Origin of the sequence: Joostella sp. CR20 (assembly GCF_038433465.1) — a bacterium.
In the GTDB taxonomy this organism is placed as follows: Bacteria; Bacteroidota; Bacteroidia; order Flavobacteriales; family Flavobacteriaceae; genus Galbibacter.
The window spans coordinates 1-57326 of the sequence record NZ_JAESVF010000009.1 but is presented as its reverse complement, the minus strand read 5'-3'; the positions used below and the strand labels follow the sequence as shown (position 1 = coordinate 57326).

At 34.3% G+C, this 57326-nt stretch carries 59 protein-coding genes (1 of these 59 running past the window's edge); 27 read left to right on the top strand and 32 right to left on the bottom strand.

Annotation, left to right across the window (positions count from 1 at the left end):
* From JMA43_RS11555 to JMA43_RS11540, 4 genes are all read right to left on the bottom strand, one after another.
* Positions 1 to 728, bottom strand: the 5' portion of a protein-coding gene (locus JMA43_RS11555; RefSeq protein WP_342156770.1) for a CCA tRNA nucleotidyltransferase. It extends 709 nt beyond the left edge of the window; 728 of the gene's 1437 nt are visible here — the first part of the coding sequence; the start codon lies at positions 726 to 728; its stop codon lies off the left edge, out of view.
* Between the two features lie 21 nt (positions 729 to 749).
* A complete protein-coding gene (locus JMA43_RS11550) occupies positions 750 to 1127 on the bottom strand; it encodes a four helix bundle protein (RefSeq protein WP_342156769.1) in 378 nt (125 codons plus the stop codon).
* A 73-nt stretch (positions 1128 to 1200) separates the two neighbouring features.
* On the bottom strand, positions 1201 to 1761 hold the full coding sequence (locus JMA43_RS11545; RefSeq protein ID WP_342156768.1) for an L-threonylcarbamoyladenylate synthase: 561 nt from the start codon (positions 1759 to 1761) through the stop codon (positions 1201 to 1203).
* Positions 1761 to 2600, bottom strand: coding sequence for a glycosyltransferase (locus tag JMA43_RS11540; protein ID WP_342156767.1), 840 nt, complete (start codon positions 2598 to 2600; stop codon positions 1761 to 1763). Before JMA43_RS11540 ends, JMA43_RS11545 begins: the two co-directional genes overlap by 1 nt.
* Before the next feature lie 114 nt (positions 2601 to 2714).
* Between JMA43_RS11540 and JMA43_RS11535 the strand changes: the two genes are divergently transcribed.
* Both JMA43_RS11535 and JMA43_RS11530 read left to right on the top strand, forming a co-directional pair.
* Positions 2715 to 3536 (top strand): glycosyltransferase family 2 protein, encoded by an 822-nt coding sequence (locus JMA43_RS11535; RefSeq protein ID WP_342156766.1) that lies wholly within the window; start codon positions 2715 to 2717, stop codon positions 3534 to 3536.
* Positions 3537 to 3613: 77 nt separating this feature from the next.
* Positions 3614 to 4555 carry an NAD-dependent epimerase/dehydratase family protein gene (locus tag JMA43_RS11530; RefSeq protein WP_342156765.1) on the top strand — a complete coding sequence of 314 codons (942 nt, stop codon included), beginning with the start codon at positions 3614 to 3616 and terminating at the stop codon, positions 4553 to 4555.
* A gap of 16 nt (positions 4556 to 4571) precedes the next feature.
* On the opposite strand, the gene JMA43_RS11525 is transcribed toward JMA43_RS11530, so the two are convergent.
* Both JMA43_RS11525 and JMA43_RS11520 read right to left on the bottom strand, forming a co-directional pair.
* The gene (locus JMA43_RS11525) at positions 4572 to 5336 is read right to left on the bottom strand and encodes a glycosyltransferase family 2 protein (RefSeq protein ID WP_342156764.1); all 765 of its coding nucleotides are present in this window, start codon (positions 5334 to 5336) and stop codon (positions 4572 to 4574) included.
* Positions 5337 to 5435: 99 nt separating this feature from the next.
* Positions 5436 to 6251: a 2,3,4,5-tetrahydropyridine-2,6-dicarboxylate N-succinyltransferase gene (locus JMA43_RS11520; protein ID WP_342156763.1), complete on the bottom strand. Its 816-nt coding sequence runs from the start codon at positions 6249 to 6251 to the stop codon at positions 5436 to 5438.
* A gap of 540 nt (positions 6252 to 6791) precedes the next feature.
* On the opposite strand from JMA43_RS11520, the gene ruvX reads away from it, so the two are divergent.
* From ruvX to JMA43_RS11460, 12 genes are all read left to right on the top strand, one after another.
* On the top strand, positions 6792 to 7202 hold the full coding sequence (gene ruvX, locus JMA43_RS11515) for a Holliday junction resolvase RuvX (RefSeq protein ID WP_342156761.1): 411 nt from the start codon (positions 6792 to 6794) through the stop codon (positions 7200 to 7202).
* Between the two features lie 145 nt (positions 7203 to 7347).
* A complete protein-coding gene (locus JMA43_RS11510; RefSeq protein WP_342156760.1) occupies positions 7348 to 7767 on the top strand; it encodes a T9SS type A sorting domain-containing protein in 420 nt (139 codons plus the stop codon).
* Between the two features lie 103 nt (positions 7768 to 7870).
* Positions 7871 to 8461: a peptide deformylase gene (gene def / locus JMA43_RS11505; protein WP_342156758.1), complete on the top strand. Its 591-nt coding sequence runs from the start codon at positions 7871 to 7873 to the stop codon at positions 8459 to 8461.
* 57 nt (positions 8462 to 8518) lie between these two features.
* Positions 8519 to 8962 carry a DUF5606 family protein gene (locus JMA43_RS11500; RefSeq protein WP_342156756.1) on the top strand — a complete coding sequence of 148 codons (444 nt, stop codon included), beginning with the start codon at positions 8519 to 8521 and terminating at the stop codon, positions 8960 to 8962.
* A gap of 173 nt (positions 8963 to 9135) precedes the next feature.
* Complete coding sequence (locus tag JMA43_RS11495) at positions 9136 to 9642, top strand: DinB family protein (RefSeq protein ID WP_342156755.1); 507 nt, start codon at positions 9136 to 9138, stop codon at positions 9640 to 9642.
* The gene (locus JMA43_RS11490) at positions 9630 to 10295 is read left to right on the top strand and encodes an NRDE family protein (RefSeq protein ID WP_342156754.1); all 666 of its coding nucleotides are present in this window, start codon (positions 9630 to 9632) and stop codon (positions 10293 to 10295) included. The genes JMA43_RS11495 and JMA43_RS11490 overlap by 13 nt, the downstream gene beginning before the upstream one ends.
* A gap of 27 nt (positions 10296 to 10322) precedes the next feature.
* A complete protein-coding gene (locus JMA43_RS11485) occupies positions 10323 to 10712 on the top strand; it encodes a DoxX family protein (RefSeq protein ID WP_342156752.1) in 390 nt (129 codons plus the stop codon).
* Positions 10709 to 11746, top strand: a complete 1038-nt coding sequence (locus tag JMA43_RS11480) for a hypothetical protein (RefSeq protein WP_342156751.1) — start codon at positions 10709 to 10711, stop codon at positions 11744 to 11746. Before JMA43_RS11485 ends, JMA43_RS11480 begins: the two co-directional genes overlap by 4 nt.
* Positions 11747 to 12090: 344 nt before the next feature.
* The gene (gene mazG, locus JMA43_RS11475) at positions 12091 to 12864 is read left to right on the top strand and encodes a nucleoside triphosphate pyrophosphohydrolase (RefSeq protein ID WP_342156750.1); all 774 of its coding nucleotides are present in this window, start codon (positions 12091 to 12093) and stop codon (positions 12862 to 12864) included.
* A 98-nt stretch (positions 12865 to 12962) separates the two neighbouring features.
* Entirely contained in the window at positions 12963 to 14339 is a 1377-nt protein-coding gene (locus JMA43_RS11470) for an MATE family efflux transporter (protein WP_342156749.1), read from the top strand.
* 29 nt (positions 14340 to 14368) lie between these two features.
* Positions 14369 to 14596 (top strand): hypothetical protein, encoded by a 228-nt coding sequence (locus JMA43_RS11465; protein ID WP_342156748.1) that lies wholly within the window; start codon positions 14369 to 14371, stop codon positions 14594 to 14596.
* A gap of 5 nt (positions 14597 to 14601) precedes the next feature.
* Positions 14602 to 15168, top strand: a complete 567-nt coding sequence (locus JMA43_RS11460; RefSeq protein ID WP_342156747.1) for a phosphatase PAP2 family protein — start codon at positions 14602 to 14604, stop codon at positions 15166 to 15168.
* Positions 15169 to 15244: 76 nt separating this feature from the next.
* Here the strand turns inward: JMA43_RS11460 and msrB are convergent, their stop codons facing one another.
* Positions 15245 to 15739 carry a peptide-methionine (R)-S-oxide reductase MsrB gene (gene msrB, locus JMA43_RS11455; RefSeq protein ID WP_342156746.1) on the bottom strand — a complete coding sequence of 165 codons (495 nt, stop codon included), beginning with the start codon at positions 15737 to 15739 and terminating at the stop codon, positions 15245 to 15247.
* Positions 15740 to 15848: 109 nt separating this feature from the next.
* Between msrB and JMA43_RS11450 the strand changes: the two genes are divergently transcribed.
* Positions 15849 to 16358 carry a GTP-binding protein gene (locus JMA43_RS11450; protein ID WP_342156745.1) on the top strand — a complete coding sequence of 170 codons (510 nt, stop codon included), beginning with the start codon at positions 15849 to 15851 and terminating at the stop codon, positions 16356 to 16358.
* A 58-nt stretch (positions 16359 to 16416) separates the two neighbouring features.
* On the opposite strand, the gene JMA43_RS11445 is transcribed toward JMA43_RS11450, so the two are convergent.
* Both JMA43_RS11445 and JMA43_RS11440 read right to left on the bottom strand, forming a co-directional pair.
* A complete protein-coding gene (locus JMA43_RS11445; protein WP_342156744.1) occupies positions 16417 to 16923 on the bottom strand; it encodes a hypothetical protein in 507 nt (168 codons plus the stop codon).
* 70 nt (positions 16924 to 16993) lie between these two features.
* Positions 16994 to 17863 (bottom strand): alpha/beta fold hydrolase, encoded by an 870-nt coding sequence (locus JMA43_RS11440; RefSeq protein WP_342156743.1) that lies wholly within the window; start codon positions 17861 to 17863, stop codon positions 16994 to 16996.
* Between the two features lie 166 nt (positions 17864 to 18029).
* Between JMA43_RS11440 and glgB the strand changes: the two genes are divergently transcribed.
* From glgB to JMA43_RS11420, 4 genes are all read left to right on the top strand, one after another.
* Positions 18030 to 19940, top strand: coding sequence for a 1,4-alpha-glucan branching protein GlgB (gene glgB / locus JMA43_RS11435; RefSeq protein WP_342156742.1), 1911 nt, complete (start codon positions 18030 to 18032; stop codon positions 19938 to 19940).
* Positions 19941 to 20244: 304 nt separating this feature from the next.
* Positions 20245 to 22644, top strand: coding sequence for a glycoside hydrolase family 31 protein (locus tag JMA43_RS11430; RefSeq protein WP_342156741.1), 2400 nt, complete (start codon positions 20245 to 20247; stop codon positions 22642 to 22644).
* A gap of 68 nt (positions 22645 to 22712) precedes the next feature.
* On the top strand, positions 22713 to 23531 hold the full coding sequence (locus JMA43_RS11425; protein WP_342156740.1) for a M48 family metallopeptidase: 819 nt from the start codon (positions 22713 to 22715) through the stop codon (positions 23529 to 23531).
* Positions 23532 to 23618: 87 nt separating this feature from the next.
* The gene (locus tag JMA43_RS11420) at positions 23619 to 24917 is read left to right on the top strand and encodes an MFS transporter (protein WP_342156739.1); all 1299 of its coding nucleotides are present in this window, start codon (positions 23619 to 23621) and stop codon (positions 24915 to 24917) included.
* A 28-nt stretch (positions 24918 to 24945) separates the two neighbouring features.
* Here the strand turns inward: JMA43_RS11420 and JMA43_RS11415 are convergent, their stop codons facing one another.
* The 3 genes from JMA43_RS11415 to clpB all read right to left on the bottom strand — a co-directional run bounded on the left by JMA43_RS11415 (position 24946) and on the right by clpB (position 29128).
* A complete protein-coding gene (locus JMA43_RS11415) occupies positions 24946 to 25563 on the bottom strand; it encodes a TetR/AcrR family transcriptional regulator (protein ID WP_342156738.1) in 618 nt (205 codons plus the stop codon).
* 34 nt (positions 25564 to 25597) lie between these two features.
* Entirely contained in the window at positions 25598 to 26146 is a 549-nt protein-coding gene (locus JMA43_RS11410; protein WP_342156737.1) for an HNH endonuclease, read from the bottom strand.
* A 375-nt stretch (positions 26147 to 26521) separates the two neighbouring features.
* Entirely contained in the window at positions 26522 to 29128 is a 2607-nt protein-coding gene (gene clpB, locus JMA43_RS11405; protein ID WP_342156736.1) for an ATP-dependent chaperone ClpB, read from the bottom strand.
* Between the two features lie 145 nt (positions 29129 to 29273).
* On the opposite strand from clpB, the gene ytxJ reads away from it, so the two are divergent.
* Together ytxJ and JMA43_RS11395 are read left to right on the top strand one after the other, a co-directional pair.
* Entirely contained in the window at positions 29274 to 29660 is a 387-nt protein-coding gene (ytxJ, locus tag JMA43_RS11400; RefSeq protein ID WP_342156735.1) for a bacillithiol system redox-active protein YtxJ, read from the top strand.
* Positions 29661 to 29667: 7 nt separating this feature from the next.
* Positions 29668 to 30120: a GNAT family N-acetyltransferase gene (locus JMA43_RS11395; RefSeq protein ID WP_342156734.1), complete on the top strand. Its 453-nt coding sequence runs from the start codon at positions 29668 to 29670 to the stop codon at positions 30118 to 30120.
* Between the two features lie 68 nt (positions 30121 to 30188).
* Here JMA43_RS11395 and fahA read toward each other — a convergent pair whose 3' ends face one another.
* Positions 30189 to 31484, bottom strand: coding sequence for a fumarylacetoacetase (gene fahA / locus JMA43_RS11390; RefSeq protein ID WP_342156732.1), 1296 nt, complete (start codon positions 31482 to 31484; stop codon positions 30189 to 30191).
* A 111-nt stretch (positions 31485 to 31595) separates the two neighbouring features.
* Between fahA and glyA the strand changes: the two genes are divergently transcribed.
* On the top strand, positions 31596 to 32870 hold the full coding sequence (glyA, locus tag JMA43_RS11385) for a serine hydroxymethyltransferase (protein ID WP_342156730.1): 1275 nt from the start codon (positions 31596 to 31598) through the stop codon (positions 32868 to 32870).
* 76 nt (positions 32871 to 32946) lie between these two features.
* Here glyA and JMA43_RS11380 read toward each other — a convergent pair whose 3' ends face one another.
* The 4 genes from JMA43_RS11380 to JMA43_RS11365 form a co-directional block, all read right to left on the bottom strand.
* Entirely contained in the window at positions 32947 to 33486 is a 540-nt protein-coding gene (locus JMA43_RS11380) for a DUF3124 domain-containing protein (RefSeq protein WP_342156729.1), read from the bottom strand.
* Positions 33487 to 33570: 84 nt separating this feature from the next.
* Positions 33571 to 34410, bottom strand: coding sequence for an OmpA/MotB family protein (locus JMA43_RS11375; RefSeq protein WP_342156728.1), 840 nt, complete (start codon positions 34408 to 34410; stop codon positions 33571 to 33573).
* Between the two features lie 115 nt (positions 34411 to 34525).
* Positions 34526 to 35536, bottom strand: a complete 1011-nt coding sequence (locus JMA43_RS11370; RefSeq protein ID WP_342156727.1) for a glycosyltransferase family 2 protein — start codon at positions 35534 to 35536, stop codon at positions 34526 to 34528.
* 40 nt (positions 35537 to 35576) lie between these two features.
* Complete coding sequence (locus tag JMA43_RS11365) at positions 35577 to 36023, bottom strand: type I restriction enzyme HsdR N-terminal domain-containing protein (protein WP_342156726.1); 447 nt, start codon at positions 36021 to 36023, stop codon at positions 35577 to 35579.
* A 49-nt stretch (positions 36024 to 36072) separates the two neighbouring features.
* On the opposite strand from JMA43_RS11365, the gene holA reads away from it, so the two are divergent.
* Positions 36073 to 37077 (top strand): DNA polymerase III subunit delta, encoded by a 1005-nt coding sequence (holA, locus tag JMA43_RS11360; protein WP_342156725.1) that lies wholly within the window; start codon positions 36073 to 36075, stop codon positions 37075 to 37077.
* Between the two features lie 18 nt (positions 37078 to 37095).
* Here holA and JMA43_RS11355 read toward each other — a convergent pair whose 3' ends face one another.
* Both JMA43_RS11355 and JMA43_RS11350 read right to left on the bottom strand, forming a co-directional pair.
* Entirely contained in the window at positions 37096 to 37506 is a 411-nt protein-coding gene (locus JMA43_RS11355) for a hypothetical protein (protein WP_342156723.1), read from the bottom strand.
* A gap of 41 nt (positions 37507 to 37547) precedes the next feature.
* On the bottom strand, positions 37548 to 38585 hold the full coding sequence (locus JMA43_RS11350) for a GMP reductase (RefSeq protein WP_342156722.1): 1038 nt from the start codon (positions 38583 to 38585) through the stop codon (positions 37548 to 37550).
* A gap of 129 nt (positions 38586 to 38714) precedes the next feature.
* Here JMA43_RS11350 and JMA43_RS11345 point away from each other — a divergent pair, with 129 nt between their 5' ends.
* The gene (locus JMA43_RS11345; protein ID WP_342156721.1) at positions 38715 to 39617 is read left to right on the top strand and encodes a mechanosensitive ion channel family protein; all 903 of its coding nucleotides are present in this window, start codon (positions 38715 to 38717) and stop codon (positions 39615 to 39617) included.
* 22 nt (positions 39618 to 39639) lie between these two features.
* On the opposite strand, the gene JMA43_RS11340 is transcribed toward JMA43_RS11345, so the two are convergent.
* On the bottom strand, positions 39640 to 42051 hold the full coding sequence (locus tag JMA43_RS11340; RefSeq protein WP_342156720.1) for an alpha-ketoacid dehydrogenase subunit alpha/beta: 2412 nt from the start codon (positions 42049 to 42051) through the stop codon (positions 39640 to 39642).
* 227 nt (positions 42052 to 42278) lie between these two features.
* Positions 42279 to 45098 (bottom strand): metalloprotease, encoded by a 2820-nt coding sequence (locus JMA43_RS11335; protein ID WP_342156719.1) that lies wholly within the window; start codon positions 45096 to 45098, stop codon positions 42279 to 42281.
* A 502-nt stretch (positions 45099 to 45600) separates the two neighbouring features.
* Here JMA43_RS11335 and JMA43_RS11330 point away from each other — a divergent pair.
* Positions 45601 to 46461, top strand: coding sequence for a hypothetical protein (locus JMA43_RS11330; protein WP_342156717.1), 861 nt, complete (start codon positions 45601 to 45603; stop codon positions 46459 to 46461).
* 49 nt (positions 46462 to 46510) lie between these two features.
* Here the strand turns inward: JMA43_RS11330 and JMA43_RS11325 are convergent, their stop codons facing one another.
* The 5 genes from JMA43_RS11325 to aroB all read right to left on the bottom strand — a co-directional run bounded on the left by JMA43_RS11325 (position 46511) and on the right by aroB (position 51461).
* Entirely contained in the window at positions 46511 to 46813 is a 303-nt protein-coding gene (locus JMA43_RS11325; protein WP_342156715.1) for a hypothetical protein, read from the bottom strand.
* Positions 46814 to 46851: 38 nt separating this feature from the next.
* Complete coding sequence (locus tag JMA43_RS11320; protein ID WP_342156714.1) at positions 46852 to 47829, bottom strand: deoxyhypusine synthase family protein; 978 nt, start codon at positions 47827 to 47829, stop codon at positions 46852 to 46854.
* On the bottom strand, positions 47816 to 48703 hold the full coding sequence (speB, locus tag JMA43_RS11315; protein WP_342156713.1) for an agmatinase: 888 nt from the start codon (positions 48701 to 48703) through the stop codon (positions 47816 to 47818). Before speB ends, JMA43_RS11320 begins: the two co-directional genes overlap by 14 nt.
* On the bottom strand, positions 48696 to 50093 hold the full coding sequence (locus tag JMA43_RS11310) for an arginine decarboxylase (RefSeq protein WP_342156712.1): 1398 nt from the start codon (positions 50091 to 50093) through the stop codon (positions 48696 to 48698). The genes speB and JMA43_RS11310 overlap by 8 nt, the downstream gene beginning before the upstream one ends.
* Positions 50094 to 50390: 297 nt before the next feature.
* Complete coding sequence (gene aroB, locus JMA43_RS11305; RefSeq protein ID WP_342156711.1) at positions 50391 to 51461, bottom strand: 3-dehydroquinate synthase; 1071 nt, start codon at positions 51459 to 51461, stop codon at positions 50391 to 50393.
* Positions 51462 to 51566: 105 nt separating this feature from the next.
* On the opposite strand from aroB, the gene JMA43_RS11300 reads away from it, so the two are divergent.
* Entirely contained in the window at positions 51567 to 52733 is a 1167-nt protein-coding gene (locus JMA43_RS11300) for a proline dehydrogenase family protein (protein ID WP_342156710.1), read from the top strand.
* A gap of 2 nt (positions 52734 to 52735) precedes the next feature.
* On the opposite strand, the gene JMA43_RS11295 is transcribed toward JMA43_RS11300, so the two are convergent.
* The 6 genes from JMA43_RS11295 to tsaE form a co-directional block, all read right to left on the bottom strand.
* Entirely contained in the window at positions 52736 to 53125 is a 390-nt protein-coding gene (locus JMA43_RS11295; RefSeq protein WP_342156709.1) for a DUF4258 domain-containing protein, read from the bottom strand.
* Positions 53126 to 53127: 2 nt separating this feature from the next.
* Positions 53128 to 54327 (bottom strand): alanine dehydrogenase, encoded by a 1200-nt coding sequence (locus JMA43_RS11290; protein WP_342156707.1) that lies wholly within the window; start codon positions 54325 to 54327, stop codon positions 53128 to 53130.
* A gap of 82 nt (positions 54328 to 54409) precedes the next feature.
* The gene (locus tag JMA43_RS11285; protein WP_342156705.1) at positions 54410 to 54925 is read right to left on the bottom strand and encodes a hypothetical protein; all 516 of its coding nucleotides are present in this window, start codon (positions 54923 to 54925) and stop codon (positions 54410 to 54412) included.
* A gap of 149 nt (positions 54926 to 55074) precedes the next feature.
* Positions 55075 to 55230: a hypothetical protein gene (locus tag JMA43_RS11280; protein WP_342156704.1), complete on the bottom strand. Its 156-nt coding sequence runs from the start codon at positions 55228 to 55230 to the stop codon at positions 55075 to 55077.
* A gap of 33 nt (positions 55231 to 55263) precedes the next feature.
* Positions 55264 to 55419, bottom strand: coding sequence for a hypothetical protein (locus tag JMA43_RS11275; protein ID WP_342156703.1), 156 nt, complete (start codon positions 55417 to 55419; stop codon positions 55264 to 55266).
* A 142-nt stretch (positions 55420 to 55561) separates the two neighbouring features.
* Positions 55562 to 55966: a tRNA (adenosine(37)-N6)-threonylcarbamoyltransferase complex ATPase subunit type 1 TsaE gene (gene tsaE / locus JMA43_RS11270; protein ID WP_342156702.1), complete on the bottom strand. Its 405-nt coding sequence runs from the start codon at positions 55964 to 55966 to the stop codon at positions 55562 to 55564.
* 99 nt (positions 55967 to 56065) lie between these two features.
* Between tsaE and JMA43_RS11265 the strand changes: the two genes are divergently transcribed.
* The gene (locus JMA43_RS11265; RefSeq protein ID WP_342156701.1) at positions 56066 to 57298 is read left to right on the top strand and encodes a hypothetical protein; all 1233 of its coding nucleotides are present in this window, start codon (positions 56066 to 56068) and stop codon (positions 57296 to 57298) included.
* Positions 57299 to 57326 lie beyond the last annotated feature (28 nt).

Here is a 57326-nt window from a genome sequence, read left to right as displayed (position 1 = left end):
TCAGGCATAATAATTTGCAGGAGTCCTGTTTCGAATAAAAGAGAAAATCCAACTGAAGGTTTTTTGCTGAGTAGTATTTTATTTAGCTCGTCAACAATTCGTTCGTAAGAAATAATTTTAATTCGATTTTTATTTTTTTTGATAGCGGCTAGCGAAGTCGCTTCAATAGTAAAATTTAATTGCGATGCAAACCGAATAGCGCGCATCATTCGAAGCGGATCGTCGGAATATGTAATATCTGGATCTAAAGGAGTTCGGATAATTTTTTTCTGTAAATCAGAAACGCCATCAAAAGGGTCTAATAAAGTTCCGTAGGTATCTTCATTTAAAGAAATCGCCAAAGCATTAATGGTAAAATCTCTTCGGTTTTGATCGTCTTCAAGCGTACCGTTTTCAACAACAGGCTTTCTGCTATCAAAATGGTAACTTTCTTTACGGGCTCCAACAAATTCAATTTCCAAATCTTCATGGCGTAGCATTGCAGTACCAAAGTTTTTAAAAACCGAAACTTTTGTTTTTTTAGGAAGTAAATCAGCAACTTTTTCTGCCAAATCAATACCGCTTCCCAAAGCGACAATGTCGATATCTTTTGGGGTACCACGTTTTAATAAAAAATCGCGTACAAAACCACCAATTACAAAGCTTTTTGTTCCGACAGAAGCAGTAGCTTTTTGGATGATTTCAAAAATTGGATTATGAATCGCTTTAGTATAATTGTTCTTTTTCACTTAGTGTTCAGTGTTCAGTGTTCAGTGTTCAGCAGTTTTTACGCCAAATTTATGAGGGTTTAAGAGCATGTAATTTATAAGCTTCCCTATTTCATCACTTTCACTAATTAATTTTAAATAACTCTCTTTATTGATATAATTGCACTTGTAAGCAAAAGAAAGCCAAACTTGAGTTTCAGAATTTTCAGCATCACAATCTGTAAGCTTACTATAAAAATGCTTAGGATAATTTCTTTTTCTATATGCTTCGGCAATATTAGAAGCAACACTTCTAGAACTCCTCCTTATTTGATCCGTTAAAGAGTAAATCTCTTCTTTTGGAAATGTTTTAGAGATTTCAAAGATTAGCATTGCTAAAGAGAAAGCTTTTTGATACGCTATGAGTTCTTTGAAATTCATACTTTTTTTATTTTCGAGCAGTTGTTAGCTGTAGACACAAACTGTTTGCTGCCAACTGGTACTGCCAACTAATTTACTTACGAATAACCTTTACAGTGGCATCGTTTCCAATTTTAATTATAGAAGACGGGCGACTGCTAGATTTTTCGCGATGCAAATTTACCACATAGTCTACACCTTTTAAAATTTCTGGGGTAATTTCTGAAAAGCTTTGCGGTGTTGGCATTCCACTTATATTTGCAGAAGTAGAAACCAACGGTCGTTTAAACTGCCTGATAAGTTTTTGACAAAACTCGTCGGAAGCTACTCGAATAGCCAAGGTATCATCGGGAGCAACTATGTTTGGAGCCACATTTAACGGACGATCGTAAATGATAGTTGTTGGTTTTGTTGCAAGTTCGATAATGTCGTAGGCCGCATCTGGAATTTCATAAACATATTTTTGAAGCATACGCGTATCGGAAACCAAACAAATGAGCGCTTTGCTGTCGTCTCTTTTTTTTAACTCATAAACTTTTTTAATAGCCTCTGGGTTGGTAGCATCGCAACCAATTCCCCAAACAGTATCGGTTGGGTAGAGTATGAGTCCGCCATTATTGAGGACCTCGAGCGTGTTTTGTATTTCTTGGTGCATTATTTATAGAGGTTTAGCGATCTTTTCAAATCTTTATAAAAAGTTCTCCACTGAGATGAGATCTTGTTTTTAGTACTAAGAGTTTTCCAATTAGATACAGGAATGTGAGATTTTAGAACTTCATTTTGAACATTCTCATCAATTTTAAACTCATTGAATAAGTGTTCTAAATCCACTTCATCGTAACCAACAAACTCATTAATTTTATTCTCAAAATGTATAATAGACATCCAAATTCTATTATTTTCAACTCTCATTACCTTTTTTTCTTTCTTCCATCCCGAATGTGTTTTATGCCAAACACTTTTAGGATTATTGTTTTTTTCGATTAATGAAATGAATGGATTGTATGCCTGTTTACGCTTTCCAACTTTAATATCTGGATTGACTTGTAAAGTATAGCCGTCTAAAAAATCAATTCCAGTATATTCTTGAGAATCAAATTTTTTCTGAATTTCATCAACATAATTAATACTGATAGTATCGTCATTATCAATTCTGGAGGTGATTAAGTAATCTGCAGAAGATTTGTTTAAAAATTCTTGAATGGTCGGTAAAAATTTTGACATTCCGTCTACGTATATTGGGACAAAATTTTCAAACTCTTTTTGATAGGTAGTTATGATGTTTTTATACTTCTCAGGAGTATTTTTATCAAAAAAAACAAGCCATTTAAAATTTGTGTTTGTCTGAAACTTTACACTTGGTAAACAGAATTTTTCAAATAATTCAAATCTGTTTTTTAACCATTCTTCAGTTAAAACAGGACTGTTGTTTTTTGAAGTTTTCCAATCGTCTTTTCTTAGGTTAAATCGAGTGATGATGTAATGTTCAAACATAGTTTGGAATATATTTTTTCTATAAAATAGGGTAGAGAAAAAGATTGTGTACTTTTGTTCTACTTTAGATTTCAAATTTAAGTTTTTTTGATTTAGTATTTTAAATTATCTGAAATGAGCAATAAATCGCTATCCATCATTATAAGTACTTACAATTCCGAAGCTTGGCTAGAAAAGGTATTGTGGGGATACCAAAATCAAGAATTTAAAGATTTTGAAATGGTCATTGCAGATGACGGTTCAAAGCCGTCAACCAAAGAGCTTTTGGATAAAATGCAAGCAGAAGTTTTCTTTCCTATAAAGCATGTTTGGCAAGAAGATGACGGGTTTCAGAAATCGAAAATATTGAATAAAGCAATAGTAGCTTGCGAAACTCCTTATATTGTAATGAGTGATGGAGACTGTATTCCAAGGCCCGATTTTTTAAAAGTCCATAATGATTTAAAAGAAAAAGGATATTTTTTGTCTGGCGGATATTTTAAATTGCCAATGAGTACTTCAAAACAAATAAGTAAAGAAGATATTCTGTCGGGAAAATGTTTTGACATTAAGTGGTTGAAAGAAAATGGAGTGCCGAGTTCTTTTAAGTTGAATAAACTCACTCAAAGTAAAACAAAGGCAGACTTTCTAAACTTTATAACACCTACAAAAGCTACTTGGAATGGTAATAATTCTTCTGGTTGGAAAGAAGATATTGTGGCTGTAAATGGTATGGACGAACGTATGCAATACGGAGGTCAAGATTGCGAATTGGGAGAGCGAATGATAAACAATGGAATAAAATCCAAACAAATTCGTTACAGTACCACTTGTATTCATTTGGATCATTCTAGAGGATATAAAAACGAAGAAAGTATTGCTAAAAACAATGCCATCAGGAAACATACACGCGATAGTAAATCTGTTTGGACTGACTTCGGAATAGTAAAAAAATAAATCGATAGCGAATAAGGATTGAGCTTTTTTAATAAAGTTTACTTTTGTAGAAGTTTTTAAGAAGATAAATAAAACACATGAAAATATTAGTAACTGGTGCAGCAGGTTTTATAGGATCGCATACAGCAGAATTTTTTGCAAGTCAAGAACACGAGGTGTTTGGAATTGATAATTTTTCTGAATATTACGACCCTGCATTAAAACAGCTTAATTTAGAAGATATTAAAAAAGCAGGAGTTACTTTTATTGAAGCCGATTTAAATGATGATTTAGCATCAAAAATTTCGACAACATTCGATTATGTGTTTCATTTTGCTGCGCAGCCAGGTATTTCTGCAACTACCTCGTTAGATGAATATGTGCAGAACAATATTTTTGCGACTCAAAATTTACTTGACTTTATCAAGCAAAATTCTCCAAACTTAAAATTGTTTGTAAACATAGCTACTTCCTCAATTTATGGAAAAGAAGCTACTTTGCCTGAGACCGCCTTACCAAAACCAATTTCCTATTACGGAACTACAAAACTCGCAGCCGAGCAACTTGTTTTAGGAGAACAACGCACAGGGAAATTAAAAGCTTGTTCGTTACGATTATACTCTGTTTACGGACCACGAGAGCGTCCTGAAAAGTTATATACAAAGTTGATTAAATCAATTTACGATCAAACAGCTTTTCCTCTTTTTGAAGGTAGTGAAAAACACTCGCGTAGCTTTACTTATGTAGGGGATATTGTAAAAGGGATGGCTACTGTAATAGGAAAAGAGGATGTTGTAAATGGAGAGATTATCAATATAGGTTCGGATGTTGAGTATACTACGCAACAAGGAATTGAATTGATAGAAAAAATTATTGGCTTAAAAGCCAAAATCGAAGTAACACCTCCGCGACCTGGCGATCAATTACGAACTACTGCTTTGATAAAGAAAGCTAGAAAATTACTTGATTACGAACCAGAAACTTCTTTTGAAGCAGGTTTAGAAAAGCAAGTAGATTGGTACCGAAAAAAGTTTTTGTAATATTTTTAGATTGATTTTAAACTTCTTTTTGTAAACGTCTTTGTTCTTTAAAACGTTCAAAAACACCTAATGCATTTAGGTAGCAAATAGTAATTCCTTTAAATCCATCTAAAATTCCGAAGCGTAAAATATAGTGGTTAAAAAACTTCCAAAATGCTCTTAAGTACTGTTGGATAATATTACTTTTTTTACCTTTTAAAAAAGCTTCTTTGGCTTTTAATTGTCCGTATTTAATCATTTTTCCTTTATAATCGTCGTAATTTTTATAGGAATAATGAAGAAGTTTGTTTTTTAATTTCCCTTCAGAACCATTTACTTTTAGCGTTTCATGAACAATGCGTTCGTCGGTAAATTGGCATTTGTCTTTTTTGAAAAGTCGATATACTTTGTCGGTTTGCCACCCGCTAAAATACAGTCTTTTGTTTTTAAACATAAAAGTTCTGTAGTTCCAATAGGCATCTTTAGCAGTTGGGTTGTTGATGGTTTCTGTAATTTCTTTTTCGAGTTTTGGCGTTACACGCTCATCAGCATCAAAAAAATAAATCCAATTGTGAGTTGCTAAACTTAACGCATAGGATTTTTGCTTGGTAAAGTTTTCAAACGGATGTTGCACTGCAGTTACTTTTGGGTGACTTTCAAGATACTCCCACGTTCCGTCTGTACTGAATGAATCGACTACAATAATTTCATCAGCAAAAAGCACACTTTCAATACAGTTTTTAATGTAGTTAATTTCGTTGTAAGTAATTATTACTGCTGATAATTTTTCTTTTGTGCTCAAGTCTCGAATTTTTGTAAAGATATTGTCTTCACTTAAAATAAAAAAATCCGAAAAACATAACGCTTTTCGGATTGTATCATTTATACTTTTCAGCAATACTTATACAGCAACGTCGTACTCGCGTAACGCATCATTAAGCGAAGTCTTTTTGTTGGTACTTTCTTTACGTTTCCCGATGATTAATGCACAAGGAACATTGTATTGACCAGCAGCAAAATTTTTGGTGTAACTTCCTGGAATTACTACAGAACGCGCAGGAACATATCCTTTCATTTCTATAGGTTCATCTCCAGTAACATCAATAATTTTGGTCGAAGCAGTTAATACCACATTGGCACCAAGAACGGCTTCTTTTTCTACACGAACACCTTCAACAACAATACAACGCGAACCAATAAACGCATTATCTTCGATAATAACTGGAGCGGCTTGTAATGGCTCTAAAACACCACCAATTCCAACACCACCACTTAAGTGAACGTTTTTACCAATTTGCGCACAACTTCCTACAGTTGCCCATGTATCTACCATAGTTCCTTCGTCTACATAAGCTCCGATATTAACGTAACTAGGCATTAAAATAGTTCCTGCTGAGATATAAGCTCCGTGTCTAGCAACAGCATGTGGGACTACACGAATACCTTTTTCGGCATAATTTCTTTTTAAAGGAATTTTATCATGAAATTCTAACGGACCAGCTTCAATAGTTTCCATTTTCTGAATAGGGAAATACAATACTACTGCTTTTTTCACCCATTCGTTTACTTGCCAACCATCGGCAGTTGGTTCTGCAACGCGAAGTTTTCCTTCATCTAATAAAGCAATAACTTCTCTAATGGTTTTTATAGTGTTTTCCTCTTTTAACAATTTCCTGTTTTCCCAGGCATTTTCGATAATTGTACGGATCTCGTTCATTTAATGTGTATTTTTGTTACAAATATAAAACGCATCTTTTTATTTGCCTTAAAATTTTATAACTATAACATTTTATAACATTTTGTTTAAAATAAAACTGATGTGATTTTTTTCAGAATAAAAACATGTTTTATCGTGAGTTTGACATAAGAATTATAAACATTCAATAAAATGGACCTATTTAAAAAGTTTTGAAAATCAAGGAAGCAGCGTGGGCTAATAGATAAAAAGCTGTTTGAGCGTAGCGAGTTTTTTTATCTGTGGCGGATGGTTCCGTAGATTTTCTTATGCTTTTTGAATTTGTCTTGACCTTTTTGTTTCGTTTTTGTGTCAAGACAAAAATGAAAACAATGTTAAATAATTGGAAAAAAGACAATTACAATTCCTCTAAATTGATATTTATATCGAACTGAGGTTGTTTTAGATAGCCACCATAAGCTTGGCTTGAGAAAATTATATTGAAATTTTAAAATATATCGATAAATACTTCGGAATGTTTTAAGTTTCATTTAATGCGTAAATTTGTATAAATACTAACAAATGGGAAGAATTTTAGCAATAGATTTTGGAGAGAAAAGAACAGGAATAGCAGTTACAGATGAGTTACAGATGATAGCTTCTGGTTTGACAACTGTGGCGACACCTGAACTTTTATCTTTTTTAAAAAAGTATACTTCAGAAGAAAATGTAGATTTAATTGTTGTGGGACAGCCAAAGCGTTTAAACAACGAGTTTTCTGATGTAGAAACTGTTATTCTTACTTATATTGATAAAATTAAAGCTGAACTTCCAGAGATTACTATTGAAAGAATTGACGAACGTTTTACTTCAAAAATTGCTTTTCAAAGTATGATTGATAGTGGCGTAAAGAAAAAACAACGCCGTAACAAAGCGTTGCTTGATGAAGTAAGCGCAACAGTTATTTTACAATCATACTTGTATAATAAGTAATTGTTAATGTTTTTGTTGAAAAAAAGTTCTTTTTACAACTTAAAATCTTAATCTCATTTATATTTTTTTGTAATTTTGTGCTGATAATTAGTTTATTATGTGGTAATAGTGCCACGAATGAATACTTAAAAATATTGTGAATGAAATGAGAATTACCCTACTTTTATGTTTATGCTTACAATTTGCTTTTCCAATGTTTGGAAGCAAAACTACAATGAATGTGCCCCACACCAAATCATTGTCCATGACCTCATTCCATCATTCAACGTTAACCACTTGGTCGTTGAATGATGTGTTGGATTTATATCCAGAATTTTCTACACAAGAAGACTCCATTAAAGTTTATCCAAATCCTATTTATAGAAAAGATATGTTAAATATCACTATGGATGGCGATGAGAAAAAACGATTGGTTTTTTACGATATTACAGGTAATGTAGTAAAGTTACTAGAAACCGAAAAAAAATCAATTTCATTTAGCATAGCCGAGTTTGGACCAGGGATTTACATGCTTAATGTATCTTCTTTAAATTTTAAAGCTACCAAAAAAGTTATTGTAAAATAATACAGATGCTTCAATTTAAAATTAATTGAAGCATCTTTTACATCTTTGCATAGCATTATTAGAATTACTTTGTATTTTTGCAACCTTAATTTTAATAATTGTTATGATATTACCAATAGTAGCATATGGTGATCCTGTTTTAAGAAAAGTTGCCAAAGATATCCCTCAAGAGTATCCAAAATTAGACGAACTTATTGAGAATATGTTTGAAACCATGTACAACGCTTATGGTGTTGGATTGGCTGCACCACAAATAGGTTTACCTATTCGACTTTTTGTGATAGATGCCACTGCTTTTGCCGATGACGACGAGCTTTCGCAAGAAGAGAAAGACGTTTTAACTGGGTTGAAAAAGGTATTTGTCAATCCAAAAATACTTGAAGAAACAGGTGAGGAGTGGGCTTTTAACGAAGGTTGTTTAAGTATTCCAGATATCCGTGAAGATGTTAGCAGAAAAGAGAAAATTAAAATTGAATATTTCGACGCCGATTTTAATAAATACGTTGAAGAATTCGATGGGTTAGCCGCACGTGTTATTCAGCATGAATACGACCATATTGAAGGAGTTCTTTTTACCGACAAACTTTCTTCACTTAAAAAACGATTATTAAAAGGAAAGCTTTCCAACATTTCAAAAGGAAAAATCAGAATAGATTATAAAATGCGTTTTCCAGATGCTAAAAAAGCACGTTAAACGTTTTGAAAGTATAAACAAAGCATAGATATTTGCGATCTCAAAAAAATAGAATTTATGGGCTTAGATAAAATATTAGCCATTTCAGGGAAACCTGGACTTTATGAGTTAAAAGCACAAACTAGAAGTGGTTTTGTTGCTGAATCATTATTGGATGGGAAAAAAATAAGTGTAGGATTGAGAAATAATGTAAGCTTATTATCTGAAATAGCAATTTACACACTTACAGAAGAAGTTCCGTTAAGAGAAGTTTTTAATAAAATTAAAGAGAAAGAAAGCGGAGCAAAAACAAGTATTAGTCATAAAGAATCTAAAATAAAATTAGAGGAATACTTTTTTGAAGTACTTCCAGATTATGACGAAGACAAAGTTTATCCAAGCGATATTAAAAAAGTAATTCAGTGGTATAATTTATTAGTTGATAAAGAAATTACCGATTTTGATGCACCAGAAACGGAAGCTACAAACGAAGAAGTTACTTCGGAAGAAGAAGCAAAATAATACATCTTTTATAAGATGTTCATAAAAAGGAAGCCTGCTCATCTAGCAGGCTTCCTTTTTTTAGTAAATTTACTCAGTAATGTGAGTTTGATTTTTTATTGAATACTGACCTAATTAACCATACGTTGTAAGGAATAAAAATAAAAAGCTACTTATTTGATGAAATTTACAATATGATTCAGCCAACCAGCACAAATTGTTTACACCAACTACAGACAATTATTACCGTTCTTACGCCAAAGCAATATGCAATGCCACTTTCGGTGCTCAACAATTCTTCAATAGGGATGCACGTTCGCCATATTTTAGAGTTTTACCAATGTTTAATTTCGGGTTTAGAAACAGGAATTGTAAATTATGATAAGCGAAAACGCTCTTTAGAATTAGAAACACAACCCAACTTTAGTTTACAGCTTATTCATGAAATTAAGCAATTTTTAGAGTCATGCACTGCAAATATTTCGTTGGAATTAGAAGCTTCGTATGCTTTAACCGAAAACGAAAATCCAATTAAAACTCCAACTAATTTGTATAGAGAACTCATGTACAATATCGAACACACAGTACATCATTTGGCAATTATAAAAATCGGATTCAAAACTTTAGATTGTCAAGTTGAAATTGATGAAAATATTGGTGTGGCATCATCAACTATAAGAAAAAATATATGTGCACAGTAAGTTATATTCCTGCTGAAAACGGGTTTTATCTGACCTCGAATCGAGATGAAAGTCCGAAGCGAAAAACCTTACCTCCACAAACGGTAAATTTGAATAATGGTAAAAAATTAATTGCGCCAATAGACGAAGAAAAGGGCGGGAGTTGGATTGCTACTGACGGAAAAAATAAAGTAGCTTGTATACTAAATGGCGGATTCGAAAAACATACACGTATTTTGCCGTACAGAAAAAGTAGAGGGCATTTTGTTTTTGAAGCTTTTCAATATCCAGATTTTACTACTTTTTCAGAAGAAATAAATTTAGAAAATATCGAACCGTTCACCCTTATTTTAATTGACGATTTTTTACAAGTTTTAGTTTGGGATGGTACAAAAAAGCATCTTCAGTTTTTAAGTAAAAGTATCCCGCAGTTATGGTCGTCTTCAACTTTATATTCTCGAGAAATACAGCAATCAAAAAAAGAGTTTTTTCAGGAGTTTTTAGCTGAAGGAAATACAGAATCTAATGATATTTTAAAACTTCATCAGGAAGCTTCATTTGTGTTAAAACATCCAGAAGTACAAACGGTTAGTACAACACAAATTATTGTTGAAAATTCGTTAGCAACATTGCAATATTTTCCGAAGGAAATACATCAGAAAGAATTTATATAGAAGTCTAACCGCCAAACAATATCAATTATGAAAAACAAAAAGTATTACATCGAGCGAGTTGCGGCATTGGTTGCTGCAATTTTACTTTTGCAAAGTTTGTATTTTAAGTTTTCTGCACATCCCGACAGTATTAAATTATTCACACAACTCGGTGCCGAACCTGTGGGGCGAATTGGTTTAGGAATTGTGGAACTCGTTACAGGTTTGTTATTGATTTTTAGAAAAACTTCTCACTTTGGAGCGCTTATTGGTATCGGACTCATGATTGGAGCTATTTTTTCTCATATTACGATAATCGGCATTAATTACAATAACGATGGCGGAACATTATTTGCACTCGCTTGTATTGTTTTAATCTGTTGTATAACGGTGCTAATTGTTAAAGATGTAAAGCTTCCTTTTCTTTCCAAACGATGAAATTAAAACAATGGTATATCAAACTTAGTGCGTGGGAATATTGGCCCATGTGGATTTTGTATGTGCCAGTATTTTTTCAGCATTTTTATTTAGCATTGAAAGCCAAAAGTCTGTTTTTCTTTTTAAAAGTAAACCCTGCAATTCAGGAAGGTTTTATTTTAAGCGACAGAAAGGAGAACACTTTAAAATTGGTACCAGAGCCATACAAACCAAAAGGTTTTGTTGCTGAAAAAGGTATTAATATTCAAGAAGTAGAAGCTTTGTTGCGAAAACATGCGATAGCATTTCCAATTATTGTAAAACCCAATGTTGGCTATAGAGGTCTGTTGGTTCAACAATGTAAAAGTAAGGATGAGCTCTCAAAAATTGATTTTGAAAAAGCTAGTTATCTCATTCAAGAGTATATAGATTTTCCTGTGGAAATAGGAGTTTTTTATTATCGGTTTCCAAATGAAAAACAAGGAAATATTCCGTCTATCACTTTAAAAGAATTTTTAAGTATTACTGGAGATGGAAAATCAACTTTTGAAGCGTTGGTAAAAAGTAAACCGAGAGCTTTACTTCAGTTTAAAAGGTTAAAAGAAAAGTTTGCATCGCAGTGGGGAGAAATTGTACCAAATGGAAAACAGGTTGTTTTGGAGCGAATAGGGAACCATAACCGAGGCACTAAATTTATAAATGCAAATAACTTGTTCGATACGCAACTCTTAGAAGTATTTGACAATTTAAATTTTCAGATGAAAGGTTTTTACTACGGAAGGTTTGACATTCGAGCAAAATCTATCGAAGATTTAAAGCAAGAGAAAAACTTTAAAATTTTAGAAGTTAACGGCGTTGGCGCCGAACCAACACATATTTACGATCCAAATTTTAAATTGATAAATGCTTGGAGGGAAATGTTGTTTCTTTGGAAAGTCGCCTACAAAATTGCATTACAGAATAAAGAAAAAGGAGAGGAGTTTCCTGTTTTTTCTGAAGCAAAAAAGCGTTATTTGCAATACAAAAGCTATAAAAAAGTAGCTTTTACAGACTAATAAATGTAGTTTCAAGATAAAAGAAATTAGCGTGAGTTTGATGTAAGAATGATGAATTATGAGGCGAAATCGACCTATTTAAAAAGTATTGAAAATCAAGGAAGCAGTGTGGGCTCATAGATAAAAAGCTGTTTGAGCGTAGCGAGTTCTTTTTATCTGTGGCGGTTGTTTCCGTAGATTTTCTCATGCTTTTAAAATCCGTCTTGACTTTTTTGTTTCGTTTTTGTGTCAAGACAAAAATGAAAACATTTTTAAATAATTAAAATACAGAAAGTAGAAATCCATTTATTTTGATATTTATATCGTTAAGAGGTTAATTTACTTTCTTCATAAAAAATAACTTCATGAACAGCAGAGCAAAACAATTGGAAGCCTTTGATCGACTTTTAACCATTATGGATGAGTTGCGCACGCAATGTCCGTGGGATAAAAAGCAAACTTTGCAATCGCTTCGACATTTAACAATCGAAGAAACATACGAGCTTGGCGATGCTATTTTGGATAATAATTTAGATGAAGTAAAAAAGGAATTAGGAGATTTGTTGCTCCACATTGTTTTTTATGCAAAAATTGGAAGTGAAACCAACGATTTTGATATTGCCGATGTTGCCAATGGTATTTCCGAAAAGTTGATTTATCGTCATCCGCATATTTACGGAGATGTTAAAGTTGAAGATGAAGAACAAGTAAAGCAGAATTGGGAAAAACTTAAATTGAAAGAAGGTAAAAAAAGTGTTTTAGAAGGAGTTCCAAATAGTTTGCCAGCGCTTGTAAAAGCAAGTCGAATTCAAGATAAAGTGGCAGGTGTAGGTTTTGATTGGGAAGAACCAAAGCAGGTGTTTGAAAAACTTCAGGAAGAGTTGGGTGAGTTGCAAGAAGAAGTGGAAAATAATGATCAAGATAAAATGGAAGCCGAATTTGGTGATGTGATGTTTTCCATGATTAATTATGCCCGATTTTTAAAAATCAATCCAGAGGATGCCTTAGAACGTACTAATAAAAAATTCATAAAGCGCTTTCAGTATTTGGAATCAAAAGCTAAAGAATTAGGAAAATCGTTAAGCGATATGACCTTAGCCGAAATGGACGTTTTTTGGGAGGAAGCAAAACAATTATAAAATTACTTTAATTGTTGAAAAGTTTCAAGCAAATGAAACTTTAAAGCATTAGGTCAACAAAAGCCTAAAATGTATCTTTGCAAACTCAAAAATACTTCATGGTTTTAGAACAATACACAAAAGAGTTTGCATATAATTTAAAGCTTTCATTCCCTGTAATTTTAGGAATGTTGGGGCATACTTTTGTAGCTTTTGCCGACAACGTAATGGTAGGACAATTGGGACCAGCTGAGTTGGCTGCAGTTTCATTAGGAAATAGTTTTATTTTCATTGCTATGTCTTTAGGAATTGGTTTTTCTACAGCAATTACACCTTTGGTAGCAGAAGCCGACGGAGCAGGAGATATCGAAAGCGGAAGATCGTCATTAAAACACGGACTGTTTTTAAGCACCATTATCGGACTTATTTTGTTCGTGATTTTACTCTTTGCCAAACCACTTATGTATCTTATGGATCAACCTAGGGAAGTAGTTGAATTGGCACTTCCTTACTTAGATTTAGTGGCATTTTCGCTAGTCCCGTTAATTATGTTTCAAGCGTTAAAACAGTTTTCCGACGGACTTTCAGAAACAAAATATCCAATGTACGCTACCATCGTAGCCAATGTTGTAAATATTTTACTGAATTACCTTTTCATTTTCGGGAAATTTGGTTTTCCAGAACTCGGAATTATTGGAGCAGCGATAGGAACACTTGTTTCTCGTTTTATGATGGTTGTTTTCTTGTGGGTGCTCTTCAAGAAAAACTCACGAATCAAAGCGTATGTTACCAATTTTAAATGGCGTGTTATCGAAAAGAAAATGATTCAAAAAATTGTAAATCTCGGACTTCCTTCAGCTTTACAAATGTTTTTTGAAGTTGCAATTTTCACATCAGCAGTTTGGTTAAGTGGGGTATTAGGAACAAATCCACAAGCGGCCAATCAAATAGCGCTTAATTTGTCGAGTATGACTTACATGGTTGGTGTAGGATTGAGTGTTGCCGCGATGGTAAGAGTAGGAAATCAAAAGGGATTAAATAACTTTAAAGAGCTCAGACGTATTGCTATTTCAGTGTTTGTGTTAACTTTTATTATTGAAGTGTTTTTTGCTCTTTTCTTTATTGTTTTCCGTCATTGGTTGCCAACAATTTACCTCGATCAAAACGATGTAGTTAATCTGGCAGACAATTCCGAAGTAATTTTGGTAGCCTCGCAATTGCTTTTAATTGCTGCTTTTTTCCAAATTTCAGACGGTTTACAGGTTACATTTTTAGGAGCGCTAAGAGGGCTTCAGGATGTAAAAATACCTACGTTAGTTACCTTTGTTGCTTATTGGATTATTGGGTTTCCTATTTCATATTTTTTAGGATTAAAAACATCACTAGGAAATATGGGAATTTGGATAGGTTTACTCTCGGGACTCACAATTGCAGCAATATTTTTGTATTTTAGATTTAATTATCTGACCAAAAAATTAATTGCCTCAAAAGGATAGTTTTTGTTCAAAACGTATATTTTAAGAAAATGGAATTACCAAAATTTATATTAGGCGATAATACTGATTATCCAAATGCAATTTTTATTATTCATACTGAATATCCTCGTTTTATTATCAATTTAGAAGATGATGAAGTAGAGTGGATGGAAGATTTTACTGCGGAAGATGAAAGAGAATTAGAAACTGAAGCTGAAAATCTTATTCAAGCTGCCAACGAGTTTTACGACCGTGAGGTAAGTAGATACGACGAATAGTTGTTATGGAGGAATTAATAGCATACGACCAACAATTATTTTTATTTCTAAACGGCTTAGGAAGTAAACCATACGACGACTTTTGGATGTTTATCACCAACAAATGGGCGTCGATTCCTTTGTATGTTTTTTTACTCATTTTGTGTTTTAGAACTTTAAAATGGAAAAAAACTTTAATGGTTTTAGTGTTGGTCGCACTTATGATTGCTGTAACAGACCAGTTAGCGAATGCATTTAAATACGGATTTGAGCGTTTAAGACCTTGCCATAATGAGCAACTTATTCCGTATATGAGATTGGTTAAATCGTATTGCGGAGGTCAATTTGGGTATTTTTCTGCGCATGCTTCCAATGCGCTAGCCGTTGTAACTTTCTTTTCAATACTGCTTTTTAAAAATTACAAATGGCTTCCTTTTTTATTGGTAGTTTGGGGAATAGCCGTTGCGTATAGCCGAATTTACATCGGAGTTCATTTCCCGTTAGATGTAATCACAGGAATGGCTATCGGGATGACTTTAGGTTGGTTGTTTTCTCGTCTGTACTTTTATTGTATTAAAAGATTTCAGCTTTAAGAAAAAAGGGAATCAACTATTTAGCATTACACTAAATAGCTGATTCGAGAGGTTGGGGGAAACCTCAATGTTTATATTATTTGTCTGCTACAAAGTTTAAAGCAACTCCGTTTATACAGTGTCTTTTTCCAGTGGTGTTACTTGGTCCATCGTCAAAAACGTGTCCCAAATGTCCGCCACAACGCGCACAATGCTCTTCATCTCTCGGAACACCTATTTTGTTATCAACACCATAGGCTACATTTCCTTCAATAGCTCTGTCAAAACTTGGCCAACCCGTACCCGAATTAAATTTATGTTCGCTTCTGAATAAAGGGTTTCCGCAGGCAGCACAAACATAAGTTCCTTTCTTTTTTATCTCCAAAAGTTCGCTGGTAAAAGGGCGTTCGGTTCCTGCTTTTCTAAGTACATAATATTCCGCTTCGCTTAATTCTGCTTTCCACTCAGCATCAGTTTTAGTAACAGGGAACTTGTTTGTTTGTCTAACTTCCTGTTGCGAGTTTTTGTTTTGAGCTTTTCCGTTGCAACTTAAGAGCAACATACAGCCAATGAATAAGAAAATATTTTTCATGTAAAATGATTGATTTTAAAGTTTTTAACTGATGTATAAGTCTGTAAATAAGTGAAAACCTTACACTGTTTAAAGTTAATTTGTATCTTCAGAAGCCATAAAAAGAAAAATGTCTACAACCAATACCATTGTTTTACGTCCAAGATTTCAGAAGGAAATACCTTTACCCAAAGAACAGTTATTAACTGCTTTTGACACTGCTAAAAAGGTAAATTCAGCAATAATTGTAACTCGAGTAGACGACCATGTTTTTATAAAATTTCCAAAATCGAAACAGCACTTTTGGTCGCCTCAACTTCATTTAGAAATAAATGAAATAGAGGGAAATCCTACTTATAGTAAAATTTACGGTTTGTTTGGACCAAATCCTACGGTGTGGAGTTTGTTTATGTTTGTGCACTTTATTGTGGCAACACTGTTTTTAGGCTTTGGCGTTTGGGCGTATAGTAATTGGAGTATCAACAACCCGTATAAACTACAAATAGGAGTAATGGTTGTATTAATTATACTTTGGGTAGTGCTATATTTTATAGGAAGTTTAGGAAAGAATGCAAGCAAAGAGGATATGTTGACTTTGCATAGTTTTATGGATGAAGTGTTATTGAAGTTTAATTATTGAATAAAAAAATCCTGAAAGAAATACTTTCAGGATTTGTAATTTTTATATCAATATGTTGTTAGTTTAGCGTTTGTATTGATTTGATATTTGCCGCTTGCATTACTTCATTAATATTGTTTGTATCTACTTTGCTAACTAAGTCTGAAGGAACAATAACCACTCTAAAAACTTGATTGTTTAAATACTCTGCACCAAAAGCCGCAAAGTTAGAAGACTCAACAATAATATTAATATCGTTTATCGTATAGTTGTATCTGTATAATAAATTATCTCCAGTATCATTGTTATAGTAAGAAACTGTAGGAAGTGGTTCCCATACATCTAGTCCGTTGTAAACAGACTCTAATCGGTATGCTAACATTACATCTCCTTCATATAAAGAAGGATTGAAAGTAGCTTCAAATACATAATCGTTTGACGACGCAAAGTTAACGTTGCTAAATTCGTAAGTTTCACCAACGATGTTAACACCGTCTTCTCCGTCAAAACCTGGAGGCCCTTGAGGTCCTTCACATGCGGTAAAAATAAATGTGGATACAAATAAAAGTGCGAATATTTTTTTCATAATTGTTTTGTTTATTGAGTTGAATACAAATGTTGTGCCAACAATTTTTGTTTTTAAAATTACTACTTTTTTATGAATGTAGTTTTATAAAATCTGATAGCTGTTTGATAACTTCATCATTTCCTAATATTTTTCGGTGTCCGAGGCCCTTCGTTCTAATGAGCGTTGAATTTTTTAATTTATGATGAATGTTTTCAGAAGAAGCGATAGGCGAGTCCAAATCGTTTTCATCATGGAAAAGTAGTACAGGAATTGTAACTTTTTCCGCAGCAAAGCTTGCAGAATAATTGTTTACATCTTCCATTGCAATGTTATCAAAATTCAGTTTTAAACGGTCTCCAATCTTTTCTTTTAATCCTAATTTAAAGGCAAAATCATAAATAATATCATCAATTTTATCTCCGCTACCAATTAAAACCATCGCTTTAGTTTTTAATCCTCTACTGGCACAGTTTACCAAAGTCATACTTCCTAAAGAGTGTCCAACAGCAGCTTCGAAGGGACCGTATTTTTTATCGATTTCCATAACGGTATCAATAAACTCAAGCATGTTAGTGGTTTTTCCAGTTGAGCGTCCATGCGCAGGAGCGTCAAAACTAACGGTGCTATAACCTGCTTTTAAAAGCGTGTCGGCAATTTTAGAAAGTTGCGTACCTCGACCGCTCCAACCGTGTACCAATAAAACTTTTTTATCGCTTTGGCCATACAAATACACCATTACATCTTTTTGAAGCGAAGGAATAGTTAGCCACTCTTTTTTAGCAGCTTCATCCATTTTTAACTCTCGTTTTGGCGTGGCATGTTTAATGGGTGTAGCAAATAGTTTTGCCACATATTTGCTTGCCAATTGAGGAGAAATAAATTGTAAAGTTTTTGCAGATAAGGTTATCGCTTTCGGAATTTTAACCGATTGCTGATAGTTTTCTTTCTTTTTTGACATTATTTAATGCTAATTTGAAGTTGCAATGTATTATTTTAAATCCTTTTTTTATACATTTAAGAAGCATATTTGATAGCTAAATTCTGAATTTATAATTACAGATTAACAGTAAAAATGGTATATTGAATATTAGAATTGAAATTAACACCAACCTATTTGTTTACGGATGAAAGTACAACCGCATAGTTTATTTACTTCTTTTGATATTGACTTATTTAAAGCAGGCAAGCATTACAAACTTTATGAAAAATTGGGAGCTCATTTAATTGAAGTCGATGGCGTAAAAGGATGTTATTTTGCGGTTTGGGCGCCTACGGCAAAGTCGGTTTCGGTGGTAGGCGATTTTAATTATTGGCAAAAAGACGAACACCAACTTCATGTAAGATGGGATGAGTCGGGTATTTGGGAAGGTTTTATTCCTGAAATTTCTCATGGTACCGCTTACAAATATAAAATCACTTCGCATCATTTAGATATTCAGACTGAAAAGGCCGATCCTTTTGCTTTTTATGCTGAAAAATCTCCGAATACTGCGTCCATAGTTTGGGACACTTCTTATAAATGGAAAGATGCCAATTGGCTGAAGCATAGAAAAGATTACAATGCGCTCGATAAACCGTTTTCTGTATACGAAGTACATATTGGTTCTTGGCGACGAAAGTTGGAAGAAGGAGGTAGGCCTTTGAATTATTTAGAGCTTGCCGATGTTTTAGTGCAGTATGTTACAGAAATGAATTTTACACATGTAGAGTTTATGCCTGTTATGGAATATCCGTACGATCCTTCCTGGGGATATCAAATAACGGGATATTATGCTCCGACCTCTCGTTTTGGAACGCCACAAGAGTTTATGACCTTGGTTGATGCTTTGCATCAAGCAGGTATTGGTGTGATTTTAGATTGGGTGCCATCGCATTTTCCAGACGATGCACACGGATTAGGATATTTTGATGGTTCGCATTTGTACGAACATCCCGACCGTAAAAAAGGGTATCACCCCGATTGGAAAAGTTTAATTTTTAATTACGAGCGAAATGAAGTTCGCGCTTTTTTGATAAGCAATGCACTTTTTTGGTTGGATAAATACCATGTCGATGGCTTACGAGTAGATGCTGTTGCTTCGATGTTGTATTTAGATTATTCCAGAGAAGAGGGCGAGTGGGAGCCTAATATTTACGGTGGGCGAGAAAATTTAGAGGCTATTTCGTTTATCAAAGAAATGAACGAAGCAGTGTATACAAATTTCGAAGGCGTTCAAACTATTGCGGAGGAGTCGACTTCCTTTTCGATGGTTTCAAAACCTGTTTATTTAGGTGGTCTAGGCTTCGGAATGAAATGGATGATGGGTTGGATGCACGATACACTCGAATATTTCAAGAAAGAAGCTATCCACCGAAAATACCATCAAAACGATATTACTTTTAGTATGACGTATGCTTTTTCTGAAAACTTTATGTTACCGCTCAGTCACGACGAAGTGGTACACGGAAAAAGTTCTATCTTCGGAAGGATGCAAGGAGATGAGTGGCAACGTTTCGCAAATATGAGGTTGTTGTATGGTTATATGTTTACACATCCTGGTACGAATTTACTTTTTATGGGGAATGAAATTGCGCAATCTTCCGAGTGGAATTTTCAAACAAGTTTAGATTGGCATTTGTTGCAGTATAACGGACATCAAAGGGTACAAAAATGTGTAGCCGATTTAAATAAACTTTACAAAGAACAACCAGCTTTACACGAAAAACAATTTAGTGCTGAAGGATTTGAATGGATAAATTACGGCGATTCAGAAAATTCAGTATTATCATACTTAAGAAAAGGACATTATATTGAAAATAACTTGGTAATAGTGTGTAATTTTACACCTGTTGTAAGAGAAAATTACCGAATTGGAGTTCCGCAAGAAGGAAGGTTGGAAGAAATTTTCAACAGCGACGCTCAGCACTACGGAGGAAGTGGAGTTATGAATAGCAAGTCTGTTTCAATTGAAACAATAGCTTATAACGGTAAAAACTTTTCCGTAGCAATAACTTTACCGCCACTAGCAGTTGTAGTTTTTAAAATTGTTTCTTGATTAAAGTTCAATATTAAATTTATTTAAACCGACATATTTTAAAAAGTATTTAAAATCAAGGAAGCAGTTTGGGTGAGAGATAAAAAGCTGTTTGAGCGAAGCGAGTTCTTTTTATCTGTGGAGGATGGTTCCGTAGATTTTTTTATACTTTTTTAATCAGTCTTGACTTTTTTGTTTCGTTTTTGTGTCAAGACAAAAATGAAATATTACTTAAGAAATAAAAAGAAACGATTATAAATTTGAAATTAAGTTTTAACGAATAGACTAATAAAATATTTCAGAAAAATAAACCTATAGAAACGTAATGATTACCAATACCGAACTCGAATACAAAGGAAATTTATTCCCGACCGAAGTAGTAGCTCATAAAAAGGAAGTCGATAAAATAACGTTTTACACCCGTAATAATGTTGCTTTGCAAATTTCATTTTTGCGCGACAGCGTGTTGCGTTTTAGGTATGCGGTAGAGCAAGATTTTGAACCCGATTTTTCGTATGCAATTTGCGATGACGCTACATACGGCTACAATCATTTGGAGATAAATGAGTTTGAAGATCATTTTAGTATGCATACTTCAAAGTTGGAAGTGCGTGTTTCTAAATTAGATTTGCGCTTGGCAATTTTAGATTTAGAAGGGAATATTTTAAATGAAGACGAATTGGGTTTTCATTGGGAGGAAAGTTACGAGTTTGGTGGAAATATTGTAAAAATGAGTAAGTTCTCTCAAGAGTCCGAAAGTTTTTACGGAATGGGCGATAAGCCTTCTCAATTAAACCTACGTGGAAAGCGAATTGAAAACTGGGTAACCGATCAATATGCGTTTGGGAAAGACCAAAACCCGCTATATAAAAGTGTTCCGTTTTACATTGGTTTACATCACGAAACTGCCTACGGAATTTTTTTCGACAATACCTTTAAATCGCATTTTGACTTTTGTCAAGAACGTAGAAATATTACCAGCTTTTGGGCAGATGGTGGCGAGATGAATTATTACTTTATTTACGGTCCTTCTGTACCACAAGTAGTAACAGGTTATACCGATTTAACAGGAAAACCAGAGATGCCTCCTTTGTGGGTTTTAGGTTTTCATCAGTGTAAGTGGAGCTATTTTCCAGAGCGTAGAGTAAAAGAGATTGCACAGCAATTTAGAAGCTTGCAAATACCTTGCGACGCTATTTATTTGGATATCGACTATATGGAAGGGTTTCGTTGTTTCACTTGGAATAAAGAATACTTTCCAGATCCAAAACGAATGGTGGAAGAACTAGCAGATGATGGTTTTAAAACCATTGCGATTATCGACCCTGGAATTAAAATTGATAAAAATTATTGGGTTTATAAAGAAGCTGTTGCCAACGACTATTTTTGTAAACGTGCCGATGGTCCTTATATGAAAGGAAAGGTTTGGCCGGGAGAGTGTAATTTCCCCGATTTTACAAATCCGAAAGTTAGAGAATGGTGGGCAAATTTATATCAAGAACTTATTGCTGAAGTGGGTATAAAAGGTGTATGGAATGATATGAATGAACCTGCAGTGATGGAAGTTCCAGGAAAAACCTTCCCAGATGACGTGAGGCATCATTACGACGGACATCATTGTAGTCATCGAAAAGCGCATAATATCTACGGAATGCAAATGGCAAGAGCCACTTATGAAGGAGTTAAAAAATATTCTTTTCCTAAGCGTCCGTTTGTGATAACGCGTTCAGCGTATGCAGGTACACAGCGTTATTCATCTTCATGGACAGGCGATAACGTTGCCACTTGGGAGCATTTATGGATTGCTAATATACAAGTGCAACGTATGGCAATGAGTGGAATGTCGTTTACAGGAAGCGATATTGGAGGGTTTGCGGAGCAACCTTCTGGTGAACTTTTTGCGCGATGGATTCAGCTTGGAGTTTTTCATCCGTTTTGCAGAGTACATTCTAGCGGAGATCATGGTCATCAAGAACCTTGGTCTTTTGATGAAGAAGTAACCAATATTACACGAAAGTTTATCGAACTCAGGTATCAGTTACTTCCGTATTTATATACCATGTTTTACGAGTATACCGAGTATGGAATTCCGATGTTAAAATCGTTGGTGTATTTTGATCAAGGCGATGTACATACGCATTATCGAAATGATGAGTTTATCTTCGGAAACCACATTTTGGTATGTCCAATTTTAGAACCAAACTCTAAAGGAAGAAGAATGTATCTTCCGCGAGGAAACTGGTACAACTACTGGGGCGGAGAAATTTCAAAAGGAGGGAAGGAGTCTTGGGTAGAAGCGGATATTGATAAAATTCCAATCTTTATAAAAGAAGGCGCTATTATTCCTAAGTATCCAGTTCAGCAATATGTTGGCGAAAAAGAAATTGAAGAACTTCGTTTAGATGTTTATTTTAAAGAAGGGAAGGAAGAATCGCAAGTGTATGAAGATGCAGGCGACGGATACGATTATAAAAAAGGACGTTACAGTTTAAGAACTTTTAAACTTACAGGAAAGCCAAACGAGTTAATTATTCAGCAATTTAAAGAAGGAAAATACGAAACAACCTACAATACTTTTAAAGTAAATTTAATAGGACTTCCTTTTAAAATAGCATCCATTCAAATAGATAATGTAGATATTCCTTTGCACGAATTAATCGTAAATGGAGACGCAAACCTTACAATTAAAAAAGAATTTACCGAGTTACATATCATCGGGTTATAATATTTTAATTAATTTTGTAGTTAATACACAACACTTTGTAAGTATAACTAACTTAACAAATAAAAAAAATGAAAAAGTATATTTCTATCGGGGTATTTATTTTATTGGTAGTTTCGTGTTCTACCAATCCTTTTACCGGAAAAAGCACGTTAAACTTTCAGTCGAATGATCAAATTTTTCCAACTGCTTTTGCAGAATACGATCAGTTTTTGAGTGAAAACAAAGTAGTAACAGGAACAGCAGATGCTGAAACAATTAAAAGAGTAGGACAACGTATCGCAAATGCTGCCGAGCGTTGGTTTAATGCTAATGGATATGAAGGTTATTTAAAAGATTACCGTTGGGAGTACAATTTGGTAGACGACGAGACAGTGAATGCTTGGTGTATGCCAGGTGGTAAAATTGTTTTTTATACCGGAATATTACCAATTACGCAAACCGACACAGGGATTGCGGTAGTTATGGGACATGAAGTAGCACACGCATTGGCAAACCACGGAGCTCAACGTATGAGTGCAAGTACATTACAACAATACGGAGCTTTAGCAGGAAATTTAGCTTTAGGAATGAGCGGAAGTAGCTCGCAAACTATCGATTTATTTAATCAAGCGTATGGTATTGGTTCTCAAGTAGGAGTGATGCTACCTTTTAGTAGAAGTCATGAAACAGAGGCTGATGCTATTGGACTTCGATTAATGGCTATTGCAGGGTATAATCCAGATGAAGCTGCTAAATTATGGGAGCGTATGAGTGCTCAAGGTGGAGCGCAACCTGCAGAAATTATGAGTACTCACCCTTCAAACGAAAGTAGAATTCAAAATTTAAGAGCTTTAGCGCCTTCAGCAAAAGAAGAAGCAGCTAAATTTGGAGTGACATCGTTTAAGTAATCATTTTTTAACGACATCATTTTAATAATTAACTATATTTGAAAGCAAGACATCTCAAGGTGTCTTGCTTTTTTAATTTAATCACCTATGCAACCACTACAAAAAGGAAGTAAAAAATTATTAAATGCTTGGGCGTTCTACGATTGGGCAAATTCAGTATACAGCTTAACTATTGCTTCGGCAATTTTTCCATTGTTTTATGGAGCTTTGTTTAGAGAGGCAGGTATCGAAAAAATAGAAATATTCGGAGGAGAAATAGCACGTGGCCCGCTTATTACTTACGTTACGTCTTTTGCTTTTTTAGTGGTTTCGTTTTTAACGCCTTTACTTTCTGGAATAGCCGATTATACTGGGAATAAACGTTTCTTCTTAAAACTTTTTTGCTACGTGGGTTCTGCAGCAAGCATCGGTTTGTATTGGTTCAGTCTAGATAATATTTATATCAGTTTGATTACTTATTTCTTCGGACTTATTGGTTTTTGGGGAAGCTTGGTATTTTACAATTCTTATTTACCAGATGTAGCCTTTCCAGAACAACAAGATAGAATTAGTGCCAAAGGCTACTCTTTAGGATATATCGGAAGTGTTTTCTTGTTGTTGCTAAACTTAGTGATGATTATGAAATACGAATGGTTTGGCTTTGGTGGACCTACCGAACCTACTAAAATTTCATTTGTACTTGTGGGGATTTGGTGGGCAGTTTTTAGCCAATATTCATTTTACTATTTACCAAAAGGTAATGAAAATACAGGGAAGATTACCAAAAGCGTACTTTTTAATGGCTTTAAAGAATTAAAAAAAGTGTGGAATAAACTAGGGGAGAACTTAGTTTTAAAACGTTACCTCATTGCTTTTTTTGTGTACAGTATGGGCGTTCAAACAGTAATGCTGGTTGCGTCTTATTTTGCTGAAGAAGAATTAGCTTGGGAGAGCGATAGCCAACGTACCACAGGATTGATTATTAGTATTCTACTCATTCAATTGGTAGCTGTTGTTGGGGCTTTATTAACTTCTCGAATTTCTGAAAGAATAGGAAATATTAAAACGCTTATTGCCATCAATTTTATTTGGCTTATCATCTGTTGTTATGCCTATTTTGTCGTAACGCCACAACAGTTTTATATAACCGCCGCTTTTGTTGGTTTGGTAATGGGAGGTATACAAGCGCTTTCGCGTTCTACATATTCTAAGTTTTTACCAGAAACTAAGGATACCGCTTCGTTTTTTAGTTTTTATGATGTTGCTGAAAAAATAGGAATTGTAATCGGGATGTTCTTGTACGGATTTATGGCACAAATTACAGGAAGTATGCGTACTTCAATTTTAATTCTCGGATTGATATTCTTAATGGGAGTAGTTTTACTGCTGAAGGTTCCTAAAAAGTAACAATTTTAAAGGAAGTCGATTTGTTTTTCTACTCTTGAAGTTGTGTTGAGGTGGTTTTAAAACGTTGATTGATGGTATCTAGAATAACATTTACACAGTCGGTAGTGTACGATTTATCTCCTGTAGTTTGACTCATTAAAACAGCTCCTTGAATCAAACTGAAAAAACGCTTTCCATACACATCGCCGTAAATGGTTTTTCGGATTTCACCCAAATCTTTCCCCGATTCTATTTCGGTGCTTATATAACCTTCCATTTTCTGGATAACTTCCTTCACTTTTTCTAAAAGTTCAGGGTGCATATTTTTCGCATCAACTCCCGTATTTATGATTGGGCATCCACCAAAATTACTTGTAAAATCGATATAATTTCTGTAAAACTTCACAAAATTAATGAGACGCTCTAAAGGTGAATTCCCTTTGGAAACATAGGTCTCAATTTTCGACAGAATCATTTCAGCATTGTAATCAAAAGCTAGTAATGCCAAGGTGTCTTTATTTTTAAAGTTGCCGTAAATAGCACCTTTTGTTAGTCCTGTAGCTTTAGTAATATCGTTTAAACTGGTAGCTGTATATCCTTTTTTATTGAAAATTGGCGCTACTGTTTTAATAATAAATTGAGTTGTTTTTTTGGCTTTGGTTGTCATTACTTAGTTGATTAAATTGGAAGGATTTTAGGGATTAATACTCTGTAACGTGACTCCAATTTTCACCTGTTTTTATGCGGTAAAGTTGCATTTCAGAAACACCAAATTGCTTAGCAATCATTTTCATTCGGGTTCTTCTATTGGGGTCGTTAATCTTTCTTTTGATGAGTTTCACTTTAGTCTCCGTTAATTTAGAATAGGTAATTCGCGGGCGACTATTTTTATAGGTAGGATTTTCAAACTGATGGATTTCTTTTTCTCTTTTACTAGCCCATTTTAAATTTTCAACTCGATTGTTAGTTTTGTTATAATCTAAATGAATTACGTATTTTTTTCCTTCTGAATCTAAAAAATGCTCGGCAACGAGTTTGTGTACATACCTCGAAGTCCATTTTCCTTTTTCTTTTAAATGTAAACGAAGCACTTGGTAGCCATTTACAAAAGATTCATCCAAAAGATGTTCAATACCATCTTTATACTTTATTACTCTTCCGTAGTTTGAAATTTTAAATTTCTCAGATTTAGAAATTTTCTCATCAAATACTACGTCTTTCCACTCTTCATTCCAATAGTTTCGTATCATCTTTTATTCGGTTTTTTCATAGCAGTACACAAATATAAGCAATTAATACTGAAAGGTATTTTTAGTTTAATTGAATTTTAACTTACTCATTGTTAGTTTGTTTAAACTGAATTTTAGGCTTTGAATAGAAGTGAGTTTTTATTTTAGTTGAAGTTAATGAGGATTTCCTCAAGGAATATTTAAATGAAAGACGTATGAAGGCGGATGATTCACATAAAAAAAGCACCCATGACTTTTGTCACGGGTGCTCCAACTAACCAACCAACTTAAAACTAAATAATTCAAGAGAACTATTTAACCTTATCTTTATTATTCATTCATCATCTTACACAATATCAGTCGTTTATTAAGAAGGTTGCTTACAGTTTATCTATGTTAATTTTCTATTAAATCTGTTTGGTTTCTAAAAACTAAATCCCCATCAAATTCGTCAATTAAAATAATACTATCGGCATTTACTTTTCCGCTTAATATTTCTTTAGATAAATTGTTTAATACCTCTTTTTGCAATACTCTTTTTACAGGTCTTGCTCCGTATTGTGGGTCGTATCCTATTTTTGCTAAGTGTGCAATCGCTTCTTCAGTAGCATCTAAAGTTATATTTTGTTTTGCTACCATTTTTGCAATGCTCTTAAGTTGTAAACGAACAATCTCTTTGATGTTTGTTGCTGTAAGCGGTGTAAACATCACGATATCGTCGATACGGTTTATAAACTCTGGACGAACGCTTTGTTTTAATAATCCGAGTACTTCAACTTTTGCAGCTTCTGTGGCACTTTCAATATCTTTGGTAGCTTCAAATTTTTCTTGAATAATGTGGCTACCAATATTACTTGTCATGATAATGATTGTGTTTTTAAAATCGGCTAAGCGTCCTTTGTTGTCTGTTAATCTACCTTCATCCAACACTTGCAATAAAATATTAAAAGTATCGGGATGCGCTTTTTCAATTTCATCCAACAACACTACAGAATAAGGACGACGTCTTACCGCTTCTGTAAGTTGTCCGCCTTCATCATAACCTACGTATCCTGGAGGTGCACCCACCAATCTACTCACCGAATGACGCTCTTGATATTCACTCATGTCAATACGTGTCATAGCGCTTTCATCGTCAAAAAGATATTCGGCTAACGCCTTTGCTAACTCGGTTTTCCCAACCCCTGTGGTTCCTAAAAATAAGAAAGAACCAATTGGGCGGTTTTCATCTTGTAATCCTGCTCGGCTACGTCGAATAGCATCAGAAACCGACTGTATCGCTTCTTCTTGACCTACCACACGACGATGTAATTCGTCTTCTAATTTTAAAAGTTTTTCACGTTCACTTTGTAGCATTTTGGTAACCGGAATTCCAGTCCATTTGGCAACAACTTCTGCAATGTCATCGTTTGTAACTTCTTCTTTAATGAGGGTACTTCCGCTAGCTTGTTGTTCTTGTAATTGTTGTTGTAAAACTTCAAGCTTTTCTTGCGCTTCCTTAATTTTTCCGTATCTAATTTCGGCTACTTTTCCGTAGTCGCCTTCACGCTCGGCACGTTCTGCTTCAACTTTAAATTGCTCAATAGCTTCTTTAGTCGATTGGATATTGTCAACAATATCTTTCTCGCTTTTCCATTTTGCATAAATCTCGTTGCGTTCTTCTTTTAAATTGGCTAAATCAGCATTTAACGATTTTAATTTTACCTCGTCATTTTCTCTTTTAATCGCTTCAATTTCGATTTCCAACTGCATGATTTTTCTATCCAAAACATCTAATTCTTCAGGTTTTGAATTGATTTCCATACGAAGTTTAGACGCAGCTTCATCCATTAAATCGATGGCCTTATCTGGTAAAAAACGATTGGTAATATAGCGTTGCGATAATTCTACCGCAGCGATAATTGCTTCGTCTTTAATACGTACTTTATGGTGCGTTTCGTATTTTTCTTTAATTCCTCTTAAAATAGAAATTGCGCTTTCGGTATCAGGCTCGTCTACCAACACTTTTTGAAAACGGCGCTCTAAAGCCTTGTCTTTTTCAAAGTATTTTTGGTATTCATCCAAAGTGGTCGCACCAATAGCTCTCAACTCTCCACGTGCAAGCGCAGGTTTTAAAATATTGGCTGCATCCATAGCTCCTTGTCCGCCACCAGCACCAACAAGCGTATGGATTTCGTCTATAAATAAAACGATATCTCCATCGGAAGTAGTTACTTCTTTAATTACAGCTTTTAGTCGCTCTTCAAACTCTCCTTTGTATTTTGCACCTGCAATAAGGGCTCCCATATCTAAAGAGAATATTTGTTTGTCCTTTAGGTTTTCAGGAACGTCTCCTTGAATAATTCTGTGTGCTAAACCTTCGGCAATTGCTGTTTTACCAACTCCAGGCTCTCCAACTAGCATCGGATTGTTTTTGGTGCGTCGCGATAAAATTTGTAACACTCTACGTATTTCTTCGTCTCGACCAATTACAGGGTCCAGTTTGCCATCGTTGGCAAGTTGGTTGAGGTTTTTGGCGTATTTATTTAAAGAGTTGTAAGTATCCTCGGCACTTGCTGAGGTTACTCTATCGCCTTTACGTAACTCTTCAATAGCCGATTTTAATCCTTTTTCGGTTACGCCTTGATCTTTTAAAATTTGAGCAATTTTGCTTTTTGATTTAAAGATGGCTAAGATTAAATGCTCGACAGAAACAAATTCGTCATTCATTTTTTTAGCAATAATCGATGCTTCATTTAGCATAGTTCCAGCATCTCTCGAAAGCATAAGCTCGCCACCTTCCACTTTTGAAAAACTCTGTAAAGTACTATCTAATACTTGTTTTAGTAAAGAAACATTTACATTTAGTTTTTTCAGAATAAAGGGAAGTACATTTTCGTCAACTTCAAAGAGAGCTTTGAAAATGTGTTCGTTTTCTATTTGTTGATGCCCATATCCCTGCGCAATTTGTTGCGCTTGTTGTATGGCTTCTTGTGATTTTATTGTAAAATTGTTTAAGTTCATCTTATTTCAAAGTTTATTGTCGATATTTGTTAAACAATATGTATTCCGTTTTTATAAAATGACTTTTTGACGCTTTTTAATTGTTTTTAAACTGACAATTAGTCATTTATGATTAACTAAAAGAGGAACATAATATTTTAAAAGTATGAATTTTTTTAAGTCTATCTTCGGAAGTGGAGAAGAAAAAAGCCAACAAGCTCTCGATTGGAATCCGCTTACCGATGTCGCTCAATTTGAAACGATTAAAGAAGAATCGAAAAGTATTTGTGTGATAATTTTTAAACACAGTACACGTTGTGGAATAAGTAGATTTGCACTGAGTAATTTTGAAGCCTCGTACGCTATTCCTGCTGAAAGTGCAAAATTATACTATCTCGATATTTTAAACTTTAGGGAGGTTTCGAATGCTGTAGCAAACACTTTTGACGTAATTCATGAGAGTCCGCAGTTGCTTATTATCAAAAACGGTAAAGTGGTTTATAGCGAGTCGCATGGACAAATTGATGCGGATAAGATTGCAGAATTTATATAGTTTTTAAATGATAACATTAATCCGTACCGATGCTTCGCATCCATCATTTAAAAATTTGATAAAGCATCTGGATGTGTATTTGGCAAAAATGGATGGCGATGCTCACGAGTTTTTTAGTCAATACAATACTACCGAAAATTTAAATGAAGTTGTATTAGCTTTTAAAGACGAACAAGCGGTTGCTTGTGGGGCATTTAAACCATATGATGCCAATACTGTTGAAATAAAGCGAATGTACGTTGATACCAATTGTAGGGGAGAAGGGCTTGCAACTAAAGTTTTGTTAGAACTCGAAGTTTGGGCAAAGTCACAAGGATTTACGCATGCAATTCTAGAAACAGGCACTGCTTATAAAGATGCCATTGCCTTGTATCAAAAAAATGGATACCAGAAAATCCCGAATTACGATCAATATATAGGAAGTGATTTAAGTACTTGTTTTAAAAAGGAATTGAATTAATTTCTCTTGAAAAAAATAAAAAAGCGACATTCTGAATTTAGTTTAGAATATCGCTTTTATTGTATTAACTATTTCTTACTTTTCTTCGGATTGAATGGCGGTAGTAGTTTGTTAGAAACTTCACCAAAACCTATTCGAACATTCTCATTTTTGCAATAACCACGCATGGTTACGGTATCGCCATCGTTTATGAATTTACGTTCGCTTCCGTCCATCATTTTAATTGGTTTTTCACCTCTCCAAGTAAGTTCTAGCATAGATCCGTAAGAATCGGGTGTAGGTCCAGAAATTGTTCCGCTACCCATCATATCACCACTGTTTACTTTACAACCGTTAATGGTATGGTGTGCCAATTGTTGTGACATCGTCCAATACATATACTTAAAATTACTTTTAGCAACGGTAAGCGGACTGCTATTTTCAGGAGTAATATCGACTTCTAATTGAATGTCGAAACTTTTCTTTCCTTTGTATTTTAGGTAAGGTAACGGCTCAGGATCTTGTTTTGGACCTTCAGTTCTAAAAGGCTCTAAAGCGTCCAGGGTAACGATCCACGGTGAAATAGAAGAAGCAAAGTTTTTTGCAAGAAATGGTCCAAGAGGAACGTACTCCCATTTTTGAATATCGCGAGCACTCCAATCGTTAAATAAAACCATTCCGAAAATATAATCTTCGGCTTCTTCAATAGGAATAGGTTCTCCTAAATGATTTGCATCCGTAGTAATAAAAGCCATTTCCAATTCAAAATCAACCAATTTTGAAGGTCCGAAAATAGGCTCTTCGCTACCAGCTGGTAAGGTTTGCCCATTCGGACGATGAATCGGAATTCCGCTAGGTACAATCGAAGAACTTCTTCCATGGTAACCCACAGGAATGTGTAACCAATTTGGAAGTAGCGCATTGTTTGGATCTCTAAACATTGTACCAACATTGGTGGCGTGTTCTTTACTACTGTAAAAATCGGTGTAATCGCCAATTTGAACTGGTAATTGCATTTCGATTTCATCCAACGTAAAGAGAACAATTTTACAATGTTCTTCGTTGTCTTTTAAAGTGTTGTTTTTTGCATCAAATATTTCTGCAATTCTATTTCGAACCAAACGCCAAGTTTTCTTTCCGTCAGAAATAAAATCATTTAAAGTATCTTGTAAGAAAATATCATCGGTTAACGGAATCCCGTCAAAATATCCAAGTTGGTGTAAAGCACCAAGATCGATTGCTGTATCGCCAATTCGTGTACCGATGGTAATAACATCGTCTCGAGTGAGGAAAACACCAAAGGGAATATTTTGAATTGGGAAATCGGAATCTTTAGGAACCGATAACCATGATTTTCTATTTGGATTGTTAGCTGTATCAGACATGACAATTTTGTTAATTATTGTTTGATAAATTAGAATTTAAAGGTAGCATTTTCTATGAATTAACCGAATCTATTTTATATTTTTGACCATTCTTTAACGAAATTCTCCAAAATGAAAAGAGACGAACAAATATTTGATCTTATTGAGGCTGAAAAAAAACGCCAATTAGAAGGGATTGAGCTTATTGCTTCAGAAAATTTTGTAAGCGAGCAGGTAATGGAAGCTGCTGGATCTGTTTTAACAAATAAATACGCAGAAGGTTACCCAGGAAAACGCTATTACGGTGGTTGCGAAGTGGTAGATAAAGTAGAAACTATTGCTATTGAGCGTGCTAAAGAGCTTTTTGGTGCAGCGTATGCAAACGTGCAGCCACACAGTGGATCGCAAGCTAATACGGCAGTTTTTGCAGCGTGTTTAAAACCAGGAGACAAAATTTTAGGATTCGATCTTTCTCATGGAGGACACCTTACACACGGATCGCCAGTTAACTTTTCTGGAAAATTATACAATCCTGTATTTTATGGTGTTGAAAAAGAAACAGGACGTTTAAACTACGATAAAATTGCTGAAGTTGCCGAAAAGGAACAACCTAAGCTAATTATTGCAGGAGCTTCGGCATACTCTAGAGATATCGATTTTGAAAAATTTAGAGCAATTGCAGATAGTGTTGGTGCAATTTTAATGGCCGATATTTCGCATCCTGCAGGATTAATTGCAAAAGGTATTTTGAGTGACCCAATTCCGCATTGCCATATTGTTACCACTACCACACACAAAACTTTGCGTGGACCTCGTGGTGGACTTATTTTAATGGGAGAAGATTTTGAGAATCCTTTTGGATTGAAACTTAAAAACGGAAACCCTAGAATGATGTCTTCTTTACTTGATAGTGCAGTATTCCCTGGTAACCAAGGAGGACCTTTAGAGCACATTATTGCAGCAAAAGCAATTGCTTTTGGTGAAGCTTTAAGCGATGAGTTTTTACACTATATCGTACAAGTAAAGAAAAATGCTGCGGCTATGGCAAAGGCATTTGTTGAAAAAGGATACAATATTATTTCTGAAGGAACCGATAACCACATGATGTTAATCGATTTAAGAAATAAAGATATTTCAGGAAAAGAAGGAGAAGAGGCATTAGGAAAAGCAGATATTACTGTAAATAAAAACATGGTTCCTTTTGATGATAAAAGTCCGTTTGTAACTAGTGGTATCCGTATCGGAACTGCTGCTGTTACTTCTCGTGGATTGGTAGAAGCTGATATGGAAACTATTGTTAATTTGATTGACGATGTATTGATGAATCGTGAAGATGAGGCAAAACTTGAAACTATCAAAAGTAGTGTACACGAGTTAATGAGTCATAGACCTTTATTTAAAGCATAAGTTTTAAGTAAAGTTTAGATATAAAAAACTCCAACAGTAATGTTGGAGTTTTTTGTTTTTAAAAGGTAGAATTTTATTATTTCGTGCGTACTCCTTGCGTTGTAAACGAAAGTCCTTGTTGACCAGCTGTAGAAATCATTACAGCTTCAAAAAATGGAGCAGGAGTTTGCTTTTTAGTTTTCCAATCGAAAATAAAGTTAGCACCAGAGCCACCATGATTATCGTCTTTTGCAATTACAATTTCAATAGTTTCTAACGGAGCGATATAAATTGGCTTTTTAGTGTACGAACGTATCAAAGCACCGTGATCGTTAAAATAATCTGCTTTTGTAATATAAATGGTGTCTTGCGTGCTTATGTTTCTTAAACTTACCGTTGTTGTAAGATCGTGTTTTCCGTGCTTGGTGTAGCTGTAAATTTGCGAATAGATAGACAAGTAGCTTTGTCCATCAATTAAAGAATCATGCTCGAAGCTTTTTACTTCTCTATTGCTCCATTCAACTGTTTGTATAGCTTCATCATCAATAGTATTGGGAGTTGTTTCGTTTTTACATGCTGAAAAGAAAAGTCCAAAACTTAACAAAAAGACAACTGCGGAAAACTTATGTGTATTCATAATGTATTAAATCTGAAGAATAAATATACAAAAAAGCATCGCCATTGGGCGATGCTTTTCTATTTTTTCTAAAGCTATTAGTCCTTAGTTAATTTTAGGATCTTTCATTCCTTCTTCGATCATGCTATAGAATTGATCAAGTTTTGGAAGAATTACGATTCTAGTTCTACGGTTTTTAGCTTTTCCATCTTTAGTGTCGTTTGAAGCAACTGGTACGTATTGACTTCTACCAGCAGCAGTCATTCTAGCAGGAGAAACTCCAAATTCGTCTTGTAAAATTCTTACAACAGAAGTAGCTCTTAAAACACTTAAATCCCAGTTGTCTTTGATAGCAGCTGTACGGATTGGCACTGTGTCTGTGTGTCCTTCAACCATAAATTCGAAATCTGGTTTGTTTTTAACTACAGTAGCAACTTTTCCTAAAACTTCTTTTGCTCTTGCAGATACAGTTGTACTTCCGCTAGAGAATAATAATTTATCAGAAATGTTTACGTAAACCACTCCTTTTTCAACACTGATGTTGATATCTTCATCGTCAAGGTTACCCAAAACTCCTTTTAAACTTTGAACTAAAGCAAGGTTTACAGAGTCTCTACGTGTAACAGCGTTTTGTAATTTTCTAATGGTAAGATCTTTCTCTCTTAAACTTTCTAAAGATTTCTCTAAGTTATCAGCTCCTTTAGAAGTAAGAGTTGTAAGGTTACCCATATTGTTGATAAGCTCTTTGTTGTTTGCCTTTAAAAGATCCATTTGCTCTTTGTAATTTTCTTTTTCAGCAAGACAAGAGTTTAACTTCACAGTTGCAGAATTCAACAAATCTTGAGTTTCTTTGTGTTTTGACTGTAACTCAGCGTATTTTTTAGAAGACACGCAAGAAGTTAAAAATACAGCGCTTAAAGCACCTAATAAAAAAATTCTTTTCATGATTATAAATTTACTTTTACTTAATTAACGTTTTAACATTTTAGAACAAAATTATATAAAAAGCAAATGTGTGTACAGGGTTTTTAGTTAATTTTCTCTTAAATCAATGAGATTCTCATGAAGTATGCTGATTTACAATTTCATAATAAAATCTTTTCTGTTTTAAGAAGTAACTAAGCACCACCGAAGTGCACTCAAAATACTTGATATCTTTATTGATTGTTCCTCGTTTTTTAAAGATTCTAACAAAATAATAATAATAACTAAAATGAGCTTTAATTATTGCAAAAAGATGTAAGAATTTTAGCTGAAATAAAAACCGAACGCCTGCAATTCCGTCTAAAAATAGTCGCGCAATGATAAGTGGAAAAACTTTGCGTTTGGGTAAGTTTTTTGTGATTGAAAACAACGAATTCCTGAAGTTTAAAAATGTTTTCTTCGGATTCATATTTCCTAAGGTAGCACCACCTACATGGTACACTTTTGAAGCACCTACGTATAAAATTTTGTAGTTGTTATTTTGCGCTCTCCAACATAAATCGATTTCTTCTTGGTGCGCAAAATAGTCTTCGTCAAAACCTCCTAAACTAGTAAAAACTTCTTTTTTGATAAACATACATGCGCCTGTAGCCCAAAATATTTCTTTTTCGTCGTTGTATTGCCCTCGATCTTTTTCGAGCGTTTGGAAAATTCTACCGCGACAAAATGGATATCCTAATCGGTCGATAAAACCACCTGCAGCTCCTGCGTATTCAAAATATTCTTTGTTTTTGTAATCGAGAATTTTAGGCTGTAAAATAGCCACTTCAGGATTGTTTTTAAAAGCTTCTTCAATTGGGAGTAGCCAATTTTCCGTTACTTCGATATCCGAATTCAGCAAGCAAAAAATATCTTCATCAACATGTGTTAAAGCGTCGTTATAACCTTTGGCAAAACCACCGTTGCTAGTATTCTGAATAATCTTTACAGCAGGGTAATTTTCCTTTACAAATTCAATAGAAGTATCGGAAGAAGCGTTGTCGGCCACATAAATTGTTGCGTTTGGAGAATAACTGGTTACCGATGGCAAAAACTTCTCCAAAAGTTCTTTTCCATTCCAATTCAGTATCACAACAGCTATTTTCATCTATAAACTTAAATTCATGTGGGGTTTAATCGATTGCAAATTAAAGCATATAAGCTGGAATATCCTTTAGAAATATGTATTTTTCTTGCTCGTAATCCATTTTACAAAAATAGTGGTCGAGTCCGTTTGTAACCATTAGGTAATTTGCCTGAACTTGTAGGTTGTAACGAGCAATTTGGTCGAAGGTGTTTTGTGTAATTTTAACCGATGGTGCCTTGCATTCAACAATGAGTTCGATACTTCCGTCGGGATTGTAGCCCAAAATATCGTAGCGCTTTTTTAAGGAGTTGATTATGAGTTCTTTTTCAACGTTAATTAGCGATTTTGGATAGTTTTTTTCAGTAATTAAAAAACTCACTACATGCTGCCGAACCCATTCTTCGGGTTGTAATTGGATAAATTTTTTACGTATCTGATCAAAAATATGGACTTTATTTTCGCTACTTTTGAAACGAAATGGATATGCTGGAAAATTCAGTGGTTGCATAAGTGCAAATATCAGAAATATCAGTTAATAAAACACGTATTCTTTTTCTATGGATGAAATTAAACAGATTGTAAACGATATAAAAGCAGGAAACATCAAACCTATTTATTTTTTAATGGGAGAGGAGCCTTACTACATCGATAAGATTTCTGAATTTATAGAGAAGTCTGTTTTAACGGAAGAAGAAAAAGGATTTAACCAAATGGTTTTATACGGAAGAGATGTTAGTTTAGATGAAATTGTTTCTAGCGCCAAGCGTTACCCTATGATGGCAGAGCGACAAGTAATTATTGTAAAAGAAGCTCAATATCTTTCTCGAACCATCGACAATTTTGAAGCGTACGCTGAAAACCCACAGCTTACAACAGTTTTGGTTGTTTGCTATAAATACAAAAAACTCGATAAACGTAAAAAAGTATATAAAGCCATTGCTAAAAATGGATACATTTACGAGAGTAAAAAACTATACGAAAACCAAGTTGGCGATTGGATTAGGCGTGTTTTATCTGGTAAGAAATACGGAATTACACCCAAAGCTGCGCAAATGTTGGTTGAGTTCCTAGGTACCGACTTATCCAAGATTAATAATGAATTAGAGAAGCTGCAATTAATTATTCCTGCAGGGAAAGAAATTACGCCTAAAGATATCGAAGAAAACATCGGTATTAGTAAAGATTATAACAATTTTGAGCTTCGTAAAGCAATAGGGGAACGCGATGTGGTAAAAGCTACGCGAATTATAAATTACTTTACCCAAAACCCAAAAGACAACCCTATTGTAGTAACAATATCATTATTGCACAGTTTGTTTTCGCAACTATTGCAATACCACGGATTGAGTGATAAAAGCAAAGGAAACGTTGCGAGCACATTAAAAGTAAATCCTTTTTTTGTGGGAGAATATGTTACTGCAGCACGAAATTATCCCATGAAAGATTGTAGCCGAATTATTGCCTATCTCCGTACTATTGATGTGAAAAGTAAGGGTGTAGGAAATGTTAGTGCTACACATGCCGATTTATTGAAAGAGCTTTTAGTTGTTATTTTTAGGTAGATTATAGGTAAGAATAATTTAATTTATTTCAACTGTTGGGATTACTTCAGAAAGATATAAGTTCTTGTCGATACTGTCCTTTTCAATAATATAAAATGAATTATTCGATTCTCTGTATAATATTGAATCTCTTTCAATGTTTGTAAATTGATTTAGCCAAACGTGATTTTTTACATTTAATTTTGCTGTATCTTGCTGTGATAATTTTAATCTTTTTACATTTTTATATTTTGAAGTAAAAATTAGATTTTCTGTATTTAAACTATAGAAATATTTTACTGGTTCTATTTTGTTATTTCGATCTAAATACTTGCATATATTTTGATTTGTTGAATCGAAATAGAAATAGTATTTCTTTTGATTTTGAGTGATTGAAGTTAGAAAAATATAGTTCAAGTAGAAAAATATAAAAAGATAATATGTCTTCATTCTGAAGTCTTTTTGAAATTAATTTTACACGTATCCAGGTTTCAAGAAAAAACTTCGTTGTGCTGTTCTTGAACTCGAATGAATGTTGTACGCTTCGTAAGCTCTTTTAGGCGACTAGCACCCACATAAGTGCAAGTGGAACGCAAACTCCCTAGAATGTCTTGTACAGTGTGTTCAACATCACCTCGGTATGGTATTTCAACAGTTTTTCCTTCGCTAGCACGATAATTCGCAACGCCCCCCGCATGTTTTTTCATGGCTGTTTCCGAACTCATTCCGTAGAAAACCTTAAAAGTTTCGTTGTTTTTAGTGATTGTTTCGCCACCACTTTCTGTATGGCCTGCAAGCATTCCACCAAGCATTACAAAATCTGCTCCACCACCAAAGGCTTTTGCAATATCTCCAGGTATTTTACAACCTCCATCAGAAATAATTTGTCCGCCCAACCCATGCGCAGCATCGGCACATTCAATAATAGCAGACAATTGCGGATATCCAACCCCAGTTTTTACACGCGTGGTACAAACGCTTCCAGGACCAATACCTACTTTAACAATATCGGCACCAGCCAAAATTAATTCTTCTACCATTTCGCCCGTAACAACATTTCCTGCAAGAATTACTTTGTTTGGAAAGTTTGCTCTTGTTTTCTTTACAAATTCTACAAAATGTTCAGAGTAACCATTTGCAACATCTATACAAATAAGCTGAATTTTGTCATGCTTAGATAAAATTTGTTTGAGCTTGGTAGCGTCGTCGTCGCTGGTCCCAGTGCTAATGGCAATATAATTGTAAAATTGTTCATTTTTATCAGCTAAAAATTCATCCCAATCACTTAAAGTATAATGTTTGTGGATGGCTGTAATGAGTTCGTTTTTAGCGAGTTCGGTTGCCATTTTAAAAGTTCCAACGGTGTCCATATTTGCGGCAATAATAGGTACGCCTTTCCATGTGTAGTTGCTGTGTTTAAACTTGAATTCTCTTTGTAAAGTTACCTCGCTTCTCGATTTTAGGGTGGAACGTTTTGGACGAATCATTACATCTTTAAACCCCAGTTTAAGCTCATTTTCTATTCTCATACAGTTGTGATTTATTGCAACTGAAATTTAAGAAATTATATTTTTAAATGATGGTGTTTCTGCATTTTTTAAAGCTGAAGGATAAAATTTTATTTAGTATTTTTAAGTGAAATTCATAAATCAAATTCAATGATAATTACTACAAATCAAGAAGTTTACGAGGACGTTCGCACCTCTACGCTTACCTATTTCGATAAGTTTATAGAGATGATTCCACTGTATACACTGGGAATTCTAATTTTAGTTTTAGGAATTTTTATAGCGGGTTGGGTAGGGCAGTTTGCAAGAAAAAGTATTCAATCTCGAACCAAAGACCCTTTGATGAGTAAGTTTTTAGGACGTGGAATTCGGTTTATTTTGATTCTTATTTTTATCATGTTAGCACTCGACGCAGCTGGTTTAGGAAATATTTCCGCAGGAATCTTGGCCGCAGCAGGGGCAAGTGCAGTAGTTTTAGGCTTTGCGTTTAAAGATGTAGGTCAAAACTTTATTGCAGGCGTTATTTTGAGCTTTAACAGACCTTTTGATGTTGATGATACTGTAGAAATTGGCGATATTTTTGGTAAAGTTAAAACGCTTGAGTTTCGTTATACTAAACTAAAAACCTTTGATGGAAAAGATGTGTATATCCCAAATAGTGATGTAATTACGCGTCCTGTTTTTAATTATACTGAAGACGGATTTTACAGATATGATTTTGTTGTTGGAATTGCTTATGAAGATGCTATTGATGAAGCGAAAAAAGTAATTTTAAAGGCTTTGGAAGAAGAACCAACTGTAATGGAAGATGCAGCGCATCAAAACTTTATTATGGAAGACGAACTTGCGGCGAGTGCAGTTAATTTAAAAGTATTCTTTTGGGTTGACACAAAAGAGTTTGGAATGCAGGCTTTAATAACCAAAGGAAATGTTGTAAAGCGTGTTAAAGAAGCTTTGGTTACTGCTGGCTTTTATTTACCAGCAACTATTCAAGAAGTTAAATTGTATGGAAAAGAAAAAAACTTGCCTATAAGTATGGTAAACAAAGCTTAAAGGCAAGTTTTTTAAAATATAATTATCTTAAAGCTGGATATTTTTGAGGATATGCTTCGTGCATAATTTGATACACTTTTTCAAAAATATCTTCAGCATTTGGTTTTGAGAAATAATCTCCATCACTAGCATAAGCTGGTCTGTGAGCTTTTGCTGTTAATGTTTGCGGAGCGCTGTCGAGGTATTGATAACCGTTTTGGTTTTCAATAATTTCTTGTAAAATATAAGCTGAACATCCTCCCGGAACATCTTCATCAACCACCAATAATCTGTTTGTCTTTTTCAAACTTTTTATTGTATCATGATTAATGTCGAATGGTAACAGTGTTTGCGCATCAATTACTTCAGCATTAATTTCTACTTCAAGTAATTCTTTGGCAACTTGCTCAACAATTCGTAAAGTTGAACCGTAAGAAACAATGGTAATATCTGTTCCTTCTTTTACGGTTTCCACAACACCAATCGGGGTTTTAAGTTCTCCTAAGTTGGTAGGAAGTTTTTCTTTTAATCGGTAGCCATTTAAACTCTCAATAACCAACGCTGGTTCATCACTTTCTAATAAAGTATTATAAAAACCTGCTGCTTTGGTCATGTTTCGAGGCACTAAAATGTACATTCCTCTAAGCAAATGAATTAATCCTCCCATTTGCGAACCAGCATGCCAAATACCTTCCAAACGGTGTCCACGCGTTCTTACAATAAGTGGCGCTTTTTGTTTTCCAACGGTGCGGTATAATAACGATGCTAAATCGTCGCTCAATACATATAAAGCGTATAAAATATAATCTAAGTATTGAATTTCGGCAATAGGGCGGAGGCCTCTAAGAGCCATCCCAATTCCTTGACCAATAATGGTTGCTTCTCTAATTCCAGTATCGGAAATTCTGAGCTCGCCGTATTTTTTTTGAAGTCCTTCTAACCCTTGATTTACGTCACCAATATTACCACTGTCTTCACCAAAAATTAGAGCGTTTTTGTGAGTTTCAAATATTTTATCGAAGTTATCTCTTAACACCACACGACCGTCAACCATTTCTGCATTTTCGTCGTACACAGGAGCAACTTCAGCAATATTGGTCGCATTGCTTTTTGTTTCGCTGTAAAGGTGCGAACTGTACTCTGGCTGCGTTTTGGTATAGAAGTTATGAATCCAACTTTGAAGTTTTGTTTTAGCCTCCGATTCTTCATGCGTAACGTAGCGTAAAGCTTTTCTTGCTGAAGCTAAAATTGTACGTTTTGAAGGCTCGTCAACTGAAATCAAATCGTTTTTATAGCGGTTGATAAAACTTTTGTTACTGCTGCTATTTGCCAAATCAGCTAAAAGATTTACAACAACTTTTTTTTCTGATTTTATAGGTGATAAAAATTCGTTCCAAGCTTCCTTTTTCCCGTCGCGAACTTCTTTCTTAATTTGTTTTTCTAACTGATTTAACTCATCGTCTGTAGCAAAATTACTAGCGATTATCCAATTTCTAAACTGAAGGTTACAATCGTATTCTTTTTCCCATTTTAGTCGCTCCTCAGATTTGTATCGTTCATGTGAACCAGAAGTGGAATGTCCTTGCGGCTGCGTTAACTCAATTACATGAAGTAGCACAGGCACGTGTTCTTCGCGAGCAATTTTTCCGGCTTTGTCGAAAGCATCAATTAAAGCAGGGTAATCCCAACCTTTGACTACAATAATTTCGTATCCGTCTTTGTCTTCGGTACGTTGAAATCCTTGTAAGATTTCAGATATATTTTCTTTAGTAGTTTGGTGTTTTGCGTGTACAGAAATTCCGTATTCGTCATCCCAAATACTAATTACCATTGGTACTTGTAAAACACCAGCGGCATTGATAGTTTCGAAGAAAACACCTTCACTTGTACTAGCGTTTCCGATTGTTCCCCAAGCAACTTCATTTCCGTTTATTGAAAAACCTTCCGAAGGTACATCTTCAACGTGTCTGTATATTTTTGAAGCTTGTGCCAAACCGAGTAAACGAGCCATTTGCCCACCTGTTGGCGAAATATCCGAGCTACTGTTTTTTTGTTTAGTAAGGTCTACCCAAGAGCCGTCTGGATTGTTACTTTGCGTAAGAAAATGCCCACCCATTTGCCTTCCAGCACTCATTGGTTCTTTTTCAATATCTGTATGCGCGTACAGCCCTGCAAAGAAGTTTTTAATAGATAGCTCTCCAATGGCCATCATAAAGGTTTGATCTCGGTAGTAACCACTTCTAAAATCTCCATTTTTAAATGCTTTTGCCATGGCGAGTTGTGGCAACTCTTTACCATCACCAAAGATTCCGAATTTGGCTTTTCCCGTTAAAACTTCCCTTCGGCCTAATAAGCTACATTCTCGGCTTGTAACCGCTATTTTATAGTCGTTAAGAATTTGACTTTTAAAATCTTCAAAGGAAATATCTTGTTTTGTTTCGGGTTTTGTTTGCATAGGATTTTTTATGAGACGCTAGCAAAAATAGCCAAAAAGAATGGTTTTTACAATTAAAAAATATAGGGGTAAAATGTAAATATTTCAATTTATTTGTTTTAAACTGAAATGTTTTCAATAAAAAGTATTTTTAGTATAGTTTTAATGTGAAGTTTTTAATGATTTTAGTTTTTAAATGAAGCATTTATATTGACTAAAAGACTAAAATATCCAAGTCTTCGTAAAAACTAAAACCACTTTCTGGTGAATAATCCTATGAGTGTTTTTGGACTCAAAGTCACTACAAATCTTATTTTTTCGTCGTAGTGTGGTTGTGCAATTTCCCAACCATTGTTTGAATATACAGGGAAGTAGAGCTCGAAATAATCGGTTACCAAATTGAGGCGAATTCCCGAGTCGTACACAAAACGAGCATCTTGATTTTTATTGCGAATCATCCCAACATCGCCATACAATTCTATCCATCGCCATAAGTTAAAACTAGCATTGGTAGTTATCATCCAATCGTTTGCGTAGGGATCGGAGAGTTTGGACTTAAATCCACCTTCAGCAATAATTAACTGCTGACTAAAAAGTCCGCTTTCTTCGGAACGACCTAAATAATCATAATCAAATAAATAATCGGTAGGGCGGTCGAGCGCAAAACTGAAAAAATCAGAATTGGTTTCGTTGTAAATAAACTTTCCTGCAAAAAAACGGATGTTCAATTGTCTGTTACTTTGAAAGAGTTTTCGGTATTCCCAGTTAAAAGCAATTTTAGAAAATTCGCTCGCTACTTGTAAGTCAATAAACCACGATTTGTAATTTATAATTCCGTTATTTCCGTAGGCGTAACGCGCATTAAACACACTGTAATCGGGGTCGGTATCGATGGTTGGCGAGTTGTCTCGAATAACATTTACATAGCGCATGTTAAACAATTCGCGTTCGTTTGAGCGCAGGTCGTCGTTTCTAAACCTAAAAGTAACCGAAGGGGTTATGGTGCTGTAGCGCAATCCGTCGGCATAATGAAAAGATGACCCCGCCAAATACGCATCGATTAAGTACATATTGTCGTGGTTTACATATTTTCTGAGGCGTAACGAACCCGAACCTACCAAAGCGTTTTCACCCATTGCATACGAGGGTTGAAGGTCGTACACGAAAGGTTTGGTTAAAAAAGTTTTGTTGTAGAGTCTAAGTCCTGGCGTAATTCCGTCGTAAATATTAAAACGCAAAACAGGAACGTAGAAAATTTGGTTGTAATATGGGTCTTCAGTGTCTTTAAAAAACTTAAACTTTAATTTTCTGTTGGTAGAGAAAAATCCGTTAACCGATTTCCAATTGTCACGTTCGTTAAATTCTGGAATTACCCTGTCGTAGTTTAAAACCAGTCTTTTTACATCTTTTCGGGGTACAGCAACTGTTGTTGTTTTTTCAACATCGGCATACCAATTTTTAAATAAAATCGAATCGTTTCTATCGATTCCAAATAGAGTTATAGGAGTGTTGGTTTCTCGTTTATTTTTCAGCGTAACAAAAATCGAATCGTTTGTTTTTTCAAATTTCTTGATTTTGTAATCTATTTTTTGGTCGGATGCAACATAGGTGTTAAAATACCAGTCGATGTTTTTGGGTGCATCAGTTTTTAATAATTCTTCAAACTGAAGTGACGAAGTGCTTTCCGAAGTAAATTCAGTATAAAATTCTTTAATTTTTTTATCGATATAATCTTCGCCTAAATAACTGTTGAGATACGCCAAACCAACACCCGATTTATAACGATTGGCGATACGCTCGTTAAACTTTATAAGCGAATCTCTAGAAGTCGTTAAAGGTTGGTCGGAGTAGGTGCGCGCCATCAACATATACAAATACGGATACTGGTCGTTGAAAGTCATTTGCGCTAAATGGTACGAACGCAATCCCCAAACATTCGAAAGCTTTCCGAGCATTTTGGTGTTTTTGTAAAACGTATCGACATATTTCATTAATAAATACGTTTCGATACCATCTTTTACCCAATTTTCCTTACGATTATCGAGGTAAATAGTGTTGTTTAAATACTCGTGTAGGGTAGTTTTAAGTAGCTTTAATTCATACTGAAATTCCTCAGAAAAAGGCCTTAAAAATGAAGGAAGCTGATTAATTCCGTAAAGCGGATTCCGTTTGTAATCTTGCTCGGTAACCAGTAGTTTTTGATGCGGATAAGTCCCCAACGTACTGTCGATAAAGTGAATTACTCTTTCAGCAGATTTTGCCTTTGTAAAATCATTCAAACCTTTACTTTCAATGTTGGTAATGAGTTCTAATTGATTGTTTTTAAAAACAGAAAAATTTTGCTCTTTTAAAAGGTAAAGTCGTAAATCTCCTCGGTTGTTTGCAGTGAGCAGAGAAGTGCTAGTATTGTTGCTGTTTTGAGTTGTAGTGATGTTAAAGTCAGAAACAAGTTTGTAAGTACTTGGGTAGCTAAAACTCACATCAAATTGGGCTGTGTAAGTATTTAAATCGTTTAAATTTTTATTGTGATATTCTTTCCAATCTTGGTTGTAAATAGCAGGCGATAAATACCAATAACGCAAGTTGTAGTTGTTAATATCGGTGTAGCCATAACCCGTGTATTGCGCACTCGGAAGCTTTACTTTATAAGTGATTTTTAGGTTGTAAGTTTGCTGCGGAAGGATAGGTGTAGGGAGCGAAATTTTTACAATATCGTCTCCTTCTGTATGCTTCCAACTAAGTGTGTTGAAGTTGGTATCGGTAAGCGATAAAATTTCTGTATGTCCACGTGTTTCTTCTTTTGCAAGATGTAGACTCTTGTTAAATTCTTCAGCAAAACGTTTAGCTAATGCAGTATTTTTATTTGCGTAGGCATTATTCCAATCGTATAAATAAATTGTGTTTAATGTGTCGTTGGAAGTATTGTTATATTGAATTTCTTGCTGAACTTTTATAAGATGTTCTTCAGCAATTAATTCGGCTTTTATTTTTTGTTGATGTTGACTCCACACAAAATTGATGCAGCACAGCAGTAGGAGGGAAACGTATTTCTTAAGCAGATTCAGCATTAACGGTAATTCGTTTTAATAATTATATTCTTTTTATAGGTGTGGTTAAAGTTGAAGCCGATGCTCATTCTTGTTTTTTGTGTTGGTTACAATATTATGCAAAAAAAATTACAATGTATATATCATGAATTAAATAAGCTGTTAAATTATTTTCTTCATAAAAAATGGGGGTTTTTAAAAGGTTTAATACAGAAATAATTAGGAGTACTTGCCTAAAGGAATTAGTTATATTATTGCCAGTAGTAACTCAAATTGAATTTGAAAAGCGTCGTAATTATAGCAACTGATTTCTTGTATAGAATCCACGTTTTTTTTTAAATATTTAAGACTAGTAATTATAATCTTTTTCTGAAGTATTGTAAGTAATTTTCTTTCATTTTAATATATTTCGTTAACTTTAATTATTATAGTTTAAGTTAAATTCATTGTTTTTATTAATGAAAATTAATTAATCATAAAGAACAGAATGAAGTGAAAGGTAATTGATAAAAGTATTTAAGAAATGATTAAAATAAATATAAAAGGTATAATCAGTTTGTTCTTTAGCTTGTTTTGTAGTTTGTTAACTTTTTCTCAATCTCAAAATGTAGATGACATCACTGTAGAGGAGATGGCAAAAAAACGCCAAGATCCAGTGGCTGGTTTGAGAAGTGTATATTTTCAAGAAGTTTTATTGCCTGTTGGAGATGGTATTGCTCAATCATTTTCTATTCAACCAGTTTGGCCATTTAAGTTAGGGAAAAACTTGAAATTAATAACATACACAATTATTCCTTTTCAATCGGTTCCGGGTTTGGATCAGTTAAGTCATGTGCCTATACAACCTACACCGTTACAAGAAGGAGGTTCGAGTAGCGCAAGTGGTTTGGGAAATATTTTATTCAATGGTTATTTTTCTTCAATTGAAAAAAAGGGTAGTTTGAGTTGGGGAGTTGGACCAGCAATTCAATTACCTACACGAACGAGTCCTATTTTAGGAAGCAATAGAGTGAGTATGGGGCCTTCTTTTCTTTTAAGTCATGCAGGAGATAAATTGTCTGCTGGATTTGTTGTGCAAAACTATTGGTCGTTAGGAGGGGAAGCCGAGAATAAAGTGAACTCGTTTAACTTTCAATATTTTGCATATTATAATTTGCCAAAAGGTTGGTTTATTGAAAGTAATGCTACAGTAGTTAATAATTGGTTGGCTGATAATGGCGACCAGATGTTACTTCCGCTAGGTGGTGGTCCAGGTAAAACATTTAAAATAGGTAAATCAAAGCTATTTTACTGTGCTGCCGCACAAGTTTTTTATAATGTTGTGCGCCCAGAAGTTGTAGGTAGTTGGGAGGCTGTTTTACAATTTCAATTAATTTTCAATTAAAATCCATATAAAAAAAAGCCTAAATACAAACGTATTTAGGCTTTTAGATTTAATCTTCGTCTTCTTCTTGGTCTTCAGGAATTTCTAAATTGTCAGTTCCTATAGAATCTCCATCGTTAAAATCGTCATCGTCGTCATCTTCAAATTTCTCCATTGTATTTGCTAGTCGAGTACTAACTTTTACTAGATACACAGTATCTTCAGTTCTTACTTCTACAGCTTCTACGGTTTCGTTGTTTGCGTTTTTAAACTTAATGATGTCGTCATCACCATATCCATCAGGATACTTTTCTACAAGCATCGATAGAATTTCGTTGGTTAATTTTTTGTAATCTACAATTACACGTTTCATATTGTTGATAATTAATGTAGGTTTTTAAATCGTTTCAATTACATATCTAATAAATACGCAAAAATAAGTGGCGCTACAATGGTAGCATCAGACTCGATAATGAATTTAGGTGTGTCGATATCTAATTTACCCCAAGTGATTTTTTCGTTTGGAACAGCTCCAGAATACGAGCCATAGCTAGTTGTTGAATCAGAAATCTGACAGAAATAACTCCAGAAAGGTGTGTCTTCCATTTCCATATCTTGATACAACATTGGTACCACACAAATAGGGAAATCACCTGCAATCCCTCCACCAATTTGGAAGAATCCTACACCGCTTTCTGAGTTTTTAGTGTACCAATCTGCCAAATAAGCCATGTATTCAATTCCGCTTTTTACAGTAGAAGCTTTTAAATCTCCCTTCATAACGTATGATGCGAAGATATTACCCATCGTACTGTCTTCCCAACCAGGAACTACAATCGGTAAGTTTTTCTCTGCTGCAGCATACATCCATGAGTCTTTTAAGTCGATTTCGTAATATTCTTCTAAAACCCCAGAAAGCAACATTTTGTACATAAACTCATGCGGAAAATAGCGCTCGCCATTTGCTTCGGCATCTTTCCAAATTTTATAAATATGCTTCTGAAGTCTTCTAAATGCTTCTTCTTCAGGAATACAAGTATCGGTAACTCGGTTTAAGCCTTTTTCCAATAAATCCCATTCTTCTTGCGGTGTTAAATCTCTATAGTTTGGCACTCTTTTGTAGTGTGAGTGCGCTACTAAATTCATGATGTCTTCTTCTAGATTTGCCCCTGTACAAGAGATGATTTGCACTTTGTCTTGACGAATCATTTCAGCAAAAATCTTTCCTAATTCACCTGTACTCATAGCTCCAGCAAGTGTTACCATCATTTTAGCACCATTTTCTAATTGTGCTTCGTAACCCTTTGCCGCGTCTACAAGTGCAGCAGCGTTAAAGTGTAAATAATATTTTTCTATAAAATTGGAAATTGCTCCTTTATTCGTCGTCATCGTCTTCTTGTTTTTTTGAGTTTGCGTATTTAAATTTATAAGCTAACATTTTATAATACAACTTTGCAGCTAAGAAATCTGAAGATTTTTCATTTTCATTTGGGCAAAGCTCTACAATATCAAAGCCTACAACATTTTTCTTTTTAAAAACTTTTTTAAGGTAATCTAAGGTTTCATACCATAACAATCCACCTGGTTCTGGTGTTCCTGTTGAAGGAAGAATAGACGGATCGAAAGCATCAAGATCGATAGTGATAAACACATTTTCGGTCATTTGATGAATGGAGTCGTCCACCCAATCGTCACTCTGACTGATATCGTGTGCGAAATAAGTTTGATCTTCAATCATGTTATCAAGTTCAGAAATATCCATACTGCGGATTCCTACTTGAATTAATTTGGTATTCTGACTCGCCTCGTATACAGCACACGCATGGTTACATTTGGTACCTTCGTACTCTTCTCTTAAATCGGCATGCGCATCAATTTGTAAAACGGTTAAATCGTCGAAACACTCGTTAAAGGCTCTAATAGAACCGATAGAAATAGAATGTTCTCCACCAAAAAGCGTTACAAACTTATCTTGTTTGATATAGTTTTTAGTGATTTTATGAACCGCTTCCACCATTTTTTCTGGCGTACTATTTTCGGTTACTGGAGGAGCTAGATACACGCCTTTTTTATAAGGTTCACTGCGTGTTTCAATATCAAAAAGTTCCATGTTCTCTGAAGCTTCAAGGAAAGCCTTCGGACCTTTGTCGGCACCTTTTTGCCAAGTGCTCGTGCCATCATAAGGAACAGGAATGAGTACTACTTGAGCATCATCCAAACGTGCGTACTTTTCCGGGATACCGGCATAATGTTTCTTAGTCATTGTAACCTAAAATTTTTAAAAAATCATTTGCTGTTTGTTGTTCTGAAAATAGTTTTGTTGTAATGTTTCCTTCGTCGTCTTTATCGATTAAAATATGTTTAGGCGAAGGAATTAAACAGTGTTGTAACCCACCAAAACCTCCAATAGTTTCTTGGTATGCTCCGGTGTTAAAAAATCCTATATATAATGGTTTTGCTTTGCTGTATTTTGGCAAATAAATGGCGTTCATGTTTTGCTCAGAGTTGTAATAATCGTCGCTGTCGCAGGTGAGTCCGCCCAAAAGAACACGTTCGTATTCGTCGTTCCAACGGTTAATGGCTAGCATAATAAAACGTTTGCTAATAGCCCAACTATCTGGAAGCGTTGTAATAAACGAAGAGTTTATCATATTCCATTTCTCACGATCGTTTTGTTGCTTTTGGTATAAAACTTCATAAATAGCACCGCCACTTTCTCCAACGGTAAAGCTTCCAAATTCAGTAAAAATATTAGGAACAGGAACACCAGCTTCAGTACACGCAGTTTTTATTTGATGAATAATTTCGTTCACCATGTACTCGTAATCGTATTCAAAAGCGAGTGAGTTTTTAATAGGAAACCCACCACCAATATTTAAAGAATCGACTGTTGGACATATTTTTCTAAGCTGAATGTAAACCTTCAAACATTTTAAAAGTTCGTTCCAATAGTACGAAGTATCGCGAATACCTGTGTTGATAAAAAAGTGAAGCATTTTTAAGTTTACTTTTTTATTGTCTTTGATTTCGCGATTGTAAAACGGAACAATGTTTTTATACCCAATTCCTAATCTACTGGTGTAGAACTCAAATTTAGGCTCTTCTTCAGAAGCAATTCTAATCCCAACATTAAATGGTTCGTGGATGGCTTCGTCTAAAAGGTTTAATTCTTCGTAATTATCTATAATTGGGATACATTTTTTATGCGAACCGTTAATAAGTTCAGCAATATTTTCAATGTATTTATCTCTTTTAAAACCGTTACATATTACGTAATTGTCTTTAGAGAGTTTCCCTTTGGCTATTAAACTTTTTACAATGTCAATATCAAAAGCAGAAGAGGTTTCGATATGGATATCGTTTTTTAAGGCTTCATTTAAAATATGACTAAAGTGCGAACTTTTGGTACAATAACAATAGTGGTATTGCCCTTCGTAGCCTTGTTTTTCAATAGCATTTTTAAACCAATATTGAGCTCTTTTAATATTGTTTGAAATTTGTGGCAAATAGGTAAACTTCAACGGCGCACCATATTTTTTTACCAATTCCATCAAATCGATATTATGAAACTTTAATTGGTCGTCTTCTAAAGTAAATTCCTCCTGCGGAAAATAGTAGGTTTGATCTATAAGATCGAAATACTTCGTCTTCATAGTTGCTTTTTTGTAATATTATAAAAATGATATTTAATCTAACTTAATTTTATGTTATAAATAGCATTATTATATCAAATACGCAAATAGGCAGGGAGATAAGCTACAGAAATTGTAGCAGATTTTTTTAAGATGTCCTTGGAAGTTAAATTTAAGAACCGAGACCTCGTTCTACGAGATACATGTAAATATGACTTCCAGATATCCACACACACGGAGTTTTTAAAACAACTCATTAAATTCTAAAAAATACAGCAACAAAAGTCACTATTTTTTTTTAATAAGCAAGAAAAAAAATTATTTTTTATAGTATTCTAATGATTTGATTAACAATTCTTTACTTGCTAAGATGTCTAATTTTGGTTTTGCAATGTCTTCGAGTAACACAAAATTTACATTTCCGTGGGCATTTTTCTTGTCGTGTTTCATCAGTCCGATAATTATTTCCATGTCTGATGTATCGATGGCTACTTTATCGAAATAGTTGAGAAATGTATCTTTTATATGATCTAGTTTTTCCTTCGGAAAATTTAAAATTTCAGCAGAAAGGAAGGTTTCCATAATCATTCCAATAGCAATTGCTTCGCCATGTAGCAGTGTTGCTTTGTGTTCGCTTTGTAAAAAATACGATTCGATTGCGTGCCCAAGCGTGTGTCCGTAGTTTAAAATTTTTCGGATGTTACCTTCTTTCGGATCTTCAGTAACAACTTCATTTTTAATAACAACCGAACGATGAATTAACTCGTCTAAATCTGCCGGGGTTAATTGGTTTAAATTGCTGAGTTTATTCCAATAGGCTTCATCATAAATAAGTCCGTGTTTAAGCATTTCTGCCAATCCGCTTCTTAATTCATTAGGAGGAAGAGTGTTTAGATATTCAGTATCAATTAAAACCATAACGGGTTCTGTAAACACACCAACTTGGTTTTTTAGTGGTCCTAAATCGACTCCAGTTTTTCCGCCAACAGAAGCGTCAACCATCGAAAGGAGTGTGGTAGGAATGTTTAAAAAGTCAATTCCTCTCATATATGTAGCGCCTACAAAACCGCCTAAATCGGTAACAACACCACCACCTAAATTAATAAGTAACGATTTTCGGTCGCCACCAAGTTCAGAGATAACTTTCCAAACTTCTGTACAAGTTTCAATTTGTTTATGAATTTCTCCTGCGCCAATTTCAATAATTTCAATATCGTATTGTTGTTCTAACTTACCTAAAAATGTAGGCAAACAAAGTTGATGCGTATTTTCATCAACCAAAATAAAAACTTTAGAGTAGTTTTCGGCCGATAAATGACTGTTTAAAACTTCATATGCTTTTTCGTTGAAATGTACTGTAGAATTGGTGCTAGCGATAGATTTGAGCATCGAAATGATTGTTAATTTTTACTTATTAGCAAAATAACGAGTTTTTCATATAAAAATGTAGTTTTTCTAACACTATATTTGCAAAAAATTATAGCGGTTTATTAAATGAAGAATTTTTTTGATAACACGGAGATCGCTTTTAAATTAAAAAGCGATTCTGAGCTCGAAAGAGCTTACTTTTTATTTAAAATGATAGCACACCAACCTCTGGTACGAATTGGTACCGCTGTAACAAATTTTGCTATCAAAGCTCATTTACCTGTTGAAGGAATTATTAGAGCTACGGTTTTTGATCATTTCTGCGGAGGTGTAAGTGAACTGAATTGTATGAAAACAGTTGATGCAATTTACACAGCTGGAGTTTGTTCGGTTTTAGACTATTCCGTAGAAGGAAAAGAAACTGAAGAAGAATTTGACGCGGTTGTTGCTAGAACGCTAAAATTGATTGATTTCGTAAAAGAAAAACAAGCCATTCCGTTTGCAGTATTTAAACCTACAGCTTTAGGAAGGTTTGATTTATATGTGAAAGTTGGAGCAGGAGAAACGCTTACAGAAGAAGAAACTGCAGAGTGGAACCGTGTAAAAGAGCGTTTTAATGTGGTTTGTAAAAAAGCTCATGAACTTGAAGTTGCTCTTTTGGTAGATGCTGAAGAAAGTTGGATGCAAGATGCAGCCGATGAAATTGTTGAAGAAATGATGCGTAAGTACAATAAAGAGCGTGCTGTAGTTTATAATACGTTGCAATTGTACCGTTGGGATCGATTGGATTATTTAAAACAGCTTCATGAAAAGGCTAAAGCGGAAGGTTTTGTTATCGGGATGAAATTTGTGCGTGGTGCCTATATGGAGAAAGAAAATGATAGAGCAGAGGAGAAGGGGTATCCAACGCCAATTTGCGCTTCAAAAAAAGATACGGACGACAATTTTAATACCGCTGTTCGTTATATGATGGACAACCTAGATACTATGGTGTTGTTTTTAGGGACACATAATGAAGAAAGTACCTTGTTGGTTTTATCGATAATGGAAGAAAAGAATATCCAAATCAACGACGACCGTATTTGGTTTGGACAATTATACGGAATGAGCGACCATATTAGTTATAACTTAGCGCATAGAGGTTATAATGTTGCTAAGTATTTGCCGTTTGGACCTGTAAGAGATGTGATGCCTTACTTAATTCGTAGAGCTGAGGAAAACACTTCGGTAGCGGGGCAAACTACACGTGAATTAACGCTATTGTCTACTGAAAGAAAAAGACGAAAATTATAAATCTATTTTTTGTTGAGATCTAAAATATCAGCAACAAATTTACAATTCTTAACAACGAGCTCTACGGGCTCGTTGTTTATTTTACCATCTATATAATAAGTGCTGCAACGATCTTCAGCAGCTTGATCTCTATTGATGTCGCTCTTAGAAAAATTAACTTCTCCATAGGTTAGTACCGAGTCTATTTGTTCTTCAGAAATTGTTTTGTTATCTATAAGTTGTTGCATGTTTGGAGCAAAATTTATAGTTTCTTGTGTTCTGATAGATTTTAGAGTTCTACAATTTGGTAAGTAGCAAAATTCTGCTCTTTTTTCTCTAAAAAAATAAGCTAGAAAAATTAATCCTAAGGCAAGGCCTATTAAATAAAAACCAACTCTTTTTAATAATGGCATATTTAAAATATCAAAAGATTTATGTCGCGATACGAAAGGTCAAACCAATCTGCAACCGATTTACTTGTTAAAATTCCGTGGTAAAAATAGAGTCCATTTCTCAAGCCTCTATCAAAGCGTAGTGATTGCTCCAAACCTCCATCTTCTCCAATTTTTAAAAGATAAGGAGTGAAAATATTGCTCAAAGAAACCGAAGCTGTTCGAGCGTATCTAGCAGGAATATTTGGAACAGAATAGTGTATCACACCGTGTTTTACAAAGGTCGGATTGTCATGAGAAGTAACTTCGCTTGTTTCTACGCATCCACCCATATCGATGCTCACATCAATAATTACGGCTCCTTTTTTCATGTTTTCAACCATGGTTTCAGAAACCACAACAGGCGATCTGTCAATTCCTCTTACCGCGCCAATTAAAACATCGCAGCGTTTTAGAGCTTTCAGTAAGTTTTTAGGTTGAAGGGTAGAAGTGTATAACATTCTCCCCAAATTGTTTTGGATACAACGTAATCTGGTAATTGAGTTGTCGAAAACTTTTACACTAGCTCCCAAGCCAATGGCAGCTCTAGCTGCAAACTCCCCAACTGTTCCTGCGCCAATAATCACAACATCTACAGGTGGAACTCCTGTAATATTTCCGAACATGAGTCCGTTTCCGCTGTTGGCATTTGTCATTAATTCAGCAGCAATCAAAACAGAGGCAGTGCCTGCAATTTCACTAAGCGCTCTTACTGCAGGGTAGTTTCCGTCGTCATCTTTAATAAATTCAAAAGCAAGTGCAGTAATTCTTTTACTGGCTAGGGTTTCGAAATATTTTTTACTTCTGGTTTTAATTTGAAGTGCAGAAATTAAAATTGACTGCGGATTGATAAGTTCTAGTTCTTTTAAAGAAGGTGGCTCGACTTTTAAAATAATCGGACACGAAAAGACTTTTTTAGTGTCTGTGGTGATTTCCGCACCAGCTTCGCTATATTCTTTATCGGTAAAGTTGGCGTCGGCTCCAGCATTAGATTCTAAAATAACACGATGCCCATGAGAGGTAAGTGCATTTACGGCATCTGGAGTTAAGCAAACACGATTTTCTTGATAAGAAACCTCCTTAGGAATTCCTATAAATAGTTCGCCTTTTTGCTTTAAAAGTTCTAGGGTTTCTTCCTGCGGAATTAACTCTTGTTTTGTAAATGGAGTACTCGAATACGACATTTTAGTAACTTAAAATCCAAAGGTAATTAAACTTTTTAAGTCTATAATCAATTTACTCACTAAGTGTGATATTTAGTTGAAATTAAATATCGCGCTCTTTCGCTTCGTATTCTTTTAATTCTTTATCTATTTTATCCAAATCGATACCGTGTACTACCTTGTCAAAGAGTTTTAGACGGATTAAATACACAATAGGAATAACGACCATCATTACAGGAATGATGTAATAAATTTCGAATTCGTCTATATACTCTATATCATCGTTTAATGAACTAACAATTTGAAAAATATACATACTAATGGGGATTAAGATAACGTGGTACCACCAATGTTTACATGTAAAAAACCATACGATAAGTAAAAGAAGAGGAACAAATTTATTCATAAAGTTCCATGCTGCTACATATAAGGTAGAGTAGTAGTTTGTTTTAAATGAAAACAAAAGTGTATCCCAAGTCTGTTCTTGTGGAAAGCTTTCGTATAAATAAAATATGTATGGAGATATAGCGATAATAAATGCCATAACTGAACCTAAGGCGAGTACTCTAGCCTTGCTACTCTTTTCTAGGTCGGAGGAGCTTTTACTCTTTTTTTTCACAATTATAAGATTTGGATCCTAATCACAAATTAAACGAATCCAAAATTGATAAACAAATATTATTTTAAGAATACTGTTGAATTTTTAATATAAAAAAAGCACATTCATTTTATATTGAATGTGCTTGAGTACTTTATATGTAATTTTAATTATCCGTTTGAAGGCATTTCAACTTTAGCTTTTTCAATAGCTTGTGTGTTGTATAAGCTTTCTTGGTCTGCTACTGAATCGTTAGAACAAGATGTTAATGAAATTGAAAGTAATGCAACTGATGCAGATACGAAAGTTAATTTTTTTAAGCTCATAGTAGTATTTTTTAATTGGTTAGTTTATTATAATTATCCGTTTGAAGGCATTTCAATTTTAGCTTTTTCAATAGCTTGCGTATTATATAAACTTTCTTGATCTGCTACAGAATCGTTTGAGCATGAAGTTAAAGAAATAGAAAGTAACGCAATTGAAGCGACTGCAAAAGTTAATTTTTTAGTTGACATTATAGATTATTTTTTAGGTTTTTGATGTGTCAAACCTAAGAAAAAAAAAAGTGCGGAAAATAAAAATCTTTGTCGTACATTAGTAAGTTTTTAATATACAACCAGTTCGGGGGATTATATGTAGGTGTTTAAATGTACAGTTTTATCTCATTTCCAGCACTCTTTCTTCGTTTAAATGTGCTTTAATATCGATAATAGTGGTTTTTTTAGGCAGAAAATCCTTTATTTTTTCAGGCCATTCTATCAAACACCAAGCGTTGCTATAGAGGTAATCTTCTATTCCTATTTGGTATGCTTCTTCTATATCATTTAGTCGGTATAAATCGAAATGATAAATTGTGTCGGTTGTTCCTTTGTATTCGTTAACTAACGAAAATGTCGGACTAGAAACACGATCGTTGCTTCCTAACTGTTTTACAATCTCTTTTATTAAGGTAGTTTTTCCAACACCCATTTCACCATTAAATAATAGTATTTTGGAAGTTGTATTTTTAATTATCTCTTTGGCAACTTCAGATAGCTCGTCTAAATGATATGTTTTATTCATTTATAAATAAGTTTTTACAAAGTTACACAACCTATATATTTTAAGTGTTTTTGGAATTAAAATTTATTATTAAGTAAATTTGCAGAAATTTTGACTTCATTGTACAAGAATAGAAAAAGAATTTTGTTTTATGAGCTAATCATAGTTTTTACTATTGTATTAGCCTCTATTATGGTGTATTTGCATGTATTGTGTCCCGATTCTTCAAGTTGGACTACACCTTTATATACGTTTAAAACTACATTTTACCATTCAGTACAAATGTATTGTTTTCAGGTTTTGTTGTTTTTGTCTAATGTGGTGATGCTTGCGTTGTGGTATATCACATGTAGGTATTGGTGGCGAATAGCTGTTTTTGTGCTATTGGTGGTTTGGTTGTATAACTTCTTTGTGATATTCATGTCTGAGGTACAACTTTCAGAAATAAATGGTAAAGTATTGATTTATTTTTTAACCGGACTTTGTAGTGTGCTTGTGTATTACATTGGGAAGAAGTCGAACTACCCGTTGTGGAATAGATTAACGTTAGATGCTATTGATGCTGAAGAAATTTTGCGTTATAAATTTAAAAATGCAAATCATTATACACGTGTTTTAAATCGGTTTGATGAAGAGTCGTATCAATCTAATATGGATAATTTAAAAGAATTGGTTGCGAATGCTGTACTTATATCGGAAGATGATGATAAGCAGAATGCAAACCCTTTTTTCGAAAGTACTTCAGCAATAAAAACCATAGGAAGCGTATGTATTTTTGTGTGTTTACTTTTGTTATTGGTACTCGATAAAGTGTACTTGTTAGCGCCAGCCGATGAAAAAGTTTGGGATCTTGGATTGCTACAAATACAATCGTATGAGTTTTTAAGTGTTCGAATTTTTCTATGGTTTACCATGCTAAAAGTGAGTACCTTCATCATGTTAACAATTTGGTTTTTAACAACGAGATATTGGTGGAAATATTTTTTACTAATTCCGATAACTATTGTAAGTTATCAATTAATTGCTACGTTTAATGTTGATATTGCTTCAACACACGAAACAGAAATTTGGAGTGCATTACCCGTATTGTTACCATTGTTGTTGTTTTTAACTTTCTTATCGGTTAAGATTAATAATTTTACAAAGGTTGAAAAGATTAAAAATAATATAAAAGTAAAAACCTTTAAGGTGATTTCTTTTTTAGCTAGAGAAGAAGAGGAGAGTGTTACGTATGATAATGTAAAGCAGGAGTTGGCTATACTGATAAGTAATAAAGATTCTTACGAGCCCGATGAATACTTACAGAAATTAGAGGCACTACATAACGAATTGATACAAAAAAAGCGCTCTTAAAAAGAACGCTTTTTTAATGTTTTAAATA

What these genes read in the sequence shown, in the direction of transcription:
- JMA43_RS11295 (WP_342156709.1), bottom strand. Translation starts at nt 53,125, where the DNA reads ATGCCATTATTAAAAAGAGTTGGTTTTTATTTAATAGGCCTTGCCTTA.
- JMA43_RS11365 (WP_342156726.1), bottom strand. Translation starts at nt 36,023, where the DNA reads ATGCAACCACTGAATTTTCCAGCATATCCATTTCGTTTCAAAAGTAGC.
- fahA (WP_342156732.1), bottom strand. Translation starts at nt 31,484, where the DNA reads ATGTCTGATACAGCTAACAATCCAAATAGAAAATCATGGTTATCGGTT.
- JMA43_RS11500 (WP_342156756.1), top strand. Translation starts at nt 8,519, where the DNA reads ATGGGCTTAGATAAAATATTAGCCATTTCAGGGAAACCTGGACTTTAT.
- JMA43_RS11335 (WP_342156719.1), bottom strand. Translation starts at nt 45,098, where the DNA reads ATGCTGAATCTGCTTAAGAAATACGTTTCCCTCCTACTGCTGTGCTGC.
- speB (WP_342156713.1), bottom strand. Translation starts at nt 48,703, where the DNA reads ATGACTAAGAAACATTATGCCGGTATCCCGGAAAAGTACGCACGTTTG.
- JMA43_RS11545 (WP_342156768.1), bottom strand. Translation starts at nt 1,761, where the DNA reads ATGCACCAAGAAATACAAAACACGCTCGAGGTCCTCAATAATGGCGGA.
- JMA43_RS11380 (WP_342156729.1), bottom strand. Translation starts at nt 33,486, where the DNA reads ATGAATACACATAAGTTTTCCGCAGTTGTCTTTTTGTTAAGTTTTGGA.
- JMA43_RS11450 (WP_342156745.1), top strand. Translation starts at nt 15,849, where the DNA reads ATGTCTACAACCAATACCATTGTTTTACGTCCAAGATTTCAGAAGGAA.
- JMA43_RS11415 (WP_342156738.1), bottom strand. Translation starts at nt 25,563, where the DNA reads ATGACAACCAAAGCCAAAAAAACAACTCAATTTATTATTAAAACAGTA.
- ruvX (WP_342156761.1), top strand. Translation starts at nt 6,792, where the DNA reads ATGGGAAGAATTTTAGCAATAGATTTTGGAGAGAAAAGAACAGGAATA.
- JMA43_RS11520 (WP_342156763.1), bottom strand. Translation starts at nt 6,251, where the DNA reads ATGAACGAGATCCGTACAATTATCGAAAATGCCTGGGAAAACAGGAAA.
- msrB (WP_342156746.1), bottom strand. Translation starts at nt 15,739, where the DNA reads ATGAAAAATATTTTCTTATTCATTGGCTGTATGTTGCTCTTAAGTTGC.
- JMA43_RS11470 (WP_342156749.1), top strand. Translation starts at nt 12,963, where the DNA reads ATGGTTTTAGAACAATACACAAAAGAGTTTGCATATAATTTAAAGCTT.
- JMA43_RS11510 (WP_342156760.1), top strand. Translation starts at nt 7,348, where the DNA reads ATGAGAATTACCCTACTTTTATGTTTATGCTTACAATTTGCTTTTCCA.
- JMA43_RS11530 (WP_342156765.1), top strand. Translation starts at nt 3,614, where the DNA reads ATGAAAATATTAGTAACTGGTGCAGCAGGTTTTATAGGATCGCATACA.
- glyA (WP_342156730.1), top strand. Translation starts at nt 31,596, where the DNA reads ATGAAAAGAGACGAACAAATATTTGATCTTATTGAGGCTGAAAAAAAA.
- clpB (WP_342156736.1), bottom strand. Translation starts at nt 29,128, where the DNA reads ATGAACTTAAACAATTTTACAATAAAATCACAAGAAGCCATACAACAA.
- JMA43_RS11425 (WP_342156740.1), top strand. Translation starts at nt 22,713, where the DNA reads ATGAAAAAGTATATTTCTATCGGGGTATTTATTTTATTGGTAGTTTCG.
- JMA43_RS11485 (WP_342156752.1), top strand. Translation starts at nt 10,323, where the DNA reads ATGAAAAACAAAAAGTATTACATCGAGCGAGTTGCGGCATTGGTTGCT.
- JMA43_RS11290 (WP_342156707.1), bottom strand. Translation starts at nt 54,327, where the DNA reads ATGTCGTATTCGAGTACTCCATTTACAAAACAAGAGTTAATTCCGCAG.
- tsaE (WP_342156702.1), bottom strand. Translation starts at nt 55,966, where the DNA reads ATGAATAAAACATATCATTTAGACGAGCTATCTGAAGTTGCCAAAGAG.
- JMA43_RS11300 (WP_342156710.1), top strand. Translation starts at nt 51,567, where the DNA reads ATGAAGAATTTTTTTGATAACACGGAGATCGCTTTTAAATTAAAAAGC.
- JMA43_RS11430 (WP_342156741.1), top strand. Translation starts at nt 20,245, where the DNA reads ATGATTACCAATACCGAACTCGAATACAAAGGAAATTTATTCCCGACC.
- JMA43_RS11330 (WP_342156717.1), top strand. Translation starts at nt 45,601, where the DNA reads ATGATTAAAATAAATATAAAAGGTATAATCAGTTTGTTCTTTAGCTTG.
- JMA43_RS11395 (WP_342156734.1), top strand. Translation starts at nt 29,668, where the DNA reads ATGATAACATTAATCCGTACCGATGCTTCGCATCCATCATTTAAAAAT.
- JMA43_RS11490 (WP_342156754.1), top strand. Translation starts at nt 9,630, where the DNA reads ATGTGCACAGTAAGTTATATTCCTGCTGAAAACGGGTTTTATCTGACC.
- JMA43_RS11340 (WP_342156720.1), bottom strand. Translation starts at nt 42,051, where the DNA reads ATGCAAACAAAACCCGAAACAAAACAAGATATTTCCTTTGAAGATTTT.
- glgB (WP_342156742.1), top strand. Translation starts at nt 18,030, where the DNA reads ATGAAAGTACAACCGCATAGTTTATTTACTTCTTTTGATATTGACTTA.
- JMA43_RS11410 (WP_342156737.1), bottom strand. Translation starts at nt 26,146, where the DNA reads ATGATACGAAACTATTGGAATGAAGAGTGGAAAGACGTAGTATTTGAT.
- JMA43_RS11535 (WP_342156766.1), top strand. Translation starts at nt 2,715, where the DNA reads ATGAGCAATAAATCGCTATCCATCATTATAAGTACTTACAATTCCGAA.
- mazG (WP_342156750.1), top strand. Translation starts at nt 12,091, where the DNA reads ATGAACAGCAGAGCAAAACAATTGGAAGCCTTTGATCGACTTTTAACC.
- JMA43_RS11375 (WP_342156728.1), bottom strand. Translation starts at nt 34,410, where the DNA reads ATGAAAAGAATTTTTTTATTAGGTGCTTTAAGCGCTGTATTTTTAACT.
- JMA43_RS11345 (WP_342156721.1), top strand. Translation starts at nt 38,715, where the DNA reads ATGATAATTACTACAAATCAAGAAGTTTACGAGGACGTTCGCACCTCT.
- JMA43_RS11445 (WP_342156744.1), bottom strand. Translation starts at nt 16,923, where the DNA reads ATGAAAAAAATATTCGCACTTTTATTTGTATCCACATTTATTTTTACC.
- JMA43_RS11460 (WP_342156747.1), top strand. Translation starts at nt 14,602, where the DNA reads ATGGAGGAATTAATAGCATACGACCAACAATTATTTTTATTTCTAAAC.
- JMA43_RS11320 (WP_342156714.1), bottom strand. Translation starts at nt 47,829, where the DNA reads ATGACGACGAATAAAGGAGCAATTTCCAATTTTATAGAAAAATATTAT.
- JMA43_RS11275 (WP_342156703.1), bottom strand. Translation starts at nt 55,419, where the DNA reads ATGTCAACTAAAAAATTAACTTTTGCAGTCGCTTCAATTGCGTTACTT.
- ytxJ (WP_342156735.1), top strand. Translation starts at nt 29,274, where the DNA reads ATGAATTTTTTTAAGTCTATCTTCGGAAGTGGAGAAGAAAAAAGCCAA.
- JMA43_RS11440 (WP_342156743.1), bottom strand. Translation starts at nt 17,863, where the DNA reads ATGTCAAAAAAGAAAGAAAACTATCAGCAATCGGTTAAAATTCCGAAA.
- JMA43_RS11480 (WP_342156751.1), top strand. Translation starts at nt 10,709, where the DNA reads ATGAAATTAAAACAATGGTATATCAAACTTAGTGCGTGGGAATATTGG.
- def (WP_342156758.1), top strand. Translation starts at nt 7,871, where the DNA reads ATGATATTACCAATAGTAGCATATGGTGATCCTGTTTTAAGAAAAGTT.
- JMA43_RS11280 (WP_342156704.1), bottom strand. Translation starts at nt 55,230, where the DNA reads ATGAGCTTAAAAAAATTAACTTTCGTATCTGCATCAGTTGCATTACTT.
- JMA43_RS11540 (WP_342156767.1), bottom strand. Translation starts at nt 2,600, where the DNA reads ATGTTTGAACATTACATCATCACTCGATTTAACCTAAGAAAAGACGAT.
- JMA43_RS11370 (WP_342156727.1), bottom strand. Translation starts at nt 35,536, where the DNA reads ATGAAAATAGCTGTTGTGATACTGAATTGGAATGGAAAAGAACTTTTG.
- JMA43_RS11495 (WP_342156755.1), top strand. Translation starts at nt 9,136, where the DNA reads ATGATTCAGCCAACCAGCACAAATTGTTTACACCAACTACAGACAATT.
- JMA43_RS11325 (WP_342156715.1), bottom strand. Translation starts at nt 46,813, where the DNA reads ATGAAACGTGTAATTGTAGATTACAAAAAATTAACCAACGAAATTCTA.
- JMA43_RS11350 (WP_342156722.1), bottom strand. Translation starts at nt 38,585, where the DNA reads ATGAGAATAGAAAATGAGCTTAAACTGGGGTTTAAAGATGTAATGATT.
- JMA43_RS11550 (WP_342156769.1), bottom strand. Translation starts at nt 1,127, where the DNA reads ATGAATTTCAAAGAACTCATAGCGTATCAAAAAGCTTTCTCTTTAGCA.
- holA (WP_342156725.1), top strand. Translation starts at nt 36,073, where the DNA reads ATGGATGAAATTAAACAGATTGTAAACGATATAAAAGCAGGAAACATC.
- aroB (WP_342156711.1), bottom strand. Translation starts at nt 51,461, where the DNA reads ATGCTCAAATCTATCGCTAGCACCAATTCTACAGTACATTTCAACGAA.
- JMA43_RS11355 (WP_342156723.1), bottom strand. Translation starts at nt 37,506, where the DNA reads ATGAAGACATATTATCTTTTTATATTTTTCTACTTGAACTATATTTTT.
- JMA43_RS11465 (WP_342156748.1), top strand. Translation starts at nt 14,369, where the DNA reads ATGGAATTACCAAAATTTATATTAGGCGATAATACTGATTATCCAAAT.
- JMA43_RS11420 (WP_342156739.1), top strand. Translation starts at nt 23,619, where the DNA reads ATGCAACCACTACAAAAAGGAAGTAAAAAATTATTAAATGCTTGGGCG.
- JMA43_RS11310 (WP_342156712.1), bottom strand. Translation starts at nt 50,093, where the DNA reads ATGAAGACGAAGTATTTCGATCTTATAGATCAAACCTACTATTTTCCG.